This is a genomic window from Microcoleus sp. Pol14D4 (assembly GCF_036701245.1).
GTDB lineage: Bacteria > Cyanobacteriota > Cyanobacteriia > Cyanobacteriales > Microcoleaceae > Microcoleus.
In genome coordinates, this window is the sequence record NZ_JAUBQM010000027.1 from 1 (window position 1) to 57,671 (window position 57,671).

Sequence of the window (57,671 nt, forward strand, 5' to 3'; positions counted from 1 at the left end):
TCGGGAAGTCTTTCTACTAGGTTCTGTTGAGTCAAAAGCACCGATATTTTGCCGTCTGAGAGCATGAAATCCAGCCGCTCTTTGGGATAAGCGGGGTCTAAGGGCAAGTAAGCCGCTCCGGCTTTGAGAACAGCCAAAAGTGAGACGATCGCATCCATAGAGCGATCTAAACAAATGCCCGCTAACACTTCCGGGCCAGCCCCCAAAGTTTGCAAGTAATGTGCGAGTTGATTGGCGCGACAATTTAGCTGTTGGTAGGTTAGCTGTTGCTCTCCAAAAACTACGGCTACAGCGTCGGGAGTTTGTTCGGCTTGAACTTCAAATAGTTGGTGAATGCAGGCTGATTCGGGATAATTTGTTTGAGTGTTGTTCCACTCAATTAGGAGTTGATGCCGTTCCGCTGCTGTCAAAATCGGCAAGTTTTTCAGCGGGCGCTCTGGATTAGCAACTATCCCCTCTAACAGCACTTCAAATTCACCCATGTGGCGGCGGATTGTCGCAGCATCAAATAAGTTGGTATTGTACTGGCACTCCAGCACGAGTTTGTTTTTTGTTTCGCTGGCATTTACTGCCCATTCAAAATTTTCATAAGTTCTTGGATTCGAGAAAACTTCAGCTTTAAAACCTTCAAAATTAAGTTGCTCTTCTGCAAGCTGCACGTCCAGATTAAAAGTTACAGGCACTAGCGGAATGCGACTGAAATCCCGCGGCACTGCTAGTTTTTTTACCAGAGTACCGAAGGTAATCTGCTGGCAGTCGAGAGCATCTAAAATTGCCGTGCGCCGCGATCGCAAATAATCGATAAAAGATTTTTCCCCGTTAATTCGAGTACGCAGCGGCAACAAGCTGACGCAGTGTCCCGCAAGCTTGTCTTTTCCCCCAACCAGTTGTCCCGCCGCAGGCATTCCGACAACCAAATCCTCTTGCCCGCACAAGCGGTACATAAAAGCTTCAAATCCAGCAAACAGAGTTGTAAAAAAGCTGCATCCTGCTTTTTTGCCCAGGCGTTTGAGGTTAGCAACCAAATCCGGCTTTAGTTCCCAATCTTCCCGCGAACCCTTGTAAGTTCTCAAAGGAGGCCGCGCTCTGTCTGTCGGCAAATCCAGCACTGGAATGGTGCCTGAAAACTGATTTAACCAATATTTTTCTGCCTCAATAACTTCGGGACTTGTTGCTTGTTCTTCTTGTAAAATTGCGTACTCTATAAAACTTTCTGGCTGTGGAAGATTGGCCGCTAAGCCTTGATTTTTTGCAGAATAAATTTCACCCAAATCTGGGAATAGTATGCCCCAAGACCAGCCATCGCAAATGATGTGGTGGCCGGTGAGAATAACGATGTGTTCCTGCTCTTGCAGCTTAATAATTTGACTGCGAAACAGCGGCCCGCGCACTAGATTGAAAGGGAGATCGACTTCTTGACGGCGCAAATGTGCTAATTTCGATTCACGATCGCGATCGCCCAAAATTGACAAATCTATCAAAGGAATATCAATCTCGATCGACGACGCAATACAAAGAGTCGATCCGTCAGGGCTAAATGTTGTCCGCAGCGCTTCGTGCCGCTGGACTAATTCCTGAATGGAAAATCGGAGAGATTCAATGTCGAGGTTTCCTTGCAACCGCAGACACATCGACTCGTTGTAGGCGCAATTTGCCTTGTCTCCCATTTGCACGGCAATCCAGATTTCTTTCTGCGATTCTGTCGCGGGTACGCAAGCAAAAACTTCTCCGCCGGCGAAAGGATCGAAGTCTACAGCAGTTAGTTTTGGTCGTAAATCTGTGGCTATTTTCATTGGCTATTAACGACGGTAGTGCAACTAAATAAATTCAATTGTCTTTGTTGTATGGGAGATTTGTTTTAAAGAGGTCGATTGGGATTTAACGTTGGGTAGGGGCGGATTTATGAGATTATTAGTCAGAGACAATTATTGTTGGTCAAACCCGCCCCTAGGGGATTTACAGCAGATTCAATTGATCGAGGGAGTAACTAACCAGAATTTGGTATTATTCCATCCCCATCAATCTTTCGCGAGCACTCAGCAAAGCACCTGCACCCGTCAGATAAGCATTAATCATCTTGGCTTTGAGCGAATTTTTGCCTCTGGGGATACAACATTCGTTAGTAAAAAATTTCCAGTTTGATTCGCAAAGTTGGTCAAATGCTACGGAAATGGTTAAAGTCAGCGACCTTGCCGTGTGATACCAGCCGCAGGGAATAAATAGCGTTTCACCGGCTGAAATTGTAATAGTTATTGGCGTAGCTTCAGCCAAAAGCGGATATTTTTTTAAGTCTGGATTGTGATGGTTTTCAATCTCAGATAGCCAAGGAGCACCTGGTTTTGGGTAAAGATACTTTTGCTGCTCCGGGGGAAAATTTGTAAATTCTTTTTCCCCGTAAATTTGATTGATATACGCATAAAGCCCGAGAAAATCGTAGTGCAAATAAGGAAATTCTCCGCCCGGCCCGCCAAAGAATATTTCTAAGTCGTACAAATCATTGAGCAGCATCTTCGGAATTAAACTGCTGTGCGTGCGATCGGGTGTGGCAATACTCGGTCGGGGAGAAATATCGGGTTCTAAATCGGCAAAATCTTTGCGGACATTTAGTTTGAAAGGATAGGGAGCCGGATTTTCTTTTGTGGAATTCTTGAGCAAATCGAACAATTTGTTGAGCGTGTAAATGTTACCACCTATTTCAATTTCTCGATCGCCAAAGTTTTCTTGAAAATACTCCGGCGTAAATTTTGTTCGGGCCGGCCAATCTTTTGATAAATCTGTGAAAATAACTGGTTTGCCTGGATTGCGGTACTCGTTGACGAATTCTTGGTGAGTCAGACCAGTGCGGCGGTCTATTTTAAGAGTTTTTGCGGTTTGGAGCATTTGCGTTTTTCCTGGTTTGTTAGTGGAAATTCATTCTCAATTTTAAAAGTTGGTAGATTGCGATTTGCCGTTGGGTGGGGGCGGGTTTTTGAGATTATGGATTTGTGGCAATTATGGTTGGTGAACCCGCCCCTACAGGTCGATCGCGATCGATAGTTCGAGCGTTGGGTGGGGCGGGTTGTCGAGATGGTCGGTCTTAGGCAATTACGGTTGCTAAAACCCGCCCCTACAGAATTTAATTACCAACCCTAACCGTCAATTTGATAAACTATCTCCTACTTGTAAATGTTTTCCTGGACGCTCTGGATCTGCTATGTACCAAGCTGGATTGCCATTAGGATCTCGCCCTAATTTTGCACCGGGTACGGGAGAATTGTTTGAGAAAGCAATTGACGATTTCGATCCATTTGTATTGCCATTTGTGTGGAATTCGATCGCCTTAACATTGCCGCCAGATGCTCCGGGAAAAAATCCGGCTGACTGCAATTCGGCAATACTTTCCTTAAATGCTTCTTTGACAAAAGCAATATCTGCGTCGGAATGCGCTAGCGTCAGAAAACACGGGCGGTGATCCCAAATGTGAATGCCTTTTTCCCGCAGCGAGTAAAACAGCAGTTCTCCATGAGTAAAATCTTGGGGGTAGGTGATTTTGAACAGGGAACCGAAGTTTTTAACAGTGAAAGGTGCTTGCTCTCGATCGAAGATGGCGTTCAATTCTGCAACGAATTTGTCAGTTTTGGCATTGAGATCGCGCTGCAATGAAGGCCCGCCGCGCTTCAAATATTCGAGGGATGCCTTGGCTGCTGCTAAAGTCAGCGGGTGGCGCACAAAAGTCCCTGCAAAATAGGTAACGCCAACTTCTGGGAACGAGTCGTCGCCGAACTGCCAAAAACCTCCGTCTAAAGCGTCCATCCAGGCTGATTTCCCCGCGATTACCCCGATCGGCATCCCGCCGCCGACAACTTTGCCGTAGGTGCCGATATCCGCTTGTACGCCGAAATATTCTTGGGCGCCGCCCGGTGCAATGCGGAATCCGGTAATCACTTCGTCCATAATGAAGGCGCAATGGGCTTGCTCGGTAATCCGGCGCACTTCGTGGAGGAATTCTCGCGGTTGCCAGTCGGGACGGCGACTTTGTACCGGTTCTACCATGATGGCTGCAAACTCGCCCGCCCGGGCTTTGAGGATTTCCAGGGATTCGGGTTCGCCGTAGTCGAGGATTAAAGTATTGTCAACGGCGGATTGGGGAATGCCCGGTGCTGCGGCGAGCGATCGCAGTTTTTTGGTGCCGCGCACGATTACTTCGTCGAAAATTCCGTGATAGTCTCCGGTAAACATGACGATCGTACTGTTGCCCGTGACGGTGCGGGCCAGGCGCATTGCGCCCAAAACTGCCTCAGAACCCGTGTTGCAGAAGGCGGCGCGATCGTGTTTTGTCATTTCGCACACGAGCTCGGCAACTTCGCCTGCTAGCGGTGTTTGCGGGCCGATTTCATACCCGCGCTGCATTTGAGCTGCGATCGCTTCTGTAATAAATGCAGGCGAATATCCGAAAAAGTTCGACCCGAAACCGTTGGTTAAATCTACATACTCGTTACCGTCTTCATCCCAAAGTTTAGAACCCGACGATCGCCCCACCACAATTGGATAAACCAACTCTTTCATCGTCCGGTTAAACCCCGAAACTACCCGCGGATCGGCGAGGTGGTGGCGGTGAGTCTGAGTGTACTGTTTGGATTTCTGAGTTCGCGCCGTATATCGCTTGACAAATGTTTCTAAATATGATGATTGCTGCGGAGTTAATCCGTCGCGATCGGAGGTGTCGATGCGGGCGGCGGCACCGAACACCTTTTTTGGTTCTGCTGTTGGTTCTGCTGTGGGTGCTGCTGTTGGTGCGATCGCGCTGCCGTTAGTCTGGGATTGCGGGGTATTTTGAACGGGTGCCGGCGGCTGCGGCATAACTTGACCGTTAGTTGTCGGTGCCGGCTGTGCGGGAACCAAACCAGCGCCGCCCAACAGTTCTAGCTGTCGCGACATAATTTGCAACTGCTGGCCGATCAGGTATTCGAGATTGCCAGACTGTACGGGAATCGCTGCGGGCTGGAGACTGGGCAAGGGCAGATTTACAGGGGCGCTGACTGCAACGGGAGTGGCAATGGGCGCAGGAGGTGCTGCTGTCGGTGCGATCGCCGGTGCGGGTGCTGGTACGGGTGCGGCTTGTTGGACGACAGGAGTTGCAGGCAAAACCTCCGGCGGCAGAGCACCATCGATAAATTCAGATAAAGTGCCGAGAGTTGGCACAGTTTCTAATAGCTGGCGAAAGGTAATTTTGATGCTAAATTCTTTTTGCAAATTCAGCGCTACTTGAGTTAAAGATAGAGAATCTAAACCCATTTCTAGGAAAGTTAAGTCCTCATCAACACTGCCTAAATCCTCGCCCGAAGTTTCTTCAAGGATGTTTTTAATTACAGGGATAAGTCTGTATTTGCGCGCAGCTTGTTTGGTTTCAACCTGTGAATTTGGCATCAGTAATTGGTTGTTGACTGTTGACTGTTGACTGTTGACTGTTGATTGTTGGGAATTGGGAGTTGGGAATTGGGCATCGGGCATCGAGAATTGGGAAGTTTCTCCCTCTCCCCCTCTCCCACTCTCCCCCTCTCCCACTCTCCCTTTCTCCCCCTCTGACACTTTTGGTTCGATCCAGAAACGCTTGCTCTCGAAGGGATAAGTCGGCAAGGGAAGGCGATCGCGCGTTTCCTCCTGATAAAAACTCTGCCAGTCGATCGATACTCCGCAAAGCCAAAGCTGTCCGGCTGCACTCAACAAAGCCGCCCATTCAGTTTGATTTTCATGGCTGTCGCTGAGGGAAGAAATGGCAACTTGTTTTTTCAAATCTTTGGCTTGTTTGCGAGCTAAAGTAGCAGCCGTTGTTCTGGGCCCGACTTCCAAAAGTATCCGGTTCGGATCTTGCCAAAGCTCTTTTATCCCGTCGGCAAAACGCACTGTTGCCCGCAAATGCCGCGCCCAATACATCGGATCTGTTGCTTGTTCCGCTGTTATCCAACTAGCAGTTACAGTAGAAACAAATGGGATAGTTGGCGCTGACAACTGCACTTTTTTGACATATTCGGCGAAAGGTTCGACGATCGAATCTACCATCGGCGAATGAAAAGCGTGGGAAGTGTGCAGTTGTTTGCAGACAACGCTTTCGCTTTCTAGTTGCTGCTGAAAAAGTGCGATCGCCTCCGTCGGCCCGGAAACCACGCACAAATCCGGCGCATTCACCGCCGCCACTGCCAAATCCGCACTCAAGCGCCCTTCTACTTCGGCAGCCGGTAAGCGCACCGACAGCATCGAACCCCCCGGCAAATCTTGCATCAAGCGCCCTCTCGCTGCCACCAGCATCAAGGCATCTTCCAGGGAAAACACGCCTGCGATCGTTGCAGCCACAAATTCGCCGATGCTGTGCCCGATCGCACCTTGGGGAGTGACGCCCCAACTCTGCCACAGCTTGGAAAGCGCGTATTCTACGGTAAATATCGCAGGCTGAGTCAAGAAAGTTTGGCGCAGCGATTCGGCGGCTGTGGCTTCATCGCTGCCGGGATACAGGACTTTCCGCAAATCTCGGCCGAGGTGCGGCTGCAAAATTTCGGCGCAGCGATCGACCGTTTCGCGGAATAAAGGCTCGGATTCGTACAAATTCAAGCCCATATTGACGTATTGCGACCCTTGTCCCGGAAACATGAAGATTACTGCCGGATTTCTCGATTCGGCGCAGCGGGTTGCTGTACGCAGCGGCGGCAGGGATTCGAGTAGCTGCACGGCATCGGCGCGATCGCTGCAAACGGCGAAACGGCGGTAATTGAAGGCTTGCCGCCCGGTTTGCAGGGTGTAAGCAGCATCGGCGAGATCGATTTCTGGGTTTTGGGCGAGGTGCGATCGCAAATTTGCGGTAGCTGCGTCCAAAGCAGATGGAGTTTTCGCCGACAGCAGCAGCAACTGCCGCAGGCGAGAAGGACTTGACGGTTCTAGGGCGGGCGCTTCTTCGAGGACGACGTGAGCGTTGGTGCCGCCGACACCAAAGGAACTGACTCCCGCTCTTCTGGGCGTTTTGCCGGCTTTCCATTCCGAGAGTTCGGCGTTGACGTAGAAGGGGCTGTTGGCAAAATCAATGGCTGGATTCGGTTGCTCGAAGTGCAGAGTGGCGGGTATTTGCTGGTGTTTGAGGGCTAAAGCTGTTTTGATCAGCCCTGTGACTCCCGCTGCGGCGATCGTGTGTCCGAAGTTGCTTTTGACGGAGCCGATCGCGCAAAATTGTTTGGCTGCGGTTTTCTGAGCAAAAGCCTGAGTCAGCGCTTCTATTTCGATCGGATCGCCCAGGGGGGTTGCCGTGCCGTGGGTTTCGACGTAGGATATGGTTTCGGGATTCACGTCTGCCATCGCGTGCGCCATCGCGATCGCGTCTGCTTGCCCGTCTACGCTGGGTGCGGCAAAGCTGACTTTGGCTGCCCCGTCGTTATTCAAGCCCACTCCGCGAATTACCGCATAGATTGTATCTCTGTCGGCGATCGCTTCTTCCAAACGCTTGAGTACAACAGCCCCGGCAGCGTTGCCGAACACGGTTCCTTCAGCCTTGGCGTCGAAAGGTTTGCAGTGTCCGTCGCTGGAGAACATCCCCCCTTCTTGATACAAATAACCGCTATTTTGGGGAACCGTAATTGAGATCCCGCCGGCCAGGGCTAAATCGCATTGATAGCTCATCAAAGCATAAAAAGCTTGACAAACTGCAACTAATGATGTAGAGCAAGCGGTATGCACGCTGACGCTCGGCCCCTTGAGATTCAGCTTGTAAGAGGTGCGGGTAGCAATGTAGTCTTTTTCGTTGGCTACCATCACCTGAAACTCGCCCGCGCGGGAAATTACATCCGATCGTCCGGCGATGTTGTTGGGAAAATAAGTATTGTTGCCCGTGCCGGCGTAGACTCCGATCGAGCCGTTGAAAGTATTCGGATCGCAGCCTGCATTTTCTAGGGCGGCCCAAGCTATTTCTAAAAAAACGCGCTGCTGGGGGTCGGTAATTTCGGCTTCGCGGGGACTCACGCCGAAAAATGCTGCATCAAACCGATCGGCACCGTCAATAATTCCTCTAGCTTTGACGTAATTGGGATTTTGTCTGAGATTGGGGTCAATACTGGGGTCTAGTTCCGCGTCGCCGAACAACGTTGTAGACTCCACTCCGCCGCACAAATTCTGCCATAATTCACCGACACTGGCAGCGCCGGGAAAGCGGCCCGCCATGCCAATAATCGCAATGCCGTCAAGTTCTGAGTTTTCCTGCGAATTTGTCATAAATTAGGGTTTTTTGGTAGATTGCTTTTGCCGTTTAAAAGCAGCTTTTTGCCGATCGGCCCTGTCTTGAAATTTGTTGTTAGATGGGCTTGCAGTCTGTCCCTGATTTAAATAATTTGCCAATTGGGCGATCGTCGGGTGCTGGAACAATTTCACAACCGGTAAGTCAGTGGCTAGCAGATCCCGAAGTTGGACTGCAACTTGCAGCGTCATCAAAGAATTGCCTCCAATCTCGAAGAAATTGTCGTGAATGCCGACGCGATCGAGCTTCAGCAGCTTAGACCAAACACCCGCCAGCAAAAGCTCCAACTCGCTTTGCGGTGCAGCGTAACTCTGGGACTGTTCTTGTCGCTGCGAGTCAGGTGCCGGCAGGGCGCGGCGGTCAATTTTCCCGCTGGGCGTCTTCGGCATCGCCTCAACATTCACAAACACCGCAGGCACCATGTAATCTGGGAGTTGCCCTTGCAGGTAAGGGCGGAGGTCGGCTATTGCCAATTTCTCCTCTGGATTGGCAACTATGTATGCAACCAGTCGTTTGTCCCCCGGTGCGTCTTCCCGCGCCAGCACCACAGCTTGTTTGACGGCGCGATGTTTGGCTAGTGCGGTTTCGATTTCTCCCAACTCTATGCGGAAGCCGCGAATTTTGACTTGGCCGTCAATCCGCCCGATGTACTCGATGTTACCGTCGGGCAGGTAGCGAGCTAAATCTCCTGTTTTGTAAAGGCGATCTTCTTCATCCTCGATCGCGAGTATTTTATTTTGTCGAAAAGGGTTGGGAATAAATTTTTCAGCAGTCAAGTCAGGGCGGTTGAGATAGCCCCGCGCTAAGCAAATGCCCCCGATGTACAGTTCTCCCGCTACTCCTAAAGGTATAGGCTCACCATCTTTTTGTAACAGATATATCTCCGTGTTGGCAATAGGGCGGCCGATCGGAGGCAGTGCGGGCCAATCTCCGGGCGGGCCTGCCAGGGTATAAGCTGTAACAACGTGGCTCTCGGAGGGGCCGTATTGATTGTGCAGGGTACAGTTTTCTAGCTGCTGAAAGAAACTGGCTATGTAACGGTTGACTTGCAACTGTTCGCCGGCGGTGATTACTTCGCGCAGGGATTTCGGTACTAGCTGATAGGTATCGGCTGCTTCGGCTAAGTGTTGCAGGGCGATAAAAGGGAGAAATAGTCTTTGAATCTTTTGTTTGTCGATTAGCTGCAACAAACTCTGGGCATCTCGCCGGATTTCTTCTGTGATGAAAACGAGGGTGCCGCCGGCACACCAAGTACAGAACATTTCTTGAAACGAGACATCGAAGCTCAGAGATGCAAATTGCAGGGTTTTGGCTGCGCCTTCAAGGCTGGAGTTTTGCAGTTGCCACGCAATTAGGTTGACTAGGGAACGGTGCGGGAGGGGAACTCCTTTAGGTTTACCGGTGGAACCTGATGTATATATTGTATAAGTTAAATTTTGGGGAGAGACGCTGCTAGCTGGGTTTTCCGTGCTGTGACTGCCGATCGTTTCCCAGTCTGCGTCCAAACAAACGGCGCGGGCTTGATGTGCTGGCAACTCCGATACTAAGTGAGATTGAGTGAGGATAACGGGAGCTTGGGTGTCGGCTAACATGAAGGTCAGCCGTTCTTGGGGGTAGGCTGGATCTAGGGGAACGTAAGCTGCGCCTGCTTTGAGAACGCCTAAAACGGCGATCGCAATTTCTAAGGAACGTTCCATGCAAATAGCTACTAAAACATCGGGCCCGACGCCTAATTGCTGCAAGTAATGAGCGAGTTGATTGGATTTGGAATTGATTTCTCGGTAGGTGAGTTGCTGTTGGAGATTTTGGGCAAAAACGGCGGCAATGGCATCGGGCGATCGATCGACTTGTGCTTCAAATAATTGGTGAACGCATTTATCTTGCGGATAATTTGCTTGAGTTTGATTCCACTCCTGCAACTGAGCAAGTTCGGCTGCTGTCAGCATTGACAATTTGCTGATTTTCTGCTGGGGATTCGCCACTATACTTTCTAGCAAAGTTTGCAGGTGTCCCAACATTCGGGTAATGGCGATCGGATCGAACCGCTGGCGATCGCCCGCAATTTTCAGCAGCAGTTCTGTTCCCCCGTATGCGTAAACAGTCAGGGGAAAACTTGTCTGTTCTAAAAGCAGAAATTCTCGGTTTTGCCAGTTGCCACTCAAAGCTTGCAAGGCAGAGTTAATGTGATATTTTTCAACTACTAGCAGGCTTTCAAATAAAGCTGTGCCGCGGGAAATCTCGCTCCATTCTTGAGTTTTTGCCAGCGGCACGTTCCCGTATTCTTGAAATGCCGTCCACTGAGTTTGCAGTTGTTTGAGCCAGTCTATCGCTGGTAAATCGGGAGATACAATTACCCGACACGGCAAAGTATTTATGAATAATCCTACCGCTAATTCTGCTTTTTCTAGATTCTGCGATCGGCTGTTGCAAATAGTTCCAAATACTACATCTTCCGAACCGGAACAGCGGCTCAAAAGTAAAGCCCACGCTCCTTGCAGCAGGGTATTTAGGGTTAGTTGCTGTTCTTGAATTAGAGAGTTTAAAGCTGCGGTAACAGTGCTAGAAAGCCGGATTTCGGGCAGTGTCAGGAACAGGCCAGATGCCTGTTCCACAACTGATGAATTTCCTGGTGCGGCGGGCAAGATGCCCGCCCTTGAAAAATCCCCAACCAGAGGGGTAGGAGCGCTGAAACCGCTTAAGTATTGTTTCCAGAATGTTTCTGCTTTTGAGATGTCTGGCTGCTGCGTCCACTCGATAAAATCTCGATCGCAGCGGGGCGGTTGTAATTCTAATGGTCGATCGGCACACAGGGATTCGTACAAGGTAAAAACTTCTTGCAAAACAATGACTGCCGAGGTACTGTCAAGCAAAATGTGGTGATAAGTCCAGATGAGTTTGTAATCGGTTTCCGACCAGCGGAACCAAGCCAAACGCATCAGCGGGGGTTGAGTGAGGTCAAAGCCTTGCAGGCGATCGGCTTCCAAATAGGTTTCGAGTTGGTTTGCGCGATCGCCCTCCGACAAATTGCGCCAGTCTTGCTCAACACTTGGGAGTTCAACTTGGTGATGTACCATTTGCAGGGGAACTTCTTTACCTGACCAAGAAAAGCTGGTTCTCAAGATTGGATGCCGCTGCACTATTTGCTGCCAAGCTTTGATGAAAGCTGAAACATTCAAATTTTCCCGAATACTACAGATCGCTTGTTCGATGTCTATCCCTGATTGTTGACCCGAAAGGCTGTCGAACAACATCCCTTGCTGTATCGGTGAAAGTTGATAGGAAGATTCACTATCAGTAGTTGCGGATTGCGGGCGATCGTCTGCTGCCAATGACATATTTATATGTAAGTATTGATGGAAAAGACTTGTGAGCAACTGTAGCCGGATTTTTAAGGCTTTTTTAAGTAACTATTTATCCCCAAGCACCGTAAAATTACGGTAAAATTATCGCTAGCGTGTATCTGAATGTTTGGTTTTTGGGGGTGCAATATTTTATCGGCTCAGCCGATGTTAACTCAAACTCTACCGCCCTGTAAAGTATCATTTATACATTTTACGGATACATTCGCTCAAGAGCATTTCCCGTTCACCAACCGTGTAATTCCACAGCCTGTAAATATTAAAATTGCTTAATATTCTGTTGGCGATCGACTTTCTTCTCTCAAGAAGAACTAAAGCCTTCAACATCTGCTATAACAGGCTGACATCCGCACTCAACAGCAATGATTTGCATCCTGTCTGCAGGCAATCGTTGCACTAAATTAGCTACAGCCAACCTCAACCTTTAAAGAAAGCTATGGGATATTTGATTGGTGCGATCGTCCTCGGAATGTTAATTTGGGCTGGGTTCGAGATTGTCCAAACAATCCGCAATTGGGAAACGAATCCCGAAGAGACCACCAGCAAAATTCAAGCTGAAATAGTCCAAGAAACATATCGCGGTCAATTTGGTGCCGATGCGCTGGAGGGAGGGAGTCAGGCTGTCGGAAACGCACTCCACGCCGGCCAGTGCGCCGCCGAAGCAGCAGCTTGCGAAGCTGCTCCAAGTGCGATCGGTCATGTGGTAGAAGGCTTGTTGCACGTTCTACACCATTAATATAGTGTCTGCTAGCGTAAGTTGTGCAAATGTTTTTGATGCTGTAGCGGCGGGTTTTACCAATAATATTTACCCACACAAACATTCTCCTAAACCCGCCCCCCACAACTAATAACCTATATCAACCTTGACTTTTATCGAAGGGAAAAAATGTACATTCAGGTTTACCGTTGAGCGGCGGGTTTATGGGATTATTAATTTTTGGCGTAGATAGTTGGTAAAACCCTCTCCTACCATCGCGCAAATCATACAAAAACTAACCAAGACCAAATGATATAACAACACAAAATGAATGGAAAAAGCCATTTAAAATTTTCCATTCATTCTCATTTTTTACGCTTTCGGCTCAACCCATACCGTCATCCCCTCAACCCTCAAACCTTTGCCGCGAGTGCCGCAATATTGACCGTTAGCAGTAACCGGAGTATCGCCTACATTCTGGATGTGAGCCGTATAAAATACGTCGTATTTATCAGCTTGCGGCCCTGTCAGGCGGGCGGCAAATCCCTCAATGCGCTTGGCTTTGCCCCGGAATCCAGCTAACTCCCCTTCCGAGATCCAAGCAGTATCGCCAACTCCTTCAACGTGAGCCATGTACTGCAAATTTAAACCGGGAACGGGAGGCTCTATTTTAATTTGAAATCCTTCCACGCGGCGGCCTTGAGCTTTAGTACCCGCATATTCTCGATCGCTAAAAGTTCGATCGCCAATTCCTTGAATGTGCGCCAACACTTTTAAACCCACAGGTGCCACAACTTGGGAACTAGCAGACGGCGCGATCCAAACTTTGATGCCCTCGATTCTCAAAGCTTTGCCGCGAGTGCCGCAATATTCGCCGTTGGAAGACACGTCGGTGTCGCCGATATTCTGAATGTGAGCGCTATAAAATACGTCGTACTTATCAGCTTGCGGCCCGCTCAACCGCACCGCAAATCCCTCAATTCGTTTCGCTTGACCCCGAAAACCTGCCAATTCTCCTTCGCCGATCCAAGGAGTATCGCCAACACCTTCGACGTGAGCCATGTACTCGACATTTAAGCCGGGAATTGGGGGCTCGATATTAATTTGAAATCCTTCGACACGGCGCCCTTGAGCTTTAGTACCCGCGTATTCTTGAGCACCGAAAGTTCGATCGCCAATTCCCTGAACGTGCACCAAAACTTTGATTCCCAAACCGCCCTCTACAGGAGCTTGTTGAATGTCCCGAGGTGCCCCAAAGACAATGTTCCCGGAACCGGTTGTCTGAAGAGACTTAGGTACTTCCACGCTGGGAACAATAATCACCTCGTGCATGGGGACAGAAGGTGCGGGGGATTCCAAAATCTGGATTTGTGGCGCAACTGTAACTTGTTTCGGTGCCACATTTCCTGACGGGATGACAATCACTTCTGGCAAAGGTTCGGCGCTGATTTTTTGTTCGGGCGCTGCTTTAAATGCGGGTTCGACTTTTGCAGGTGCTGCTTTTACCATCTCAGCAATGGTTAATTTGCCTCTGGAAATGGCTACGGCTATTTGTTTGCCAAAAGCGGCGCTGACTGTTTCTTCGAGAATTACCCACTGTTCGTCATCTAATTTGTCTTGCTGTTCCACCAGGGCGAGCACTGCTGAAACTGGGTGTTTGCCGCTGATTAAGGATTCTGCGTCAGAATGCAGTTGAGTTGGGGTTGATTCGGAAATCGCGCGCTGCAGTTCGCGGGCTTTGGCATGAACTGATTGTAAGGGTGCGAAGTCGCTTTGTTCGCGGTGGGCGATCGCCAATACTCGATCGATCACTTTCAATGCTGCATCGCGAATTTCTGCTTTACCTTCGGAAGCTGCGGCAGTCTCGACTAAGTTTTGAATGTCTTTGAGGGAAGCAATTTCCCCCGGTGCGATCGCGGATTTGTTGAGTTCGAGAGCTTGTTTTTGCACACCGGCAAAGTTGCGGCTGTAGGCTGCTACTTCTTGCAGCAAGGTGTCAGAGGGAGGAAGGCCGGAGTCTTGCAGTTGTTTTGCTGCTTGAGACAGGCGATCGGCCAAATTAGCATAAGTTTCCGATAGTCGGGCTATTTGTTGTAGCAAATCTTTATGAGCTAGTTCCATATGTCTTGCAGTAAATATTTAACTTGCTGATTATAGACGTTGAGCGTCTTCTGAAGGTAGAAGGCAGTAGTCATCAGTGATTAGTCCCAGGGAAAAAGAAAAATGCTCCCCCTCTCCGGCTCCTCCACTCGGACACTCTCCGACTCCCCCATGCAGACACCCGGACACTCTCCGACTCCCCAGTCTCCGACTCCGCCTCTAGCACCCCCCGCGTGATCGCCGTCACAACCGTGCAAATACTTAGTCACACTCTCCGACTCCGGTTGTCACGAGTGCCCCGTAACAATGTCACACATATCGAGCAATAGCCGTCACTGCTGATTCTGTGAAAACAGTTGATACTGAGACTTGAACCAATAAAACCCCGAAGTGTTATGGTACTAATTCGCGATCTCGCCCAGCAAGCTCTGGCTCTAGGCTATCTAACCATTGAAGCCGAAAATCAACTGCGGCGGATGTTAACTACCACCACCTATGACTTAGAAGACTTAAATGCTTTTATGGCTTTGCAACTAGCAGCTATGTCCGGAGGAGTGAAACAAGAGTCTCGCGAGCTGAAAAATTTTGAACTCTTTGGCGAGACGGCTTCCGAAACTTCCTGTTAGTAACTTGTTTGCTTTTGATTAGTTAAAATTTAGTAAGGGAAATTTCTACCGTGCAGATTCGTGAAGTTGTAAAACAAGCTATTGCCGCTGGATATCTGAGTTTGGAAGCGGAAAAAGAAATGCAGAATATTTTTTCCTCAGCCAAGTGTGATTTGGAAGATTTGAATGCTTTTATGAGCTTGCAGTTAGCTGCCATGGCGGGTCGCGTAAGGCAAGAGTCTTTGGAATTGATGAAAATGCCAAGTTTTCCCGAAACGAATTAACTAGCTTTATTCATTCATGTGCTTTCCGGCAAAATAAATATTAATTAATCAATTTACTAAAAAAAGTTTATTTAAAAGTTAATTTTTCTAAGGTATAACTCATTAATTTTACCACTATTGCTATCTTGCTTCACTCGGTAGTAAGCCAATCAACTCTAATTTAAATAATTTTTAAAATAAATGTTTAAGTTTGTAGGCAGGACTTAGCTCCTCAAAGGCAAGGCGGGGATGACCAGACCGATCACCCTGTTTGCTGACTAACCGTCGCTCGTTATGATTCAAAGGTTATTTCTTGTTATATCAATTCCGGTTGCACTCCTTATGATAGGTTTGAGCAACTTTTTCACTACATTGACAGATCTGGCGGGGAGGATAGCCAACAATTTATGATAAGTGATTAACTCGACTTGGTATGAAAAAGCTAATATTATTTACCCTCGATTAACCGCAATTAAATTGGTTAGTAGTGAAGCTTCATCAAACGAGTTGGTAATTGCGGCGTCACTAGCAACATTGTAAGGTTATTTTGCCAAATTGAATATACTCAATGAGACTATTTCCTACGACTCCGACGCTCTAACTCTTTAATTACTCTCAGAACAAACAGCGACATTAAAGCGCCAATTAATGCCAGTTGCCACAACCCGCATCCTGCCGCAGTTCCTAAAGCTGCTGATACCCAAATAGCGGCGGCAGAGGTGAGTCCGTGAACTTCAACTTTACCTATTTCCTCTTGATTTTGCCGCAGGATTTCTCCGCCTCCCAAAAACCCAATCCCGGCAGCAATGCCTTGAATTACGCGCGCTACAGCATCTCCTCCGTTTTCATTTTTCCCCATTGCCAGCGGCATTAAAACAAACAGTGCAGAACCCATACTAACTAGCATATGAGTTCTCAATCCCGCTGGTTTGTTTCTGAGTTGGCGCTCCCATCCAATAATTCCGCCAACAAACATGGCTAGGCACAACCTTAACATTATGCCTAGCCAATTATCGGGAGACCACAAGTTAGCGATCGACAATGTTTTACTGCAAATAATTAATCCGAAGATTCCAATATTAGCGGAGTACGATGTCCGATCGCAATCTCACTGCTAAATCTTGTTCCGGGCGAATCACCAGCACGTCAACGCTGCGCCGCCCCAACAATACTCCAGCTAAAGCGCCGATCCCAGCGCCTCCTAATACTTCTTCCGTGGCGATGGCTTTGTCGCCGGTAATGCCTGCGAGTGCTGCTGCTGCTGCTGCACCCAAAGCTGCACCTTGGGCTACTGAACCTGTGCCAGCACCTTTTTGGACTCTTTCGGTTCTGGTAATAATTCCTGAATTTCCGTCAATCCGATAGCGTTGGCGGCGGCTGATAACTAACTCTCTGGCAACAAATTGAGTACCACTTTGATTGCCTCTTCTGACAGGTTGCAGTGTCCCGACTATCTGGCTGCCTCTGGGGATTAATACTCTGCCTTGAGGTGTGCGGATGTCTTGCGCTACAGTTAAAGTTAAAGGTGCAGTTTCTTCGCGGGTGACAACTATTTTGTCTTTTTCATAGCTAACTGGAATTACACTGCCCGAGGGAATGCGGATGCTATCAAATTGGGAAATTCGTTGTTGAGCTTCTGCGGGATTAGCTACCACTAGGGGCGCGCTGGTTCCAACTGTAATACCCAGTGCGAGGATTGCTGCTGTTGCTGAACGCCATTTTTGAGAAGTAATCATATAAATTGTCTCCTTGCTTCGGTTTTTGTTTACTTAGGAACGCACTACTGCTAAATTTGTTTCTGGTTTCGCATTCATCTGATGTTTTGATTATGGCAGGCTGGAATTCTACCAGTTGGGAAGATAAGGTCGATAATCCAGAAGTTGAAAATTTGGAAAAATCGAGAAAATCGGCAATACAGGGGCTATCGGGAAGATAAGGAAGATAGTCAAAAGTCAGCATTCAACAGTCAACAGTCAACAATTAATTGTTGAGAGCGTTTAAGGCTAACAATCCTGCACCGAAAGCTGGTTCGTATCGGGGCGAGATTATCTTAGCTTTTGGGGCGATCGCACTTATTGCAGCTTCAAACCGACCTCGGCAATTTGCCTCGCCGCCCCACACACCTCCTACGAGCACAATTTCAAATTCTTCTGTTTGGTTAAATAGCGCTGAAATGGCTATTTTTGTTGAATAGGTTAATTCTGCCACAGCATTATTGATAATGCCGTCAGCGACGCGATCGCCCTCTGCTGCGGCTCGATCGACTATTGGTGCTAAAGTTGCAATTTCTTTGACTCCCCAACCGCGCCCGTAAACGACTTCTACCAATTCTTCTAGGTTATTGAGGCCTAAATGCTTTTGAAATTTTTCGGCAAGCAGGGTAAAATCTTCGCGTCCGTCATAGAATTTCAAAGCAGCTTGCAAACCCTGAAGGGCGATGTTATATCCGCTGCCTTCATCGCCTAAAATATATCCCCAACCGCCGACTCGTTTAGTTTTCCCGTGACGGTTTTGCCCGAAAACAATCGAACCGGTTCCTGAAATAACGGCGATACCCACCGGATGACCTGTACCGCCAGCAAGTGCGATCGCGCAGTCGCTGCAAATTACTATATTCCTGGGCAAGAACGATCGGGTTACTGGTAAAGTATTTGTCAACTGCAAGTTCTGCACTACAAATTGCACTATTTCGCGATCTTTTGGACGCCCGACGCCTGCTAGTCCCAAACCAATTGCTTCTATGTTGAGATTGCCTACAGCCTCGACCTGAGCGGACAGAACTGCTCGTTCGATCGCCAATTGGATGGATTGTTTTGCTGTCTCAATTCCCAGGGTTTGATAATTTGACGGCCCTGCTTCACCCCGTCCTAAAACAAGGTGGTTGTCATCCATTAAAAGGCAGATAGTTTTAGTGCCGCCGCCGTCGATGCCGAATACGTAACTCATGAATAATTTAGAGAATAATAGAGCAACCCAGATTAACAGAGATATCTCTATTCTAGGCTTTGTACAATCCGAGTGAACAGAGATGTTGCACCATTATTGTCAATAAGCCTTTTATGAACAGGCTTTCCGGCCTGTGAAGCGAGAAAATCTACTCTTTGCTTCACAGGCCGGAAAGCCTGTTCTTGAAAATGGTGCAAGATGTGAGATTAAATCGACACAGCAATGCTAATAATAATTAAAGCTAATAAAGCTAACCAAACGAGATGGCGCTGACACCAATTTTTGATTGATTGCGGCCAGCCGCTGCTGATGTAATGGCTCGTCTGTGGCACAAGTGGCTCAGCTCGATCGTGATAAAGCGTGCATTCTTTGGCAAAGGGACGCTGCGGGTAGTTGCAAGTGTCGTCTTCGTGATAAATACAGGTAGGGCAGAGAAATTCTTCGGGTTTTGATCGATAAAGAGGGATACCCGGATGACCGAAAGCTTTGAGGGGAATTTTGCAGTGTGGACAGGCGAGGGCTTGGGCGTCTACAGGTTGGTGACAGCGGGGGCAATCAGGCATAGACAGCAGGGTTATGGGGTAATGTGGTGGGTAGGCTCATTAGCGGGTTTTCCGAACGCCGATTAGCGCGATCGGCTCGCCATCAGGCGGCTGGATGCTCCAAAATAGAAAGGTAGTTGTGCGCTGATGTAACTTTAAGTTTACAGATGGTTTCGCAGCGACAGCAGGCGACCTGAGCCGATCGGGTATGAAAGGGCAAACATTAGGAAAAATCTATGGATAACAATAGCAACTTACTCAAACAACTGGTAATGCTGGGCATTGGTACTACCTCCCTGGTGGCAGAGAAATTGCAGGAAGTCAGCGAGCAATGGGTCAAAGATGGCAAAATCAATTCCGAGCAAGCCAAAACCTTTGTGGATGACATGACGGAACACCTCAAGTCTGAACAAGGTAATTGGGATACGCAGTTACAGCGGCAACTACGCAATATGCTGCAAGATATGGGAGTTCCCCGACAGTCCGAAATGGATGAGTTGCGGGGAAGGCTCGATCGTTTGGAACGTCAGATGCGGGATTTAGAAAACCGTAACTGGCGCTGAGGTCGATCCTCTTCGAGGGCTTCGCTAACGCCCGCGAGGAGTTCGCTGCTATCTTGTGATAAAATTGTCACCCAAAGGCAGAAGGCTAAAAAAGGCACTTATGTAGAAGCCACTTATGTAGAATTACAAACATTCTGACTTCATACTTTTGCCTTTAAAATTATCTGAAACCTGCCGTTTTTTGGTGGAAAAGTTCAGATAACATTTGGTAGTTCTTGTTGTACTAGATGTCTTAGATATCTGAGATATCGCGGTTAAAAGTATCAGGAGGATTAATTTTGCGAGGAGTTCTAGTCAGCTTGGGGGTAATGCTGGTTTGCTTTGTGTTTTTGATAGTCGCTCAAATGGGCGGTTCTGGGTCCCAAGCAGTTGCAGCCGAATTGAACAATCTTTTACCAGAGACTGCTATTGAGAAGTTGTCAGCACAGTCTTTGAATGAAAATAACTTGCTAGTAGCTGATGCTACTTTACCGGAGGTACCAGCTACTATCGCTGGCAATGACATGACTGATAATACTGATAAAACTGTCACCACAGATTCAGGTCTGAAATATGTTGAATTGAAAGAGGGTAATGGGGCGACTCCAAAAACCGGGCAGACGGTTGTGGTACACTACACTGGGACTTTGGAGGATGGCACGAAGTTTGACAGTTCGCGCGATCGCAATTCTCCTTTTCAGTTCAAAATTGGCGTAGGTCAAGTAATTAAGGGTTGGGATGAAGGCGTCGGTACGATGAAAGTTGGAGACCGCCGCCAGTTGATTATTCCCCCTGAACTCGGTTACGGTGCTCGCGGTGCGGGCGGAGTCATTCCTCCTAATGCTACGCTGATTTTTGATGTGGAATTGTTGAAAATCGCTGGCTAGGTAGCTCAATCTAATTCAACGTAAAACTTTTACGGTGTTTAGAAACCCGGTTTTTTTATTAAGAAACCGGGTTTCTGTGTATTTCCTGGTTGATTTACGATCGCTTCGGAGATGCCAGATTGCGAAAGCAGGTATATTGGGCGTCAAATAATAGTTTGATGATTCCTGTGGGGCCGTTTCTGTGTTTGGTAATAATTACTTCTGCAATTCCGCGATCGGGCGAATCAGGGTTGTAATATTCATCGCGGTAGAGCATAATTACTAAATCTGCGTCTTGCTCGATCGATCCGCTTTCGCGTAAATCAGACATCATCGGCCGCTTGTTTGTCCTCGCTTCCACACCCCGACTCAACTGAGATAAGGCAATAATCGGCACGTTGAGTTCGCGGGCTAAACCTTTAAGACTTCTGGTAATTCGAGATAGTTCTTGCACGCGGTTGTCGCTGGTACCTTCCATTAATTGCAGGTAATCTAGCAAGACTAATCCTAGGGTTCCGCCTTGTTCTGCTTGGAGGCGGCGGACTTTCGATCGTATTTCTGTGACGGTAATATTGGGAGTATCGTCAATAAACAGCGGTAGTTCTGATAAATTCCCAATGGCTGTACTGATTGGTTCCCATTCGTTTTGACTGATTCTACCCGATCGCAACCTGTTACTTTCTATTTTGGCTTCACTGGACAGGATACGCTGCACTAGCTGTTCTTTCGACATTTCTAAGCTGAAAACGGCAACGGGCAATTTTTGCTGTCCGGCGGCGATGTGGTGGGCGATATTGGTACAAAAGGCCGTTTTGCCCATCGCCGGCCTAGCCGCAACGATGATTAAATCCGATCGCTGAAAGCCTCCTGTCATCGCATCTAAGTCATAGAAACCGCAGGGAATGCCGGGAAGTGTCAGGCCTTCATTGCGATTTTCTAGGTCTTGAAATGTTTGGTTTAGTGTTTCGCCGATCGACACTAAATCCTGTTGCGGGCGTTCTTGAGTTATGCTGAAAATTTCTTGTTCGGCGCGGTCTAAGACTGTTTCTAGCGGTGTTGCCGTCTCGTAACCTAATTGTACTATGTTGTTGCCAGCTTCGATTAATTTGCGGCGCTGATATTTGTCTTCAACTAAAACTGCATATTGGTCGATGTTGACTGCGGAAACTGTGCGATCGACTAATTGTGCTAATTTACTTAGTCCTCCTACTTGCTCTAACTGGTTTCGGTCGGTTAGCGAAGTTGTTACCGTCATTAAATCGGTAGGTTGACCCTGTAAAAATAGCCCTAATGCCGATCGATAAATGACTTGATGAGCGGTGATGGCAAAAAACTCCGGCCGCAGCAGTTCGGCAATTCGGGAAATAGCTTCGGGGTCAATTAAAATCCCGCCCAAAATTGCTTCTTCTGCCTCTATATTTGTCGGCATCAAATCGCTCATTAGTCAATAGTTATTAGTTATTGGTTATTGGTTATTGGTTATTGGTTATTGATTATATCGTGTCCGGTTAATCAGTTATCATTTGAGTGCGAGCGTCCCGCTCGCGAGCGAGACGCTCGCACTCAAAAATAAATATAAGCGATCGCTCGAACTTGATATTATTGGTTATTGGTTATTAGAAAAATAACTGACCAGTGCATTAATGCCCTATGCCCTGCGCAGGCCAATTACCAATGCCCAATTACCAATTACTGTTACATCGGAACAACTTGAATATCAACTTCGGCGGTAACTTCTGCGTGTAGTTTGATTTCAGCTTTGTATGTACCAGTTTGGCGAATTTCGGGCAGAGTGATGCCGCGCCGATCGACTTCTTGACTGGTAGAGTTGAAAATCAGTTCTGCTACTTCTTGGTTGGTGACAGTACCAAAAATCGCGTCTGCTTCGCCAACTTGCTTGGAGATGATGAAAGGCCCAGCCGCTTCGAGGGCGGTTTTGCGGACTTCAGCTTGCTGCTTGAGCTCTAGCTGGCGCAGTCTTTCTTCTTCACGGCGGCGTTCTGCTTGCTTGAGAATGCCAGGAGTGGCTCTAAATCCCATTCCTTGGGGTACTAGGTAGTTGCGGGCGTAGCCCGGGGCTACTTCTACTACGTCGCCAGCTTTACCGAGTTTGCTGACATCTTTATTTAAAACTAATTGGACGCGCTTGGCCATGATCGTGGGTTGTGGGGTTTTAACTGCAACTTTTTATAATAGCGAAGTTTGAGGGGCGATCGCAAGGGAGAAGGAAGTTCGGCAACGGATTATGTAGCGGATGTAACGGATTTAACGGATGGATGTTGAGATTCGAGGTTCGAGGGAAGAAACAGGGATAATATTTTTAACGGGCAAATTCAGTTTGAAATTACGCAAAAGCGGGGTGCTGTAATGAGCCAAATCAACTACAGTGCAATATCTTACAGAACACTCAGGCTTTATTTTCAAGGCGCTGGACGATCGATCGCGCTACAGTAGCAACTAACTGGGTCGGATCGATCGGCTTGGCTAAGTGTTTGTCAAATCCGGCTTGCAAAACTTGGCGCTCGTTCGCTTCTCCAGCATAGGCCGTTAAGGCGATCGCCAGCAACTGCCGATACTCAGGCGCAAGCTGAGTGCGGATGCGATTTATCAACATATATCCGTCCATCTGGGGCATTCCGATGTCGCTGACGAGCAAATCCGGTGCAGTTTGTTCGATCGACTGTAGCGCCTCAGTAGCAGATGACAGGGAAATCACCTCTGCACCCGCTTCCTCAAGCACGAAAGCGACAAAATCTCGCGAGTCGAGTTCATCATCTACCACCAAAATTCTCAATCCAGCTAACGGCAAGGATGAGAGATCGGGACTAGCAGCCCCATGACGTTCTTCCTCCTCCTGCCTTCTAGAATCATCATTTAATAGCGGTAATCTCACCGTAAACGTCGCTCCTTGACCAACTCCTGCGCTTTCTGCAAACACCGTTCCGCCGTGAAGTTCGATCAGTTGGCGGACGATCGCCAATCCCAAACCCAAGCCGCCAAATTTGCGAGTTGTAGCGCCATCTTCTTGCCGGAAATGGTCAAAAACATAAGGCAAGAAATCGGGAAGAATGCCTTTACCAGTGTCCGTGACTTGAATTTGAGCTTGGCGGCCGATTGGCACTAATCGAACTTCAACTCGACCGCCTTCTGGCGTGAATTTCACCGCGTTTGACAGCAAATTCCAGACTATTTGCTGCAAGCGACTTGTATCGCCGAGAACTTTCCCGACATCGGGATTTAAAATTGTTTGGATTGAAATTTTTTTAGCTTCGGCTGCTAATTGCACGGTTTCCACGGCAGACGGAATAATGGTTGCCAGATTCACCGGAGCAACATTCAATCTGAGTTTTCCTTGCAGAATCCGAGACACGTCAAGCAAGTCTTCGATTAATTGAGATTGCAGTCTGGCGTTGCGCTCGATCGTCTCAAAGGCCTTGGCAGTTTGAGCCGGCTTCAGCTTGCCGCCGACGAGCAGTTGCGACCAGCCTAAAATCGGATTTAAGGGCGATCGCAACTCGTGAGAAAGCACCGCCAGAAACTCGTCTTTAATGCGGTTAGCTCGTTCCGCTTCCGCGCGGGCCGTTTGTTCTAATTGCAGAACCATATCGCGCTCGGTTTCGACTTGTTTGCGCTCTGTAATGTCGATTACAGAGCCAATATAACCCTCAAATTGTCCGCTTTTGGAAAATCTGGGAGCAGCCGCATCGATCGCCCAAGAATATCCGCCATCCTTACGCCTGATGCGATATTCCACGCGGAAAGATTCCTGGCGTTCGTTGGCGGTCAAAAATGCGTTCTTGGCGTATTCTCGGTCTTCTGGATGCAGCGCGTTTACCCAACCCAATCCCAAACCTATTTCCTCAGTTTGACCTGTGAAGTCATACCAGGTTTGGCTCAGGAAACTACAGTAGCCTGTGGAGTTTGTTACCCATACCATAAAAGGAGCATTGTTAGCCATATTGCGGAATCGTTCTTCGCTTTCTTGCAGCGCTGCTTCGGCTTGTTTGCGTTCTGTGATATCCCGACAGACAATCACTCCGCCTTTGATTTCGCTGCTAGCATCAACTACTGGATAACCGCTGATACTGATCCAACGATCTTCGGAATCTTCGCGGCGGACAAATACCTCTACATCATTAACATATTCACCTTTGATTGCTCTGGCTAGAGGTAGTTCAGCGTCGGGAAAGAGGGTTTTTTTGTCGGCCAAAAATAGCCCGTAGGTGCTCGACCATTCCTCACAAGATTTTTCATTCGATAGCTGACCGAATATCCGCACGGCGGCTCGGTTAAACAGCACAAACTCCCCTTGTTGGTTGGCCAAAATCAAGCCATCACCAATGCTGTCAATGATGACTTGCAGTAACTTAGTTTGTTCTTCCCGGGCGACTTCGGCTCGTTTGCGATTTGTGATGTCGCTGGAGATGCCAATCAAGCCGATGACTTCTCCCGCTTCATTGCGGTAGGGAGCTTTCATTGCCACAAATGTCCGAATGCCATCGGGAGATTCTTCGACGACTTCTGTTTGTCCAGATTCCATAATGCGCCGATCGTTGTCCGTGACTGTGGCTCCAAGTTCTGCTATTGGGTATAAATCGCGATCGCGCCGCCCAATTACTTCAGCAGCAGGTTTGCCCAGTACGTCCAGCGTGGCTGGATTTGCATAAATAATCCGTCCTTCTCGATCTTTGACAAAAATTGGCGTGGGCGCTGACTCGTTAATCAAATTCAAAATTGCATTCTTTTGCCGCAGTTCTTCTTCAGTGCGTTTGCGATCGCTAATATCGCTCCAATAAGCCGTAAATCCTTCGGCGGCTGGATAGGCGCTCACTTCTATATACATTTGGAGCGACGGCGAAAACTCTTCAAACTTGACAGAAACTTGCTCGTTAACGACTCGATGAAATTCTTGATATGCCCTCGAATTGGATTCTTTCTCGGCGGGGAATACCTCCCAGATCGATCGACCTAGCAAGTCCGATCGAGATCGAGAAAGCAGTTTTTCTGCTGTGGTATTAACGTATGTATAGCGCCATTGTGAATCGATAGCCATAAAGGCATCAGTAATACTTTCTATAATATTGCTGACTTGCTGGGAGGCCGCTAGCACCGCGAGTTCAGCGTTTTTGCGATCGGTGATGATTTCGCAAAAAATCATGATGCCGCCAATCTCATTGGTATTGGTTCGCCAAGGGTGAATTTCCCACTGCACCCAGTCGATTAAGCCATCAGGCCGGGGAAACAGATCTTCTTGGCAGAGTTCGACTGCTCCCGCCAGACAGCGCTGGTGGATTTGTTTGAAACGATCGGGCAAATTGGGAAAGATGTCGTAGTGCGATCGACCCACAATGTTTCGATCGCCGAGCCCGTAACTTGTCAGCCAGCGGTCGCTCACCAGCATATACCGCATCTGGCGGTCAAACATCGCCACCCCCGCAGGCGAATGTTTAACGAACAGCCGCAGTTGTTCTTCCTGTTGCCGCAAGCGATTCTCTGATTGTTTGCGATCGCTGATTTCTTTGAAAAGTAAGGCGACTTTTCGGCTGTGTGGCTCAGGAGTGCGGAACGCCAAAACCTCGAACCAGCGGTTCATGACTTCCGAGCCGTGCTCGAAGCGCAAGGACTCCCCCGTCAGCGCGACTTGGCCGTACATCTCAAACCAATAATCTTCGAGATCCGGAACGAGCTGCCGCGCCGTTTTACCCGCAGGTTGTTCGAGTCCGGTTTGTTTCAAGAAGGCCGGATTGACTTCCAAAAAGCGGTAATCGATCGGCTTTTCGTTGGCGTCAAACAGCATTTCGATGATGCAAAAGCCTTCGTCTAGGCAATCAAACAAAGTGCGATAGCGTTCCTCAGAGCGGCGCAAAGCAGCAAGAGCTTGTTTGCGATCGCTAATATCCATAAACGCCGCCACACAGCCGCGAACTGCGCCTTGTTCGTCAAATAACGGCACCGCATTCACCAACCAATCAAAGGCCACTCCGTCCTCGCGCACCATTTGAATTTCCATATCTCGCACTGGGACGCCGGAAGCCACGGCCAGTTGCATGGGGAGTTGTTCTCCCGGAATTTCTTCTCCGTTGCGGAGTCGCCTAAACGGAAGGACTGCCGCTTGCTCTCCGGTTCCAGAAACATTGGTATCGGCCGGCACTTGCAACATAGACAGGGCAAACCGATTAGCGCGAATTACTTGACACTGTGGGTCGTCGGCGATCGTAATACCGACGGGTACAGCATCAAGTATCGATTCCAGTTCATTCACTCGTCGCTCTAGTTCTTGGTTGAGCCGTTGAATTTCTTTTTTGGTAGCTTTGCGTTCGGTAATTTCATGCACCGTCACATTCACGCCCAAAACGCGATCGTCCTCGGCTTTCAGCGGATAGAGACTCAACAGCCAATCCTGTTCTCCTCCCGGCTGTACTGAGTTAGTCCTCCGAACTTCGAGCTGTTTTAGTGGAACTTTAGTTTCAATAACTTGTCGGTAAAGCGGCTCTAAATCATCTGCCATTTCTGGCAAGATTTCGCGCAATGTTTGGCCGATGTGGGCGGCCGCTGGAACTCGGTTAATTTCTGCGAGGCGATCGTTGATGCGGACAAACCGCAACTCGGTATCTATAAAGCAAAGTCCGATCGGCGCGCTAGCATAAATCGCCTCGATTTCTGCTAGTTGTTGCTGCACTGTTTGCGCTTGTTTAACAAAAGCAGCCCGAGCTGCCTTCTGCTCGGTTACATCTTGAAAATAAACGGCAAGTCCCGATGGGATGGGATAAGCTCGTACCGCATACCAAGCATTAAGTGGCGGATAAAAAGATTCAAAACTAACTGTAACTTGGAAGGTGGCGGCGTGGCGATATTCCTGCTCAAACAAACTGCCCACTGATTCGGGAAACTCTTCCCAAATGCTGTGGCCAATCAAATCTTTCGAGGGTCGATTCAGCCACCGCGCCGCTTGCGAATTGAGGTAGGTAAATCGCCAGTCTCGATCCAAAGCAAAGAACCCGTCCGAAATACTTTCGAGGGTGTCTGACAGTTGTGGCGCGGGCGCATTACAGACTGGTTCGGGCTGAGGTTGAGCGATAGGAGTGAAGGTTGTTACTACCGCATAGGGAGTCGATCGATCTCCCTGAAATAAAGGTTGAGAATTGAGCGTCAACCAAATCAATTCTCCCTGTGGCCGATAAAAGCCCATGATGACATTTAAACATGGTTGCCCGGTTTGCAGCGCCACCATCGCCGGATGCGTCTCGCCGGGAAAATCCGAGCCATCTTCACGCACAGTCTGCCACCGACTGTTGATTGAAGTGCATAAGAGCATCTGTTCTGCTGTCATCCCCAACAGATCCTGGGCGTGACAATTGCAGCCCTGAATGCTACCGTCTGCCAATTGCAGAAGCATCCCTACATCGGTTGGCAAAGGCGCGGCTGGGTAGAACACTTTGTTAGAATCCGTTGAAACAGATGGGTCCATTTTTGGTTGGGGTTCAGTATTGCGTGGGTTTTGCATCGGTTTCTAACAACGCTCATTTTACTTTTGGCCAAGCCAATCGCGATCGATAATAGGGAAATAACCAGAGGAACTTGTGATTTGAGCAGGGTGACACTTCAAACCTAAGATGGATGTCGATCGTTGTGCGGTAATATCGATCTCTAGACAATTTATTTTATCGTAGAGTCCCACGTCTGAACCAGTTGCGGGATTCAGCACAGGCGACGGGGAATTTTCTGGCTGTTTCAGATGGCAGGTTAGTCTGTCTCATTATTTTTCGCGTTGCTGCATATTACCAATGGCTGTTGCTCGTTTTCGGGTGCGAACAGATGGTACTTGCACACAGATAAATAAGTAGAGGAAGCTTGCAAATACATAACCCCTCTCTCGCAGCGAGTGAAACGAAGCAATCGCTCTTGTTATGCCCGCCTTACATTCTGTTACCTTGTAAACTTTATTTGCGGCTAACTACTTAGAATCCCCGTCTGTTTGTGTAAATCTAACCGGAAATTTAGGCAATATTTTGTTCGTCTCAACGGTAAATGGGCGATCGCATTTACCTCAATACAGGGTCGCCTACTTCCTCAATTCCCAACGTTTGTGTTACCTTTGCCGTTCATCTCACAAACTTAATCCTATGCACATATTCACAGCAGCCGATCGCACCTATATTCTCGGGTTAGCAGCACTTCTCAAGTCTGTAGATCTGAATGTTAGCCAATCTGGGGAGGAGCAGGTCAAAATTAGCGTTGTATCTACCAGGATATATTCACCGGAAAAGGAACAGTTACAGAATTGCTGCAAATACCAGATTGAATGGCAAGAATTGCAATCTAATTACGACCAACTTCTTTCGGTATCAGGCTCTAAACTTCCTTACGTTAAATTGGAGCCGCGAAAATATACTAAAGAAACAGAAAGGCTGATTTGGCTCGACAGCGATACGATCGTTCTGGGCAGCTTAAAGCCGCTGTGGAACCTAGATTTTCAAACTCTGCCGATAGCAGCCGCAGCCAACACCTGGGGAAATCCCAACAATTATCAAGATCGAAACCCTTATTTCAACAGTGGTGTTTTAGTTTACAACATGAAGGTTTGGGAGGAAGAGCAACTGTCGGAAAAGTTGCTCCAAAATGCTAGAACCCACGTTTGGGGCGATCGCGATCAAGGTGCATTAAATTCAGTTTTAGTGGGAAGGTGGAAGCAATTAGACCAAAGATGGAACAACCACAAGACTGATGATATGTCAAGTAAAGTGATGCACTTTATGTCAAGACCGAAACCGTGGGAAAGCAATGCCCCCAATCAATTATGGCTTGATATGTTGTCTCAGACACCGTTTAAGGACGAACTGGAAAAAATCCCAAATAAGTTTAAGGGGCTGTCGAGCTTTAACGTAAAATACAAAAGACTTGACAGGTGGTTGAGCGAACCGATACTCAAGTTTAAGAGTTACCTAAAACAACAAAAACGTTAAAGTTAAAATTGGTCTTTCATGCCGCGCAATCGAGCGAAGGTTTGCACTGGATCGCGGGTGTTGGTGGCTGATTGGATCTTGGGAAAGTCCCAGCGCAAAAATGGGTTTGTGCTTTTTTCGAGGCCGATCGATGATGGTATTGTAGGTTGCGATCGACTCCGCGCTTCCTTGACTTCGGCGAAGCGCTGCTGTAAATCGGGATTGTCGCCATCCACACTCAAGGCAAATTGCAGGTTGTTCAGCGTGTATTCGTGGGCGCACCAAACTCTGGTATTGTCTGGCAAGTTTCGCAGTTGCCCCAAAGAGGCTAACATTTGGGCGGGAGTGCCTTCTTTGAGCCTGCCGCAGCCTCCGGCAAATAAGGTGTCGCCGCAGAACAATTCGCCGGTTTCGCTGGGGTTGCTGGGGGGGAAATAGTAGGCGATGTGAGCTTTTGTGTGGCCGGGTACGAAGAAGACTTCGGCGGTTCTGTTGGCAAAAGAAACTCGATCGCCCGCTTGTAAAAACACTTGCTGTCCGGGAATTCTGCCTCTATCTTCTGCGCCGCCGTAAACTTTAATTTGGGGAAAGCGATCGATCAGTTCCTGATTGCCACCTATGTGGTCGCTGTGGTGGTGGGTAATGAAAATTGCGGTTAATTCGGCTCCGAGTGCTTGCAGTTGCTCTAATACTGGCTGCGACCGTGCTGGATCGACGACTGCTGCTGTGTGGCGATCGGGGTCGTGCAGCAAGAAAATGTAATTGTCGGACAGTACCGGAAGCCGATAAACCTGCATAGAAAAGTGCCTCTCTCGGAAAAATATTATATAATTAAGTTAGTCTGAACGCTATCCGAAGGCTGATTGCAGATTTATTAAGTCCGCATATCTATCTTGGGAAGTAAAACTCTGATACGTTATTTCTGCTATCGATCCAAGTGATTTACGGTTGGGTACGCAATATTTTTTGGTCAAGAACTGCAATCCACTTTAATTATTTTAGCGTAAAAGCGATCGAATAAATGCGAACATCTCACAACAAATCGAACTTAACAATTTCTCAAAAAGTCGATCGGATTGTAGCGTCTGGTAAGATAACTCGCCGGGAACATTTAGTGTTGACTTCGGCTATCCTGTCAGATGATAAAATTTCAGAAGAGGATCGACATCAGATTAATCGCATATTTGATTATATCCAAATTGGTCGCCTCAAGTTTATCGATTGAATAGAAAGACTTGCACAGTCAGCATCTATCTGGAGTGTAAAAAGCGTTTTTTAGGAGTGCGATCGTCCCGTCTCGCACAGCAAAGCCTATATATTTTGCTTTAATTCTCCGGCTCACGCGGAGTGTAAAAGCATCAGATGTGGAAGTCTCAAATTAACAAGGCTATTGGCAATCCCAGCTACAAAAACAGGCAGAAGAAAATGAGTGCAGAAAAACAAACTATTTTGGTGACAGGCGGAGCTGGATATATTGGCTCTCACGCGGTATTAGCGCTGAAAAACGCCGGTTACGGTGTGGTGATTTTGGATAATTTAGTTTACGGTCACAAAGATTTAGTAGATCGGGCTTTGCAGGTGGAGTTAGTAGTTGGCGACACGAACGATCGCACTCTCCTAGACAACTTGTTTGCTACGCACAAGATTGATGCTGTAATGCACTTTTCTGCTTACGCTTACGTGGGCGAATCTGTTACCGACCCAGCTAAATATTATCGCAACAATGTCATCGGCACTATTACGCTTTTGGAAGCAATGATCGCTGCTGGGGTGAAGAAATTTGTGTTTTCTTCTACTTGCGCGACTTACGGCGTACCGCAGAAAATTCCGCTCACCGAAGACCACCCGCAAAACCCGATCAATCCCTACGGTGCTACTAAGTTAATGGTAGAGCGGATTTTGTCTGATTTTGACGCTGCGTACGATTTCAAGTCTGTTTGTTTCCGATATTTTAACGCGGCTGGGGCCGATCCTAATGGGTTGTTAGGAGAGGATCACAATCCAGAAACTCACTTGATTCCGCTGGTGTTGTTCGCTGCTTTGGGGAAACGAGATTCGATCTCGATTTTTGGCACGGATTACGATACTCCTGACGGTACTTGCATTCGGGATTACATTCACGTTAACGATTTGGCATCTGCTCACATTTTGGGATTAGAATATTTGCTCAAGGGTGGCAAATCTGATTTCTTTAATTTAGGCAATGGCGGCGGGTTTTCGGTGAAAGAGGTGATAGAAACGGCTCGTCAAGTGACGGGAAAAGAGATTAAAGCTGTTGAGTGCGAACGCCGTCCTGGAGACCCGCCTGCTTTGGTTGGCAGCAGCGAGAAAGCCATCAAAACCTTGGGTTGGTCTCCAGAATATCCCGACATTAAGAACATTATCTCCCATGCTTGGCAGTGGCACCAAAAACGCCACAGCTCTTAGTATGTAGGGTGGGCATTGCACACCTTACAATTACAGCAAATTTTGATTAAATTGTTGTGGGGTGGGCTTCCCGCCCGCCCCAAAAATACAATATGCTAATAATATCTGCTAAGTCGGGGCAACTCGGAAATCGACTGCTGCTTTTTGCTAATTTCATTGCTTGGGCGATCGAGCATAATTTGACTGTTCTCAATCCTGCTTTTGACGAATATGCAGAATTATTTGTGGGAACCGCGGGGGATTTTTTGTGTTGTTATCCTCCTCCATGTTTTACCGCAGCAGGCAACAACTTTGTCAGAAATAAATATTATAATTTTATTAAGTATTTAAGCAATAAAAAAATATTAAAAACGCAAGAAATAACCCGAAAAGAACCTTTTAGCTGGCTAAAATATCAGGATATAGAACAAATCAAGCAGGGCTCAATAGTTTGTTTTCAAGGCTGGCTGTTTCGAGATGGCTGGTTTGTAGAAGATGTTTCCAAGTTACACAAGTATGCCGACCCGATTAGAGCCTACTTTGAACCATTAGAGCGATATAGAATCAATGTAGATCGTTTGATATTGAATTTAAAAAATAACTCTGATATGCTCGTCGGAATTCACATCCGCCAAGGGGATTATGCTCAGCATCAAAAAGGGAGGTACTTTTACACAACTGAGCAATATTTACAAGTCATGAATTATGTGGTAATGCTATTTGAAGGAAAAAAAATTAAGTTTTTGATTTGTTCTAATCTTCCGCAAAAGCAGAGTTTATTTGATAATTTTAACTGTGGATTTGGCAGCGGTCATTTAATTGAAGATATGTATGCTCTGGCTGAGTGCGACTATGTTGTCGGGCCGCCTAGCAGTTATACTATGTGGGCTTCTTTTTATGGAGATAAACCTCTTTACATGATCGTAAATGTCAATAAAACAATTAACCTGAAAGATTTTGTACATTTTTATGAATGGCAAGGAATTTTTCACTATCGAGATAACTGGAGTGAGAGCTTTTGGGAGTGGACACACGCTCGGTAAATAAGTAAATCAATGAATTCAAATAAATTAGCAGCCAAGGGATTTATCACTATTTTAACCGGTCTTTACTCTTTCCAGGATTGCGTTCATTTTCTGGCGTCTGTCAGGAAGTTTCACCGCGAACCCATTATTATTTTAATAGATAGAGTCCCTCTAATTTTATATCCTTTACTTCAGGTGTTTGGAAATGTCATATTGAAACCTGCACCGTCTCACGAAAACTCAGTTTTAGCGTCGCGGCAAGCTAAGCTGGCTTTGTACGGGGAATCTTTATTTGAGAAAACTATTTATATGGATTGTGATATTTGTTTGCTATCACCAATATATGAGGTATTTGATTTTCTTGATGAAGTAGATTTGCTGGTAACAGAAGACGTGCAGCCTGCGATCGCAAAAGCTGCTAATTTATTGAGAGTCAAGCAAGATATTCTCTCAACTCTGCAATCAGTAGGATTACCACTCAATGAAAATAGCATTCAATACAATGGCGGATTTATCGCTTTTACGAAAAGCAGTAAAACTCAGGAATTGTTCACAAAGTTTAAGAAATATTTCGATATGGTAGTGGCGCATCAAAATGTGTTACTCTTGAAAGATCAGGGCGCTTTTGCGGCGGCTGTTGAATCGGTGAAACCGAAAATGACAACTTTGTCCCCGGTTTACAACTACTTGGATAAGTGGAAAGATGTTTATACGATCGACAAACCGATTAAAGTAATGCACTGCACTTATCCTTACCGCCCTCAGTACGCCAAGAACGTAACGCGATCGCTCTTTACTAGAATAGTCGATCGCACGGCTAAAGTATTTTTACCAAATCAACTTAACAATCCCTGGCGTTTAAAATAATTAAAGTTGCTTGGCAAACTGCATTAAAAGCAACAAAAATCCGCCCCAAGTAAAAAAAATTAGCCTCTACATATCCGAAAATTTACCTAGAAGAATTATTGCTTGCCTGAATAACAGTCTTGGATTCATTAGTGTGTTTTTTTACCAAAATACTTCGTTGCTGCCCTTTGCCCTGGTTAAAAACCTGGTTGCTGTGGTCGGGAGTACGTGAGTCCCCGTCGCCTTGACAAAAGCTCGGTTAAGCCGGAAAATTAAACAAATGTTTTAAACAAAATACTCAGTGAAAGTTTCATTAGTAGTGAGCGATTTGTCAGGAGGAGGTGCAATTCGTGCTTTTTTATTAGCTCAAGTCTTGATAGAGCTTAAATGTGATGTAGAAGTTGTTGGATTTCAGTTTGGCAAGGAATTGTATGCTACTCCTCCCAGAGATATCCCGGTATGTGCGATACCGGGTAAAAATTATCCGGGGTTTTTAATGGATGCTCAAAAACTTTGGAAAAAAATAGATGGGGATATTATTTATGCAATCAAACCTAAACCTACAAGCTTTGGGTTATCACTGCTAAAAAAACTGGCGACTCGCCACTTTATAATTTTAGATATAGACGACTGGGAACTGAGCTGGTACGGCGGAGATGAATGGAAATACCGTCCCTCTTTCAAACAACTTTATCGAGATATTTTTAAACACAACGGTCAATTAAGAGAACCAGATAATCCCCTCTATCTCAAGTGGATGGAAAGTCTCATTCACAATGCTGATGCAGTCACCGTTGATACAGAGTTTTTAAAACAGCGTTTTGGTGGTGTATATTTGCCTAATGGTAAGGATACTGCAATGTTCGACCCTGCTAAATACAATCCTGAATTGAGCAGACAGTGTTACGGCTTGTCCGGGTATAGAGTTTTGATGTTTCCGGGGGCACCGCGACCTCATAAAGGCGTGGAGGATGTTTTGATGGCCCTCGAACAGTTAAATGAGCCCGATTTAAAATTAGCGATCGTCGGCGGGAGTCCTTATGATGATTATGATGATAAACTTGTGAAACAATGGGGGCGTTGGATTATTAAACTGCCAAGGTTTCCAGTGGAGACGATGCCGTCCGTTGTAGCGGCGGCTCATGTTGTTGTTGTTCCTCAGCGAGAAACTCTCACAGCCGTGGCTCAGTTTCCGCTCAAGCTGACAGATGGCATGGCAATGGCTAAGCCTGTTTTGTCTACGCGAGTGGGGGATATTCCAGAAATTTTAGGGGGAACGGGTTATTTAGTCGATCCGAGTTCTCCCGCTCAAATTTCACAAAATATTCAATGGATATTTCAAAATTTGACAGCGGCTAATTTACAAGGAATGAAAGCTCGGGAAAGATGTGTAAAAAAATATAGTATTCAAGCAATGAAACCCATCCTTTCAGATATAATCGCAGATATGTAAATGTTATTTTAAAACAACTGGCGGGAGGACGAAAAACTGGCTGTTATTAAAGAATATTTTGAGATGCCGTACTGTTTAGCTGGGAATGCTTCATGTCTGCCAATAAGCTACTCCTAAAATTTGCCAGACGATATCCCGGCAGGATTCTCTTAACTGTGATGCTGGGCTTTTCTGGCGCTTTATTTAACGGTATCAGCACTACTATGATTGTACCAGTGCTTTTAAGTTTTTTAGAGGAAGCGATCGAGCTGCGTGGTGCTCCACCTCTAATTAAAACTTTGATGTATCCCTTTGAGGGAATGCCCGGAAATCAGCGTTTAATGCTGATGACCGGGGCGGTTGTGCTGGCAATTTTTTTAAAAAATGTTGCGAGTTATATCAATACTTTAGTAGCTACTTCTCTGACGCGATCTTTGACTTTTGATTTGCGAGAAGCCGGCTTGCAGTTGTTGTTAGAAGTAGATTTAGATTTTTACTCTAAAACTAAAGTCGGGGATTTAATTAATAGATTGGGCGGAGAGATTGGTCGGACTGCTAGTGCAGTTGGTACGGCCATCGGAATGTTTACTACCTCAATCACGGTTTTGGTGTTTGTGGGTCTGCTACTTTCGATCTCGTGGAAACTGACGGTGACAGCTACAGTTTTGCTGGCGTTAGTTGCTTGGACAAATCAATATATTATTAACCGTTCCAAGCATTTTGGCCACCTGCTTTCTGAAATGTCGAAAGATTATTCGGTGAGGGTGCTGGAAACGATTACTGGGATTCGGCTGGTTAAGTCAACTGGTAACGAGGAAAGGGAGTATCAGCGGATCAAGCATTTAATTCAAAGGCGAGAACAAGCGGATTTTCAGGCTCAGGTAAATTATGCGGCGATCGCTCCAATTAACGAAGTTGTTAATTTGATAGTTATAATTTTGATTGTATTCATAGGTCGCACAATATTTGCGAATGAGATAGAGTCTATTGCTACAATTTTATTAACCTATTTATTGGTACTGTTTCGATTGGTTCCTTTAATTTCACAGTTGAATAGCGGGCGCAGTCAATTTGCAAATACGTCGGCTAGTGTAGAGGTGGTTAATGATTTTTTGAGCCGCGAGGACAAGCCATTTATGCTTAACGGTTCTGTGCCTTACACTCATTTGCGATCGGGAATTCATTTTAATAAAATATCTTTTAGTTATCCTAACCACAAAAATTTAGTTTTGCAAGGAATTGATTTATTTCTACCTCACGGCACTACTTTAGCTTTGGTAGGAACTTCGGGTTCTGGCAAGTCAACTTTGGCAGATTTACTGCCGAGATTTTACGATCCTATTGAAGGTAATATCTCGATCGATGGCAGGGATTTGCGCGAATTCGATCTAAAAAGTCTCAGACAAGCGATGGGTATTGTTAGCCAAGATACGTTTTTGTTTAATGCTTCAGTGCGCGAAAATATTGCTTATGCTAGACCCCAAGCGACTGAGGAAGAAATTGTGGAAGCGGCGAAGGGAGCGAATGCTTACGAGTTTATCCAACTATTGCCGGATGGGTTGGAGACTCAAATTGGCGATCGGGGCGTGATCTTATCGGGAGGGCAGCGTCAGAGAATTTCAATTGCTAGAGCCCTGCTGCAAAACCCGGAAATCTTAATTTTAGATGAGGCAACGAGTTCGCTGGATACGGTTTCGGAAAGGTACGTGCAAGCGGCGATCGAGAAATTGAGCTGCGATCGCACAACCTTAGTCATCGCCCACCGCCTCTCCACAGTCCAAAAAGCCAACAAAATCGCCGTGATCGATCGCGGACAAGTAGTAGAAATGGGTTCCCACGAAGAATTGCTAGCAAAAGGAGGTTACTACACTCGCTTGTATTCAGTGCAATTTGCTGAAGAAACCGCTCGTGATGAAGCTCTAATTAGAGGTTCTTACGAAATTCGCACTCGCCTGACTCCCATGATAGCTTACCTCAAAATGCTAGTAGATGAAATGGTAGACTCTCCCGAAGAAAGAGACGAGTTAATCAGAGAATCATTTCACTCTGCTGCTAATATTTTCACTACTTTAGAATTTATAGAAAACACTATTAAACGTCAGGCTGTTAAAAAGTAGTCAGTTGGCAGTATTCATTAGTCAAATGTCTGCACAGCCAATAATTACCAATTACCAATTACCATGTCTAAATATTATGTATTTTTTACCAGAAATATCTTACCGCAACCCAATGTAGCGAGCTTAGTTCAAGTTGCACACTCTGCCAATGCCGCAGCAAACCTAGGTTATCCAGCAGTTTTGGTATACCTCCGTAAAGGCTGGGGTGCTTTGAATCCGGTTGATTTGCTTTTTCCTTTTCAACCCACGAAACCCGATGACAAACTTGCCAAAATTTACAATATTCAAGATAAATTAAAAGTAGCAGATTTACCGATGCCGTGGCCGATCGACCTTTGGGAAAGTAAGTGGACGAGTTCGAGTACGATCGTCTCAAAATACTATTTACCAATTCACCTGCTTAAATCGACTCAAATTGTCCACACCCGCGACTGGAACTTTGTCAAAGCTGCCATTAAAAACGGTATTCCCGCTATCTACGAACAGCACCACCACGAAAACAAAAATTTTGAACCAGAAATTGTTCGCAATCCTCTATTTCAAATTGCTGTAACTGTTGCAGATACTGTCCGAGACAGCATGATTTTGAATGGGATGCCACCAGAAAAAGTAATTACGCTGCACAACGGTTTTAACCATTTTTTTCTCGCGAGACAAACAGAAGCTGCTCAGAATTGGCGACAGCAATTATTACAAAATGACAAACAGCATTTAGCTGTTTATGCAGGGGGACTTTACCCGTTTAAAGGTGTTGATATGTTGGTGGATGTAGCTCAGGAATTGCCGCTGGTTCAATTTGCGATCGCGGGCGGTGATTCATCCCAAGTAACATCCTACCAGCAGTTAGCCAAATCCAAGCAAGTTAACAACATTAAATTTCTCGGCTACCTGCCTCAAAATCAACTGGCTAGCTTGCTGCAAGCAGCCGATGTTTTGACTCATCCTCACTGTTTGACAGAGGCCGCGACGTTCACATCTCCTTTAAAATTCTTTGATTACATGGCATCTGGAACTCCGATTGTGGCGACGGAGATTGCATCTTTAATGGAATTTAAATCGGGAAATATAGCAGCAACTTGGTGCGAACCGGATAACCCGCGTAAGTTCGCACAAAGCATTCGAGATTGTTTAACCAAATATCCGAGGAAAATCGAAGGTTATTCAGAAACTATAAATTTTGTCAAGCAATTTTCGTGGGAAAATAGGATACAGAAAATTCTGGGTTATGTAGATGAGTCATTGGTAGGGTGCGTCAGTCCGCAGGCGACAGACAATTGATAAAATTATCAAAACTGACGCACCATTAACTGTGCGGTGCGTCAGCTTTTAAATTATCAATTATTGCGAAAATCACCCAAGCTGACGCACCCTACATACTGCTAGATTTATTATTAGATATGAACCCAAAAATCATCGGCACAATCACCACCTATCCAGGCATGAGTCAAAGCGACTGGCTGTGGCAACAAACCCCCCACAACTTCGGCAAATGGGGCAACATTCAAATGTTAGCGAATCACCCAGAACCAGACTTTTTACTCATGTATCAATTCGACTTTCCCCGATCGCCCAAAAAGCAGTCATGGCTCGACAAAATTCGCCGCCCAAGCCCCCAAAACCCAGAAGAGGACATTCGAGAAAAATTGCGCGGTGTCCCCAAGGAACGCATAATTTACCTGATCCGCGAGCCACCATTACCAGAAGTTATTGAAATTACCAAAGCCAACTACGAACAAGCCAAACTTTATTGCGGTTACGTTTCCGGGCCAGACGACTTCGCCCCAAAACCAGATTATATGCCCGCGATTTGGTATCACTCTAACTCGTTTCGAGAACTCGATGAAATGCCTGCGCCGCCAAAAACTAAATCCTGTTCTTGGATAACTTCAGGTGTTAGCCGCAGCGCCAATCACCGCCACAGATTAGATTTTATCAAATTGCTGCGATCGCAAGAATTGGATTTTGACCTTTACGGGCGAAACTTGCCAACTTGGGCGCGCGGAAACGGCACTGTAAACAATAAATGGCACGCCGTGGCACCATACTATTACAACTTAGCTATTGAAAATTATGCCGAAAACGATTGGTATGTCAGCGAGAAGCTTTGGGATGCTTTGTTAGCTTGGTGTTTGCCAATTTATTACGGCGGTTCGGCGGCGGATAAATTGTTGCCTGCGGGGAGTTTTCTGCGGCTGCCCAGTCTGGATGAGAAAGGAGTAGAATTTATTAAAGAGGTTGTGGCTACTGCGGATTATTGGCATGAAGCGAGGGATAAAATTGCCGAAGCCAGACAAATCATTCTCCATGAATTGAACTTGCTTAATTGGCTGTCTAAGTTTGTATCTTAGGAAATAGGGCAATGACAGAAAACCAAAATCAACCCAAAAAATACGATGCCGTCAAGGGCGGTGAATCTCAATTGCCATTCGCTGCGGCTGTTTTAGGCGGGATTCCCGGCGTTAAGAGTCGTTTGGCTTCACCGATTGTCGAGGTAAAAATTGCTGCGCTGTCTGAAGCAATCAGATATGGAGATGTTGGTTTAGATTTGATCGTTGGGGCACTGCAAGATGAATCGCTGCAGGTGAAGTTGGCAGCCTTTTTGGTACTGAAGGATAGAGATGAACCAAATATAAAAAAGCAGTTACAAAAATATTTTCCTACTTTTGACTTTGATGCGATAACAGTAAATGCTAAAGGAAAAGAAAACAGTCGCTGCCGTTATTATGCTCACTTCTTCGCCGAAGACTTGGGGAATGGAGTTGTGCTGGAAATGGTTTATATTGCCGGAGGCACATTTATGATGGGTTCGCCTAACAGTGAACAAGGACGATATGATTACGAAAATCCGCACCATCTAGTCACGGTACCGGCTTTTTTTGCAGGCAAATACCCCATCACCCAAGCACAGTGGGAAGCAGTAATGGGAAACAACCCATCGGGTTTCAAAGGGGAAAAACGTTGTGTAGAAAATGTATCGTGGGATGATGCCGTCGAATTCTGTGCCAAAGTCTCGCAAAAAAACGGGAAAAAATATCGCCTCCTGAGTGAAGCAGAATGGGAATACGCCTGTCGTGCGAAAACCACAACCGAATTTCATTTTGGAGAAAACATTACCCCGGATTTAGTCAATTATCACGGATACTACCCCTACGCAAACGCTCCCAAAGGACTTTCCCGTAAAGAAACAACCAATGTCGGGAGATTTCCCCCCAATGCCTTTGGACTGTACGATATGCACGGCAATGTTTGGGAATGGTGCAGCGATAGGTGGCACGAAAACTATAACGGCGCACCAACTGACGGAAGTTGCTGGGAAACGGGCACATCTGAATACCGTATGCTGCGTGGCGGTTCCTGGGACAACTATGCGGTCAATTGTCGCAGTGCCGATCGTAACTGGCTTTCGGCGGGCGGTCGCCGCAGGAAGATCGGTTTTCGCGTAGCTGCGGATTTGGCGTAGTCTCCGGTTTTCGGTTCTGTGCTGCGGTCACCCGGACTCGCCCTTTTCTGTTCTTTTACCCTTTAAATGATTCGGCGGTGGAAATCGCAACTACATAAACCAAGTCCGCCTTCGCGAGACTATAGATATGAACGGAATTTGCACGCTAGCCAACGATACAGTTTACGACCAACTAATTGCCTTGCTCAACAGTATTGAAATTATCTTAGGCTCAAATATTTCCGTCTGTATTTATCCTTTCGACGAGCAAATCGAGCAAATCAAAGCTGAAATAGTCAACCGTCCCAACGTCTTTGTTTATGAAGATAACGCATCTATTCAGCTATGGGATAAATTCATGCAAGCAGCCGCACCAGAGCGTTTGAACCGCAAAAAATTTCGGCTTTACGGCGCACACCGGCGCTTTTGCGCTTTCGACGGCCCGTTTGAAAAGTTTATCTATATGGATGCGGATACTTTGGTGATGAATTCCCTGGATGCGGTTTTTCAGAAGTTAGAGGAATCGGATTTTGTGGTTTATGATTTTCAATTTCGCGACCCAACTAAAGTATACAATATTCAGTCGCCAAAACTCCTAGAAGTTTTTGAGCAAAATCGGATCGACTCGGAAATATTTTGTTCGGGATTTTACGCCAGCAAGCAAGGATTGTTTGAGCAAAATACTAGGAAATGGCTGTTAGATCAACTGGAATCGGGCGAGGCGGAAATTCTCTATGAAGGTGCTGGAGAACAGCCGTTGCTCAATTATATGGTGATGAAAACGGGGATGAATAGCTATAATTTTGCTTGCAGTCTCCCGGATGGCGAAAAAACTGGGTGCAGCGTCACTTCTAAACATTTTGAAGAGCAAGATCGGATTTTGTACGACAATGGAAACCGACTTACTTACATTCATTATATTGGTGTGCCGCCGGATTTAATTCGGAGAGTTTGTGCGGGCGAAAATATTGAGTTTCCCTATCGCGATTTGTTCCTGCATTACCGCTATCTCCGCGAACCGTCCAAGCAGCCGATTTTTGCCCAAGCGCCAAAGTCTTATACTGAGGTTTCTGGGGCGAATTTGTTAACCAGGGTATTGAGAAGGTTGAGGATAAATGTTTGATGTAGTTGGGATTTTTTTTTAATGATTAAACCGCAGAGTACGCAGAGAACGCAGAGTTAGAGAAGAGAGAGATGAATTATTCTGATGTTAATGGATTTGATGTGAGTCGCGGTATTTATATTGTGGCGAATGATAAGGTGATGGAAAGTGCGATCGCCCTTTTAAACAGCATACGTCTGTACAATTGTCAAGTACCTGTTTTTCTGATTCCCTTCGACGACAATTATCAGCAAGTGGCAGCCGCACTCAGCCGTCTCCACGGGGTGCGATTGTTCCCAAATCTGGAGTTTGTGGAACAGTTTACCAGAGAAATTGGCCAAATGTTCGATCGCAACTTTTTAGCCCTCCCCAACAAAATGCGAAAACTCGCCGCCTGGTTTGGCCCGCTTGATGAATTTCTGTACATCGATACCGATATCATCGTCTTTGAAGACATCGCAGCCAACCTCAACAAACTATCAGAGGTAGACTTTTTTTGCTGCGACTACCACTACCTCAGCGAAAAACTGCGAAATGTATTTTCACCTGCTGTAAAAGAACAAAATATCTTTACAGACTCACAGCTTCAAGATGTATTTAACAGCGGTTTTTGGGCTTCCAGAAAAGAAACTATTACAGAATCGCAAATGTATGAAATTTTGCGAGAATGTTCGCAGCATCGAGAATATTTCGACTTTACTCAAAATGTCACAGACCAACCTATACTAAATTATATCATTCTTAAACTGATTCTCAAGCGCTGCAATCTTGTTAAAGATTCAGCAACCGAACCGGGAAGCTGGGCTGGTTCCAAGCATTTTCAGGAAATAAATTATGTTCTTTATGACAAAGGCAAAAGGTTAAAATATCTTCACTGGGCTGGAATCCCGATTAAATCTGGTAGCCCTTATTGGAAACTTTGGAAACATTATCGTTATCTCAATGAGGAACAGCCAAATTTAGTGCAAAAAATATTTCTTGCTTTCAGTAGGTGAGGATAAAATCATATGTTCTATCATTGTCAACAAGCTTTGAAGAACAGGCCAGATGCCTGTTCCACAATCAATAAATTTTATTTCTTGTGGTGTGGGCATCTTGCGCGCACCTAAAAAGCAATATATATGTGCTGGGTTACTTATTAACTAAAATCCGATGACTGATGGCATTTATGTTCTAGCAAACGATGTTGTTTTTGACCACTTAGTCGCTTTATTGAACAGTCTCGAAGTCAATGGGGCCAAAGATATTCCAGTTTGCATCATTCCCTATGATGATAACTTGAAAAAAGTGCGATCGCACATTTCCCGCCTACACAATGTCACCCTGTTTGAAAATACCGATTCAATCATTTTCTGGGAAGACTTTGCAACTCAAGTTTGGAAAACTCATGCAAAAGCTCAAAAAGTTTGGCAATCTAAAGGTTTGAAACCTGTTCAATGTTTGGAAATGCACCGAAAATTATGTTGTTTCGACGGCCCTTTTGATAAATTTATCTATTTTGACGCAGACACTCTGTTAATGGGTTCTCTAGAATACATTTATCAAAAGCTTGATGATTTTGATTGGGTAGCAAACGATTTTCAATACAAATCCGACCTCAATTATATATTTGATTTGTCCTCCCCAAAATTACCTCAAATTTTAAAATTGGATGAACTGCAATCTCATACTTTTTGTGCGGGTTGGTTTGCGTCAAAACTAGGGGTTTTAAATAGAAATAATTGCTATCAACTTTTAGAAAAATTAACATCAGGAGAAGCGGAAATTATGTCTTTACGGGGCGCTGACCAATCTTTACTTAACTATTTAGTCGCCCGCAGCAATATCTCTTTTTACAACTTTGCATATGCTGAACCCGAACAGGTAACGGGAAATCATTGGTCTTCTCAATTTGAGGTGATAGATTATGTTCTATATGACAAAGGGCGACGATTGACTTACTTGCACTACATGAGTATTTCGGCTGCAAAGTTTACTCGATTGTGTGCTGGCGAAGATGTTGAGATTCCCTACCGAGACGTATTTCTCCACTATCGCTATTTGAATTCGCCGGAAACACAGCCAAAACTCGCGCCTCCAAATTTGTTGGTTCGCTTGGGGAGAAATCTCAAAACTTGGGGAATTAGAAAAATTAACAATTTTCAATTTAAGCTGCGGAATTTCTGGGATAGATAGCATCTAACTGTACTCTAACTGTACAAAGACTGAATCCACTCCCATTCGCGCCTTAAGCCTTCTTCTAAAGCAACCTGCGGCTGATAACCTAAGATTTTCTTGGCTTTAGACACATCCGCGCTAGTGTGCCGCGCGTCTCCCCTCGCAGCTTCGCTAAAATCTATCCGAATAGGTCGATCGACAATTCTCTCTATTGTATCAATAACTTCTCTCAAAACTACCCGACTTCCCCCACCAATATTAAAAACTTCTCCCGCAGCTTCTGGAACCTCAGCCGCCGCTAAATTCGCCGCCACGCAATCGCTGATAAACGTAAAATCCCGCGTTTGCAATCCGTCGCCGAAAATTGAAATAGCCTCGTCAAACAAAATCGACTTAAAAAACTTGTGAAAAGCCATATCGGGGCGCTGTCTGGGCCCGTAAACGGTAAAATAGCGCAGCGAAGTAGTCGGAAGGCCAAAATTTTTGTAATAAAGCCCGCACAAACGTTCACCGGCTAATTTCGTAATTCCGTAGGGAGAAACCGGGTGCGGACAAGCATTTTCATTCGTGGGAAAAGATTCAGCATTACCGTAAATAGAAGAAGAAGAAGCATAGACAAACTTTTGCAAGTTTGGCGCATCTTTAGCCGCTTCTAACAATACTTGAGTGCTGTTAATATTCCGTTCTGTATAGCTGCGAAAACCGTCGCCCCAGCTAGCACGAACTCCTGCTTGCGCCGCCTGATGAAATATTACCTTAACATCGGATAAAAGACCTTGCCAATTTAGAGACAAAATATCGCCTTCCACCAATTCAAACCCCGGATACTTTTCAAATCGTGCAATATTCTTGCGCTTGAGAGCCGGGTCGTAATAATCGTTGAACTCATCAACACCGATAACCGTGTCCCCTCTATTTAAAAGAGTTTCTACTAAGTTAGAGCCAATAAATCCCGCCGCACCCGTAACAATAACAATACTCATTAGATTTTAGATTTTAGATTTTAGATTTTAAAAATTTTACAGTAATTATTGCATAAGTTGTCATATTCTTCTTTCTCTTTCTCTTCCTCTGCGTTCTCTGCGTTTCAAAAAACATCAAATAGGATAATCTTAGAGAACTATCAACCCCCTTCTTTCTGATAAAAAGAGGTTGATAGTTAACTTTCATTGTTCAAAAGAATCTAAATCCAGCGCTTGGGAACCTCCGCGTTCTAACTCGATCAAAAGCTTACCCAACTGAGTCCAAACTAGCCAGCCTGTGAGTAGCGTCAGTGGCAAAGCTAGGGCATAAGAAAGTAGTTTTGGGAAGCCAAAAATCTCCATTCCAGAAGCTAAAAATACGCAAATACCGCCAGCCATTCCCAGAAAAGGTATGACCAATTGCAGCCTTGGCAGGTTAGCCAAGGTGCGAGTAGAACGATTTTTAGACCACTGTTGTACGGATTGTTTGAGAGTTGCTTCAAATGCTACACCGGAGGCCATCCCTGCTAGCAGTCCAGCCGACATTAAAAAATAGGGAGGTTCTGGAAAATAATACACGAATAATTCCTTAATTTGGGTAATTTGGGTAATTGGGAATTGGGAGTAGGTAATTGAGAATTGGGAATTGGGAATCGGCAAAAGTAGAATTATTTTTCTTTCTTCTTCCCTCTTCCTTCTTCCTTCTTCCCTCTTCCTTCTTCCTTCTAATTAAAACCGAGTTAGCGCCGCTGCTCCTGCTGTGGAAAACTCCGTCAAAGCGCCTAGAGCAACGTTGAACAGGCGACCGGGCTGCAAATCTTCCTTGACTAAGTTCCACAGGCTGCGAACTTCTTCGGTGTGGATTCGATCGTCCTCAATCAAAGCTAACATTAGCTGGCGTCTCAAAAACGACCCTTCCTCTGACAGCAAAAATTGCAAGCCTAGTTGTGCTGTGGGGAGCAAGTCGAAACTGCGATCGGATCGAGCGATCGCGATCATGTCCTCTAACCTGTTCCACTGGAATTTGCCATCTTTGAATAATACCTCAATCAGACGCCGCCGCAGTGCCGGAGATTCTCCGTTCAACAAACGCCGCGCTACATAAGGATACGCCACCTCGACTATCTTGAAATTCGGATTCAGCGTCAGGGCCAAACCTTCTTCTGTCACCAGAGAGCGAATAATTAAGGCAAATTTCGCCGGCACCCGGAAAGGATAATCGTACATCAACTCCGAAAACTGGTCTGTAATCGTCTTGAAGTTAAAATCTGACACCTTTTCGCCGACGATATCACCGAGTACAGATTCCAGCGCCGGAACGATCGGCATAATATCTGTATCTGGTGTCAAAAAGCCCAGTTTGACAAAATCCTTAGCTAACTCTAAGTAATCTTTGTTGATCAAATGAACGACAGAATCAACCAAAGTTTCTTTAGTTGTTTCTTCCATCTGATCCATCATCCCAAAATCAATGTAAGCCATGCGGCCGTCCGCTAAGGCAAACAGATTTCCCGGATGGGGGTCAGCATGAAAAAATCCGTGTTCCAGCAACTGCCGCAAACCGCTGCGGACTCCGACTTCAATTAAACTATCGGTATCCAAACCTGCGGCTTTAACACTTGCCATATCTGTCAGCTTGATGCCGTCAATCCATTCGAGAGTCAGAACGCAATTTGAAGTATAGCGCCAGTAAATGCTCGGAACTTTTACTGTCGGGTCGTCGGCAAAATTTGTAGCAAATTTCTCCGCGTTGCGTCCTTCATTGATATAATCAATTTCCTCGAACAATTTGATACCGAATTCATCGACTATTAAACAAAGGTCGTGACCGAGATTCAGCGGCAGCAACGGGCCCAACCATCCAGCGGCCCAGCGCATTAAGTAAAGGTCAAGGCTCAAGACTGGCAGCAAATTCGGTCGCTGCACCTTGACTGCTACTGCTTCCCCGGTGAGGAGGCGAGCTCGGTAGACTTGACCGAGACTTGCCGCGGCGACAGGTTCGGGGGAGATTTCGCTGTAGGTTTCGCTAATTTGGCGATCGAGTTCTGCTTCAATAATCTCGAAAGCGCGCACGGAGTCAAACGGCGGCAATTGATCCTGAAGTTTGATCAATTCTTCGAGAAAGTCTTTGCGGATCAAATCCGGTCTGGTAGAAAGGGCTTGGCCGACTTTAATGAAAGTGGGACCCAAGCGAGTGAGTATTTGTCGCAGGTGGGCGGCCCGTTCCGGCTGGTGTGCTGCGACTTCGTGCTGCCAACTGTCCCACAGCATCCCCAGAACGAAGCCTGCAAAAGACCAAATAACGGTAATTGCGCGCCAAATTGCTTTCCAAGGACGGTTGCGGTAATATTGAGCGATCGCTTGTGGATCGTAGCGTCTAGCCTGAGTGAATTGATACTGAGGCACTCGTTTATTTTCCTCTTATCTTATGAAAATTACAGGTTAAATTGAGAATTGGGCATCGGGCATCGGGCATCGGAAACCAGAAATCCGGCATTGGGCCTAAAAGCATCGGGGATTGAAAGTCGAAAGTTAAAAGTTAAAATCTTATTCCTTCTTTCTTCCTTCTTCCCTCTTCCCTCTTCCTGACATCCGTTACATCCGTTACATCCGTTACATCCGTTACAGAATCCGTTGCCGAACTTCCTTCTTCATCATTGACCGATCGCATTTCAAGTTTTAGGCGAGCGGAAAATGCACCCGTTCGAGGCGGATTGCTAGCCTAAATTTGTTTCTTTTCATTAAATATAGTACATAAAAGTACAAGTGATCGGTCAAAATACTTAACAGCTCTCCCTGAACCCTGCACATTCTCACAGCACTGCAACCCTGCAATTCTTTTCTCCTCCTGCATTTCCCTCGCTGACGCCATCGCGCCAAAGCTACCGGATGCGATCGGCCTTTGCCAAGCAATCTTTCAGCCCATAAATCGTCCGCTCTTGTTGATCCCTCGACAGTTCCGGAAACATCGGCAAAGACAAGACTTCGCGACAAACTTGCTCAGCCTTTGGCAACTGACCTGCTTGATAACCCAAAGATTTGTAAACAGGTTGCAGGTGCAAAGGTAACGGATAGTAAACCATCGAACCGATGCCACATTCCTGCAACTGAGCTCGCATCCAATCTCGAAAATCGCCAGAGGGATTTTGCGCCTCTTCTGGACTTGTCAGCCGGATCGTGTATTGATTCCAAACTCCTTTTGCTTCCGGCAACTCTTTGGGGACGGCAACTCCGGGCACGCGGGAGAGAAATTCGCTGTAAAGTGCCGCTTTCTCCTGCCGCTGCGCGTTCCAACTGTCGAGATACCGCAATTTAATGCTGAGAATCACCGCTTGCAGGGCATCTAAACGGCTGTTGTACCCGATTTCTTCGTAGAAATATCTAGAAGACTGTCCGTGTTCTTTGAGCACTCGCATCGAAGCTGCGAGGGCAGGATCGTTTGTCGTCACCGCGCCACCGTCACCGCAAGCGCCTAAATTTTTGGTCGGATAAAAACTGAAGCAGCCGACATGACCGATGCTGCCAACTTTTCGAGACTGCCACTCGGCCCCGACAGACTGGGCGCAATCTTCAATTACGGCTAAGTTGTGCCGAGTCGCAATTTCCATCAACCGAGTCATGTCTACCGGTTGGCCGAAGATGTGCACTGGCATAATTGCCTTGGTTTTGTCGGTAATTGCCGCCTCCAGGAGTTCGACATCCAGATTAAAAGTCTCGCTGTCAATATCGACAAATACTGGAGTTGCACCGACGGCGCTAATTGTCTCAGCCGAAGCAAAAAAGGTAAAAGGAGTGGTAATCACTTCATCGCCGGGGCCAATTTTGAGAGCACGCAAAGCCAAAATCAGGGCATCGGTGCCGGAGTTGCAGCCAACGCACTCGGAAACTCCGGTGTAGTCGGCGAACTCTCGTTCAAAACTCTTCACGGCCGGGCCGCCTACGTAGCCGCCAGAGGCAAGCACTTTTTGCACCGCAGCGGTTATCTCGTCGCCAATCTGGGCGTATTGGCGGGTTAAGTCGAGGGGGGGAACATTATTCACTCTTCACACCATAAATTTCAAGCATTATCAAAGCAAATTCTTGCAGCAAAACTGTTTCTCAGAAACCTTTATTGCAATATCTTATATTTGGACAGGCAAACAATCACATTATCGAAAGGGTGGGCCGGTGTTAATTCTGCTAGATTTTACAGATTTGGGTTGGGCTTTGGGGATGGTGGCGATCGCGATCGGGCTTTCGGCGTGGCAGGGATTGGGGCTGGAGGGGGCGATCGCGATCGCGGCAGGGCGCACCCTAATCCAGCTAATTTTAGTCGGATACGTGCTCGCAGTCGTATTTGACCCGGAGGGGAAAAATCCTTGGCTGGTTTTAGCAGTTTTAGCAATCATGCTGACAACAGCTAGCATGGTTGCCAGCAACCGCATCAGCAAAAAAATCAAGAACTTACTGCCCTTAGTTTGGGGTTCAATTTTTATCAGTACGGCTTTGACTCTCGCCTATACAAACTTGCTAATTTTGCAACCTGACCCTTGGTACGAACCGCAATACCTGATTCCTTTAGCGGGTATGATTTTGGGCAATGCCATGAACTCCGGGGCGATCGCCGGCGAAAGACTTGTCAGTACAGTTAATAGCAGCCAGTTAGAAATAGAAACCCATTTAAGTTTAGGTTCGACGCCGCAGCAAGCAGTAAAACAATACCGCAAAGACGCGATCAAAGCTGGATTAATCCCCCTCTTAAATACAATGACGGTGGTAGGAATCGTAACTTTACCCGGAATGATGACAGGTCAAATGCTGAGCGGTGTCAGTCCTCTCGATGCAGCATCTTACCAGATTTTAATTATGTTTGTGTTAGCGCTGGCAACTGTAATCGCAACTCTGCTGTTGACTGAGGGATTGTCCCGGAAGTTTTTTAATCAAGATGCACAATTGATAAAATGGTAATTGGGAATTGGTAATTGTAGATGTAAATTGATTATGATTACCGAGGGGCGGGTTCACCAATATCTCCCACACAAATGATAAATATCATAAACCCGCCCCGCCCGTGACTTTATCGACCACAAGATCCGGTGGGGGCAGGTTTAGGGAATATCGGGCTGATCTTACTCAGCAGCTCCAATAATTGGAATTAATCGTTCCTCGATTTCATCAATATAGGCTGTTAAGCCTGTATAAACACCTTTTTTTCGTAGAAATTCCAGAGGCGTGTCTTCCCAGCACTGTTGTTCGCGTTCCATCTTGCCACCTGTTAGCTTTTCGACAACAACTTTAGGATTTCTAATGCGATCGGGTTCTGTCAAGGAGTTAGATCGCAGCCTGTGTGACTCTTCGCAAGGATTAAACGTCAATTCGGTCGTTATCTCTTGAAGAATTTGTTTTTCCTCTTGATTAGATGGAATAAACCCATTCAACACCCAAGCTTCCCGCATTCGCTCGGCTGTACCAATAATAATTGCTAATTTAGGTTGTCGATCGATGTGTTCTGAACGCGCTTGCTCGATCCCTTGTCTTCGTTCAGGTTGATTATCTAGATCGCGGATTAGGAGAACTGCTTCAATCTGTCGTGTTTTTTGAATAAATCGTACTAAATTCAGAATTTTTATAGCTGCTGCACCATCAGCTTTTAATGCTCCATCTTTACGATGACCTAAATACCTTGGAGGACGGAATCCTAAGCTTTGTTGGAAATTATCTATAATTTGATTAATATTTTTCCAGCAAGAATTCTCTGTGCCAGCTTCTAAACCACTCCATTGAACTAGATGTTGCAGCATCTCAGGTTCTAACCAATCAATTTTTTCTACTAAAATGCGATCGGCTAATTTAGTAGCGGTTAGTGCATCTGCGCTACTTTCCACAATCACCACAAACTCAATCATTTATTTCTCCTGCAACCACCCAATCTTCTCCCTCCGCATCCCAGAATTCTCCGGTGGTTAAAGTTTGTTTTGCCCATTCTACATCAGGATGTTCATCCAATCGTTTGCAACGAGTCACACCTGAATTGTTGTTACTTAATACGTGGACTTGAGAAGGAATAAGTTCATCCACAATGTAAGGAGAATGGGTAGAAAAAATAATTTGCAGATTGCTGTTGTCTAGAAGAATTTCTTTTAAAACAGCGATTAAGTCTCGTTGCGCTTTGGGATGGAGTCCCTGTTCAACATCATCTAGTAACACTAAGTTAGGTTGATTGGGATTCATCAAAACAGTCAGTAATCCGAGAGCGAGCATTGTTCCTTCGCTAATGGCATGGGCTGGTATACGCTTACCATTATTCATGTCTAAGACAACTTCTTTCCCTACAATTTCCTGACTTTCTTCGTAGGAGATAGATTTGCCATCGACTTCGATTAAGCGTTGGCGATTGACCATAACTTTAGCTCGCCTTACCCCTACCTCGCGTACATTTGGTACAATCCGTTTCAACATTTTCTCTAAAGATTGAAATTTATCTGGATCTTCGTCACGAAGATAGTCTAAGGTAGGTGCTAACCCTGAACCATCGAACTCAACTCGCGGTGTAATTGCATCACTGTAAGCTGCTTTAGCAAGATTACTGGCTACGAGTTTTAGGTGAACTGCGTATCTCAAAGATTGCTGAATTGGCTCTGGAGTATCCATTAAGGAATCTATTGACTCTCCTTTCCTATTTTCCTGATTTTGAGCGGAATTCCATAATGCTCTAAAACTCCACTCCTGAGTAACGGCTTGTCTCCATTCATAGGAAGCTTCCCAATCATTTAGATATGGGTTTTTCCAAAAACCAATTGCAGTAACCGACATATTATCTTGCCCAATTGTTGTAATAAATTGAGGCTCTTTTTCATGCTGAAAAATATTGAACCAGGGTGAATTAGCAAGCCGACTGAGATAATGCAATGCTTGCAACACTGATGTTTTACCCGAACTGTTTTGTCCTACCAGTGCGTGTAGGCGTGAACTATCTAAACTAAGTTCTGTATCTTTATGACTTTTGAAGTTATGAAGTTTGACCTTTTCTAGCATTTGATGGCTAACATCCTTTTATAGAGTTTGATTGCCAAAATTGTAGCGTGTGTTCTAAGTTCTTAGCGCGCATTTAATTGTAACAATCATGTTTCTTGAAACAATGAGTGGGGCGTTGCTTCTAGCCCGCCCCAAAAACTAAAATTAAATGCCGTAACAGCTTACTTCGGTTCGTGACTCCCAATCCGCTTGCCTTCGCTATCGTACACCTGCATCGGGATTTTGGCGTTTTCGGCGATCGCCTCCAAAGCTTTTTGCAATGTTTGAACGTGCTTTTCTACAGCTTGACGAGTCTTCACAGCATTGTTGTTGTTCGCTTGGATGAAGGTTTGTTGCAGTTTCTGCACGTAACCTGGAGTCATCTGCACCGCAATCAAATCTTTGCTAACAGTATAGTCGCAAATCTTGGGGTTGCCTTTGCAAGTTTTATCTAAATCGGTGCGGGCTTTTTGCAGGTTTCTTTCTTCCTGCAACCTTACTTCTGCTTGCTGCAAGGAAGTTTTGTAGGAAGCGATCAGCGGTTGGGCTTTCTGAGAATAGGAAGTTGCCGCCGGCACTTGCTCCGCGTAACTCAAAGCTCTCCGCCAGGATTCAGATGCTTTAAACCAGGCGTTTTTGCCTTCAAAAATTTGAGCTTCCGCTGCTAAAGTCACAGCTTGAGTATACGCATTTTCCGAAATTCCTTCGACATTTTTGCGTTCGCGAGCTTCTGAAAGTTTGGTTTCGTATTTGGGAACTAGCAGTTTAGCTTGTTGGTAAGATGTCGTGCTCGTGGGAATTGCTGATAGGATGTCGAGGGATTCTTCCCAACCTGATTGCACTTGAGCCCAAGTCTCGGCTGTCTGAGCTACTGCTTCGCGAGCTTCTGCTATTTGGGCCGTATTTTTTGCGGCGAGCAGCGTTTTTTCGGCTTGTTTCTCTGTGCTTAACTGCCGATTTCCAGTTGCTAAATTCTTCCGGTATTCTTTTGACTTTTTCTGAGCAAATGGATAAACTGGGCTGTCTGGGGGGATTTCTCCGAGTTCGGCGATCGCACTTTGCCACAGAGCTTGCGCTTCCTGACCGTCCTCGGCAGAATAAGGCGGATTTTGGGTTTTCTTGGCTGCTGACTGTGCGAGGCGCGCTGCATCGATCGCAGAGTTTAAATTCTGATTTTGCTTCCGGTAGTTTTCCAGGGCGCTTTGAGCTTCACCGCGATGAATTGACCAAGAGGGAATCGGTTCCAAAAGGGCGATCGCCTGTTTTAACTGTCGCTGCGCTTCTTGGGGGCTGTTGGCAACTTTTGAAGTTTTTAGCGTCTTCGTCGAATTATCGCTCAACTGTTTGGCATTAGCTAAAGCACTACATCCTCCGATGACGCAGGGGCGGCTCAGCATATAATAACCGCCTGCCAAAACTAGCGCGGCGACACTGATGATTCCTGCAGCAGCCAGCATCGCAAACGGTGAATGCTTGGGTTTTTGGGCAACTGTTACCGCTTCCATATCCAGCGGATTGAAGGGATTGTCTGCAATATCTGTCGGTATGGCAGCTACTTTAAAGGCGATCGGATCGGAATTGCTGGAACTCTCAGACAAATTGGGAAAATATTCTTCATCCCACGCATCTTTCCCATCCGTTTCTAACGGTATCTCCTCCTCTACATCCGCCGTCTGAGCCACATTTTCTGTTAATACTATCCCGGTTTCTGCTGCGGGGGCATTCTCTGTTTTTTTGAACAACTGCACTGTTTTTGGTCTTGACAAAACAGGGTTGTGCATGGTAAAAGAATGGAAAGCATAAGGCTGTTTTTGCCCGGTAATTTTTAGGCAAAGTCCAATCTGTTGAATAGATTCTGGTTCTATTTCGAGAATTGCTGCTTCTAGCACCGCAAAAGTCGGTTTGGCTTTGAGAACTAAACTGCGCGGGTGTTCTCCCACAACAGTTAAAGATTCATCTCGAAAATCACAACTAATATAAAGCGGTAAGTTTTTAAATCCGGCAGCTTGCAAGTGTTGCTGCAATTTTACTTCGAGAATTTGGGCGTTGCTTTGTCGCGTTGCTACTGTCATATTTTCTCCTCTGTCTTATCTCACCACTTTCGATTTTAGATTGTGAATTTTAGATTTTAGATTGCAGAACTTTCGGGATTTTTGATTGGTTTGAACTTTGGCATCGATTCATTCCAAGCCTTAACTCTTAAAATTCAAGTTGCAACAAAATCTTAACTCTCAAATCTCAGCTTGCAAAGCCTGACCATAACTTTCGCTGTAATAAACTTGAGTTACCTCAAAACGTCCGCCATATTGTTTGAAAGGTTCTGCTGCATAACCAAGTGGCAGCAAACAGCAAACATCTACTTCTTCGGGAATTTGAAAGGCTTCTTTCACCTTAGCGCTGACAAAACCTTCCATCGGACAACTGTCTACCCCAAAACTTTTAGCTGCAATCATTAAGTGGGCTACTGCGAGCATTGTATGCCTGTTTGTCCAAGCTTCTAGGGAGTCGAAGCAGGGACGGTTCTCGAACAATTGCGGAATTGCTTGTCGCATATAACCGGCTAAATTGTCATTCATTGCCCCTGTGGCTTTGCCCAATTCGATGACGGCTTCGGTGTTTTTGGACCCGGCGGCGCGTCGATCGCCACAACAGATTAATACTACTGGGGCTTCTACCACTTGGCGCTGATCGAAGGCGCAAGCTTTTAATTTTTGTTTGCTGGCTGGGTCTTGAAGTACGATAAACCGCCAAGGCTGCAAATTGTAACCAGAGGGCGATCGCACTCCCAACCGCAAAATCTCTGCCAATATTGCTGGGGGAATCGGATCTGGTTTGAAGCTGCGGGCGGCGCGGCGGCTTTCGATCGCCGTTTTAACATTAATTGAAGGTTGGATTTCAATTGTCATAGATAATTGGTAATTGGTAATTGGGCATTGGGCATTGGGCATTGGCCAAACAGGGAATTGGGATTGGGGCATTGGGCATTGGGATTGGTAACTTAAAAAAGTTGAATTGTTTTTCTTCCTTCTTCCTTCTTCCCTCTTCCTTCTTCCTTCTTCCTTCTTCCTTCGTCACCCCAAGCCCAACTCGCGCTTGAGCAAATTAATCGACTTAGATCCGATGTAATTTTCGGAGCATATCAGTTGCGGGGGACGAATAATATCTTCTCTAGCCGCATTGATGGCAGCTTTTACTGTAGCAAAACTCGGTTGGTCGCAAAAAATTGTTCTGGCCGATCGCACGATCGAGTTAATCTTGTACTCGTCCGACACCAAGGCCGTCATCACCAGCAAATCCTCTCCCCGGATGCTGTGGATGATGACTTCGGTCGATCGCAGCATTCCCGGACTCAGGCTGACGAGACCCAAATAACTGTCTTTCGGCAAACCCCCCACTAACTGGATTTCCTGGCTGTAGTCGTAGATGTCTACGGGAATAACTCGCACCGAACGCGGTGCCGAAATCGATTCTGCTTCTCCGATAAAATATCGACTCGTGATCACAGTTCCCGAAGAAATTTGATCCAAAAAAGTACCTAGCTGTTCCATCGGGACTAACTGTATGGGAATGCGAAGAGCTTGTTCGAGTTCTTTCGCCATCAGTTCACCCACGCCGATGTCTTCTGTAGGGGCTGTGACGACCACGCGGGCGCTGCACCTGAGCCGCCAGTCAATTTCGGCCAAAAATAATTCCCTCGCTTGGTTGAGCGTACAGCCCTGTTCCAGCAGTTTATCGATACTTCCTTGCACTATTTTGTTGGCAAGGGGATATTCTTCGAGGATCGGAGATTTGTGTTTGTTGCCTACAACTTCGTTGCCTTGAGCGCGGACGTAAATGCCGGATCCTGCTTGCGCTTCTACGAGTCCGGTATTTTCGAGCTGGCGGTATACTTTGCTGATGGTGTTGCGGTGCAAACCTGTCTGCATGGCTAGCTGTCTGGTGCTGGGCAAGCGGTGTCCGGGCGGAAATTGTCGCGAGGCGATCGCGAACCTGATTTGATTGAATAGTTGGGTGGATGCTGGAATATCGCTATCTGTTTGAATATGAAATTGAACCATTATTAAAGGCTCCGACGACTTCAACTTAGTATTTTTATAACGTCGAGTACCGCGCCTAGGATTGCTCCGATATCTCTGTCTATAGCATAATCTTATTTGGTTGATCTGCAGCAGCCGTTCTGCCACAGGGCGATCGCGCCGAAGAGGCGATTAATCGCAGCCTCCGGAGTTTCCCTCAACAATCAGGTACTTTCCAGTCTTAGTTTTATTTACTCTGAGATTTTGAGCTCGCTTGCTATTTTTCTACCCATCAGCAAATAAGTCTGCATTTCCCCTTTACCTTTAATCTCGATCTCGCCACGATCTTCAAATTCATATTTATCCTGGAGCAGCTCATAAGTATAGTGGCTGACTTGAATGCGACCTGTTATGCCGTGAGATTCCATGCGGCTGGCTGTATTCACCGCATTTCCCCACAAATCGTAAATGAATTTTTTAGTGCCGATTACCCCCGCTACCACCGGCCCGCTATTAATCCCGATGCGGAGGTCAAATTTCGCGTCTAGCTTCACATTTAATTCCTTAATTGCTGCTAGCATATCCAGCGCCATTTCGGCGATCGCCTCTGCGTGGTCTGGACGTTCAATGGGAATACCGGCTGCGACCATGTAAGCATCCCCGATCGTCTTGATTTTTTCTAAGCCGTGCTTCTCACTCAGTTGGTCAAAAGCTGAGAAAATTTCATTCAGTAAGTATACTAATTTAGTGGCGGACATAGTAGTAGAAATCTGGGTAAAATTCACCAAGTCAGCAAAAAGAATTGTTGCTTTTTCAAACTTGTCTGCTATTACCCCCGGTTTAGACTTCAACCTGTGGGCGATCGGTTCTGGCAAAATATTTAGCAGTAAACTTTCAGTTTTTTTCTGTTCTTTCCTGAGTGCAGATTCCATCTGCCTGCGCTTAGTTATGTCATGAAAAAACACAGAAATGCCGTCGTGAGAAGGAAAAACCCGGACTTCCAGCCACACTTTTAAGGGACGATAATATTTTTCAAAAGCCACTCCAATTTGTTTGGCTACAGCTTCATGATACTCTTTATAAAAATCAGAATTCACGAATTCTGGAAACTCTTCCCAAAAATTTTTACCGTAAAGTTCTTCCTGGGAGCGCTTCAAAAATTGCGATCCTTTGTAATTGACGTAAGTAAATCGCCACTGCGTGTCAAAAGCAAAAAAAGCATCGCTCATTCCTTCTAAAAAATTGACAATTTGCTCGTCTGTAGAACGGAGTTTTTCTTCTACTTGTTTGTTCTTGATCTGTGCGCGCTTTAATTTAGTCAGATTGATTCGCAACTCCATGTGGTTGATAATTTGCCGTCCTAAAGTCCGCAGCGCTTCTAGCTGTTGTGGGGTGAGATTACGAGGAATTGTATCTATCGCGCACAAAGTGCCGATCGGATAACCGTCAGGAGTTACTAGCGGCGCGCCAGCATAAAACCGAATATTTGGATTGGAAGTTACTAGCGGATTGGCGGCAAAGCGATCGTCATCTAAAGCATTGGGTACAACTAGCAATTGGTTGGGATTTAAAATAGCGTGGGCGCAAAAAGCTGACTCTCTCGGAGTTTCTGGCGCTTCCAGACCGACTTTTGATTTAAACCACTGTCTGTTAGAATCTATTAAGCTTACTAAAGCAATAGGAGTGCCGCAAATATACGAGGCTAAAGCTGTGAGATCGTCAAAAGCTGCTTCGGCCTCTGTATCTAGAATGTCGTAGCGATGAAGTGCTTCTAGCCTCTCTTCTTCGTTGCTGGGCAAAGGTGCAGCTTGCATCGGAGGTCGCGAGGATATAGGTTTACGAACCATGCGTGGAAGTATGAGTGCTGCGAATTTTCTGACTTGCGAGACCACTTTTTTAACTAATATCAAAAGATTTCTTGACCAACCTTTATTCATCTTTATCTTTTTTCACACCTGATGGAACTGCGTATGTGCGATCGAACTCGGCTCTACTTACGTATTTACCGCAACTAACTCCTCAATCTCCGGAGCTTTTGTGGGCAATTCGCCTGTCAATACTTC

Annotated in this window: 44 protein-coding genes (1 of these 44 running past the window's edge); 19 read left to right on the forward strand and 25 right to left on the reverse strand. The window is 46.1% G+C overall.

Going from position 1 to position 57,671, the window contains the following annotated elements; all coding sequences use genetic code 11:
- The 4 genes from QUA33_RS12285 to QUA33_RS12300 all read right to left on the reverse strand — a co-directional run.
- Positions 1 to 1,793: condensation domain-containing protein (locus tag QUA33_RS12285; RefSeq protein WP_333148823.1), on the reverse strand; the 1,793-nt coding region annotated here is incomplete at its 3' end.
- 211 nt (positions 1,794 to 2,004) lie between these two features.
- A complete protein-coding gene (locus QUA33_RS12290; protein ID WP_333148824.1) occupies positions 2,005 to 2,880 on the reverse strand; it encodes a cupin-like domain-containing protein in 876 nt (291 codons plus the stop codon).
- A gap of 255 nt (positions 2,881 to 3,135) precedes the next feature.
- Positions 3,136 to 8,229 (reverse strand): aminotransferase class III-fold pyridoxal phosphate-dependent enzyme, encoded by a 5,094-nt coding sequence (locus QUA33_RS12295; RefSeq protein WP_333148825.1) that lies wholly within the window; start codon positions 8,227 to 8,229, stop codon positions 3,136 to 3,138.
- Positions 8,230 to 8,232: 3 nt separating this feature from the next.
- Positions 8,233 to 11,586, reverse strand: a complete 3,354-nt coding sequence (locus tag QUA33_RS12300; protein WP_333148826.1) for an amino acid adenylation domain-containing protein — start codon at positions 11,584 to 11,586, stop codon at positions 8,233 to 8,235.
- Between the two features lie 460 nt (positions 11,587 to 12,046).
- Here QUA33_RS12300 and QUA33_RS12305 point away from each other — a divergent pair, with 460 nt between their 5' ends.
- Positions 12,047 to 12,346, forward strand: a complete 300-nt coding sequence (locus QUA33_RS12305) for a hypothetical protein (protein WP_333148827.1) — start codon at positions 12,047 to 12,049, stop codon at positions 12,344 to 12,346.
- 333 nt (positions 12,347 to 12,679) lie between these two features.
- Here QUA33_RS12305 and QUA33_RS12310 read toward each other — a convergent pair whose 3' ends face one another.
- Positions 12,680 to 14,428, reverse strand: a complete 1,749-nt coding sequence (locus tag QUA33_RS12310; RefSeq protein ID WP_333148828.1) for a hypothetical protein — start codon at positions 14,426 to 14,428, stop codon at positions 12,680 to 12,682.
- Positions 14,429 to 14,802: 374 nt separating this feature from the next.
- On the opposite strand from QUA33_RS12310, the gene QUA33_RS12315 reads away from it, so the two are divergent.
- Both QUA33_RS12315 and QUA33_RS12320 read left to right on the forward strand, forming a co-directional pair.
- The gene (locus QUA33_RS12315; protein ID WP_333148829.1) at positions 14,803 to 15,033 is read left to right on the forward strand and encodes a hypothetical protein; all 231 of its coding nucleotides are present in this window, start codon (positions 14,803 to 14,805) and stop codon (positions 15,031 to 15,033) included.
- Positions 15,034 to 15,083: 50 nt separating this feature from the next.
- A complete protein-coding gene (locus QUA33_RS12320) occupies positions 15,084 to 15,296 on the forward strand; it encodes a hypothetical protein (RefSeq protein ID WP_333095085.1) in 213 nt (70 codons plus the stop codon).
- A 553-nt stretch (positions 15,297 to 15,849) separates the two neighbouring features.
- Here the strand turns inward: QUA33_RS12320 and QUA33_RS12325 are convergent.
- The 4 genes from QUA33_RS12325 to QUA33_RS12340 all read right to left on the reverse strand — a co-directional run bounded on the left by QUA33_RS12325 (position 15,850) and on the right by QUA33_RS12340 (position 18,784).
- Positions 15,850 to 16,272, reverse strand: coding sequence for an MgtC/SapB family protein (locus tag QUA33_RS12325; RefSeq protein ID WP_333148830.1), 423 nt, complete (start codon positions 16,270 to 16,272; stop codon positions 15,850 to 15,852).
- Positions 16,273 to 16,354: 82 nt separating this feature from the next.
- Positions 16,355 to 17,011 (reverse strand): hypothetical protein, encoded by a 657-nt coding sequence (locus tag QUA33_RS12330; protein ID WP_333148831.1) that lies wholly within the window; start codon positions 17,009 to 17,011, stop codon positions 16,355 to 16,357.
- A 244-nt stretch (positions 17,012 to 17,255) separates the two neighbouring features.
- Complete coding sequence (locus QUA33_RS12335; RefSeq protein WP_333148832.1) at positions 17,256 to 18,221, reverse strand: BadF/BadG/BcrA/BcrD ATPase family protein; 966 nt, start codon at positions 18,219 to 18,221, stop codon at positions 17,256 to 17,258.
- Positions 18,222 to 18,427: 206 nt separating this feature from the next.
- A complete protein-coding gene (locus tag QUA33_RS12340) occupies positions 18,428 to 18,784 on the reverse strand; it encodes a zinc ribbon domain-containing protein (protein ID WP_333148834.1) in 357 nt (118 codons plus the stop codon).
- 215 nt (positions 18,785 to 18,999) lie between these two features.
- On the opposite strand from QUA33_RS12340, the gene QUA33_RS12345 reads away from it, so the two are divergent.
- Both QUA33_RS12345 and QUA33_RS12350 read left to right on the forward strand, forming a co-directional pair.
- Entirely contained in the window at positions 19,000 to 19,326 is a 327-nt protein-coding gene (locus QUA33_RS12345) for a phasin family protein (protein ID WP_333036214.1), read from the forward strand.
- Between the two features lie 278 nt (positions 19,327 to 19,604).
- Positions 19,605 to 20,192, forward strand: coding sequence for an FKBP-type peptidyl-prolyl cis-trans isomerase (locus tag QUA33_RS12350; protein WP_333148835.1), 588 nt, complete (start codon positions 19,605 to 19,607; stop codon positions 20,190 to 20,192).
- A gap of 94 nt (positions 20,193 to 20,286) precedes the next feature.
- On the opposite strand, the gene dnaB is transcribed toward QUA33_RS12350, so the two are convergent.
- The 3 genes from dnaB to QUA33_RS12365 all read right to left on the reverse strand — a co-directional run bounded on the left by dnaB (position 20,287) and on the right by QUA33_RS12365 (position 27,675).
- Positions 20,287 to 21,612: a replicative DNA helicase gene (gene dnaB, locus QUA33_RS12355; RefSeq protein ID WP_333148836.1), complete on the reverse strand. Its 1,326-nt coding sequence runs from the start codon at positions 21,610 to 21,612 to the stop codon at positions 20,287 to 20,289.
- A 254-nt stretch (positions 21,613 to 21,866) separates the two neighbouring features.
- Positions 21,867 to 22,325 (reverse strand): 50S ribosomal protein L9, encoded by a 459-nt coding sequence (gene rplI, locus QUA33_RS12360; RefSeq protein ID WP_333148837.1) that lies wholly within the window; start codon positions 22,323 to 22,325, stop codon positions 21,867 to 21,869.
- 253 nt (positions 22,326 to 22,578) lie between these two features.
- Positions 22,579 to 27,675, reverse strand: coding sequence for a PAS domain-containing protein (locus QUA33_RS12365; protein ID WP_445243240.1), 5,097 nt, complete (start codon positions 27,673 to 27,675; stop codon positions 22,579 to 22,581).
- 619 nt (positions 27,676 to 28,294) lie between these two features.
- On the opposite strand from QUA33_RS12365, the gene QUA33_RS12370 reads away from it, so the two are divergent.
- Positions 28,295 to 29,134, forward strand: a complete 840-nt coding sequence (locus QUA33_RS12370) for a glycosyltransferase (RefSeq protein WP_333095073.1) — start codon at positions 28,295 to 28,297, stop codon at positions 29,132 to 29,134.
- Positions 29,135 to 29,136: 2 nt separating this feature from the next.
- Here QUA33_RS12370 and gloB read toward each other — a convergent pair whose 3' ends face one another.
- Positions 29,137 to 29,910 (reverse strand): hydroxyacylglutathione hydrolase, encoded by a 774-nt coding sequence (gene gloB / locus QUA33_RS12375; RefSeq protein ID WP_333148839.1) that lies wholly within the window; start codon positions 29,908 to 29,910, stop codon positions 29,137 to 29,139.
- 224 nt (positions 29,911 to 30,134) lie between these two features.
- On the opposite strand from gloB, the gene QUA33_RS12380 reads away from it, so the two are divergent.
- The 12 genes from QUA33_RS12380 (at position 30,135) to QUA33_RS12435 (ending at position 43,655) form a co-directional block, all read left to right on the forward strand.
- The gene (locus tag QUA33_RS12380) at positions 30,135 to 30,338 is read left to right on the forward strand and encodes a hypothetical protein (RefSeq protein ID WP_190659093.1); all 204 of its coding nucleotides are present in this window, start codon (positions 30,135 to 30,137) and stop codon (positions 30,336 to 30,338) included.
- Positions 30,339 to 30,538: 200 nt separating this feature from the next.
- Positions 30,539 to 31,540, forward strand: coding sequence for a UDP-glucose 4-epimerase GalE (gene galE / locus QUA33_RS12385; protein ID WP_333148866.1), 1,002 nt, complete (start codon positions 30,539 to 30,541; stop codon positions 31,538 to 31,540).
- A gap of 179 nt (positions 31,541 to 31,719) precedes the next feature.
- Positions 31,720 to 32,562, forward strand: coding sequence for an alpha-1,2-fucosyltransferase (locus tag QUA33_RS12390; RefSeq protein ID WP_333148840.1), 843 nt, complete (start codon positions 31,720 to 31,722; stop codon positions 32,560 to 32,562).
- Between the two features lie 12 nt (positions 32,563 to 32,574).
- The gene (locus QUA33_RS12395; RefSeq protein WP_333095066.1) at positions 32,575 to 33,411 is read left to right on the forward strand and encodes a hypothetical protein; all 837 of its coding nucleotides are present in this window, start codon (positions 32,575 to 32,577) and stop codon (positions 33,409 to 33,411) included.
- Positions 33,412 to 33,691: 280 nt separating this feature from the next.
- Entirely contained in the window at positions 33,692 to 34,843 is a 1,152-nt protein-coding gene (locus QUA33_RS12400; protein WP_333148841.1) for a glycosyltransferase family 4 protein, read from the forward strand.
- A 92-nt stretch (positions 34,844 to 34,935) separates the two neighbouring features.
- Positions 34,936 to 36,939 (forward strand): ABC transporter ATP-binding protein, encoded by a 2,004-nt coding sequence (locus tag QUA33_RS12405; RefSeq protein ID WP_333148842.1) that lies wholly within the window; start codon positions 34,936 to 34,938, stop codon positions 36,937 to 36,939.
- Between the two features lie 63 nt (positions 36,940 to 37,002).
- On the forward strand, positions 37,003 to 38,217 hold the full coding sequence (locus tag QUA33_RS12410) for a glycosyltransferase family 4 protein (RefSeq protein ID WP_333148844.1): 1,215 nt from the start codon (positions 37,003 to 37,005) through the stop codon (positions 38,215 to 38,217).
- A 119-nt stretch (positions 38,218 to 38,336) separates the two neighbouring features.
- Positions 38,337 to 39,287 carry a glycosyltransferase family 10 domain-containing protein gene (locus QUA33_RS12415; RefSeq protein WP_333148845.1) on the forward strand — a complete coding sequence of 317 codons (951 nt, stop codon included), beginning with the start codon at positions 38,337 to 38,339 and terminating at the stop codon, positions 39,285 to 39,287.
- 11 nt (positions 39,288 to 39,298) lie between these two features.
- A complete protein-coding gene (locus QUA33_RS12420) occupies positions 39,299 to 40,399 on the forward strand; it encodes a formylglycine-generating enzyme family protein (RefSeq protein ID WP_333148846.1) in 1,101 nt (366 codons plus the stop codon).
- 127 nt (positions 40,400 to 40,526) lie between these two features.
- Entirely contained in the window at positions 40,527 to 41,501 is a 975-nt protein-coding gene (locus tag QUA33_RS12425; protein ID WP_333148847.1) for an Npun_R2821/Npun_R2822 family protein, read from the forward strand.
- A gap of 101 nt (positions 41,502 to 41,602) precedes the next feature.
- Positions 41,603 to 42,475, forward strand: a complete 873-nt coding sequence (locus QUA33_RS12430; RefSeq protein WP_333148867.1) for an Npun_R2821/Npun_R2822 family protein — start codon at positions 41,603 to 41,605, stop codon at positions 42,473 to 42,475.
- A 157-nt stretch (positions 42,476 to 42,632) separates the two neighbouring features.
- Positions 42,633 to 43,655: an Npun_R2821/Npun_R2822 family protein gene (locus QUA33_RS12435; RefSeq protein ID WP_333148848.1), complete on the forward strand. Its 1,023-nt coding sequence runs from the start codon at positions 42,633 to 42,635 to the stop codon at positions 43,653 to 43,655.
- Positions 43,656 to 43,669: 14 nt separating this feature from the next.
- Here QUA33_RS12435 and QUA33_RS12440 read toward each other — a convergent pair whose 3' ends face one another.
- From QUA33_RS12440 to QUA33_RS12460, 5 genes are all read right to left on the reverse strand, one after another.
- Positions 43,670 to 44,620 (reverse strand): NAD-dependent epimerase/dehydratase family protein, encoded by a 951-nt coding sequence (locus QUA33_RS12440; RefSeq protein ID WP_333148850.1) that lies wholly within the window; start codon positions 44,618 to 44,620, stop codon positions 43,670 to 43,672.
- Between the two features lie 183 nt (positions 44,621 to 44,803).
- Positions 44,804 to 45,259 carry a hypothetical protein gene (locus QUA33_RS12445; RefSeq protein ID WP_445304773.1) on the reverse strand — a complete coding sequence of 152 codons (456 nt, stop codon included), beginning with the start codon at positions 45,257 to 45,259 and terminating at the stop codon, positions 44,804 to 44,806.
- A gap of 69 nt (positions 45,260 to 45,328) precedes the next feature.
- Positions 45,329 to 47,005, reverse strand: coding sequence for an AarF/ABC1/UbiB kinase family protein (locus tag QUA33_RS12450; protein WP_333148851.1), 1,677 nt, complete (start codon positions 47,003 to 47,005; stop codon positions 45,329 to 45,331).
- Positions 47,006 to 47,138: 133 nt separating this feature from the next.
- Positions 47,139 to 47,270: a hypothetical protein gene (locus QUA33_RS12455; RefSeq protein WP_333148852.1), complete on the reverse strand. Its 132-nt coding sequence runs from the start codon at positions 47,268 to 47,270 to the stop codon at positions 47,139 to 47,141.
- Between the two features lie 211 nt (positions 47,271 to 47,481).
- Positions 47,482 to 48,639 carry a DegT/DnrJ/EryC1/StrS family aminotransferase gene (locus QUA33_RS12460; RefSeq protein ID WP_333095051.1) on the reverse strand — a complete coding sequence of 386 codons (1,158 nt, stop codon included), beginning with the start codon at positions 48,637 to 48,639 and terminating at the stop codon, positions 47,482 to 47,484.
- Positions 48,640 to 48,766: 127 nt separating this feature from the next.
- Between QUA33_RS12460 and QUA33_RS12465 the strand changes: the two genes are divergently transcribed.
- Positions 48,767 to 49,546, forward strand: a complete 780-nt coding sequence (locus tag QUA33_RS12465; protein ID WP_190742169.1) for an ABC transporter permease — start codon at positions 48,767 to 48,769, stop codon at positions 49,544 to 49,546.
- Positions 49,547 to 49,707: 161 nt separating this feature from the next.
- Here the strand turns inward: QUA33_RS12465 and QUA33_RS12470 are convergent, their stop codons facing one another.
- The 7 genes from QUA33_RS12470 to QUA33_RS12500 all read right to left on the reverse strand — a co-directional run.
- Positions 49,708 to 50,484: a hypothetical protein gene (locus QUA33_RS12470; RefSeq protein ID WP_333148853.1), complete on the reverse strand. Its 777-nt coding sequence runs from the start codon at positions 50,482 to 50,484 to the stop codon at positions 49,708 to 49,710.
- Positions 50,477 to 51,613, reverse strand: a complete 1,137-nt coding sequence (locus QUA33_RS12475; RefSeq protein ID WP_333148854.1) for an AAA family ATPase — start codon at positions 51,611 to 51,613, stop codon at positions 50,477 to 50,479. Before QUA33_RS12475 ends, QUA33_RS12470 begins: the two co-directional genes overlap by 8 nt.
- 161 nt (positions 51,614 to 51,774) lie before the next feature.
- The gene (locus tag QUA33_RS12480; RefSeq protein ID WP_333148855.1) at positions 51,775 to 53,664 is read right to left on the reverse strand and encodes a hypothetical protein; all 1,890 of its coding nucleotides are present in this window, start codon (positions 53,662 to 53,664) and stop codon (positions 51,775 to 51,777) included.
- A 159-nt stretch (positions 53,665 to 53,823) separates the two neighbouring features.
- Positions 53,824 to 54,498: a nitroreductase family protein gene (locus tag QUA33_RS12485; RefSeq protein WP_333148856.1), complete on the reverse strand. Its 675-nt coding sequence runs from the start codon at positions 54,496 to 54,498 to the stop codon at positions 53,824 to 53,826.
- 165 nt (positions 54,499 to 54,663) lie between these two features.
- Positions 54,664 to 55,650 (reverse strand): GntR family transcriptional regulator, encoded by a 987-nt coding sequence (locus tag QUA33_RS12490; protein WP_333041052.1) that lies wholly within the window; start codon positions 55,648 to 55,650, stop codon positions 54,664 to 54,666.
- Positions 55,651 to 55,859: 209 nt separating this feature from the next.
- A complete protein-coding gene (locus QUA33_RS12495) occupies positions 55,860 to 57,422 on the reverse strand; it encodes an adenylate/guanylate cyclase domain-containing protein (protein WP_333148857.1) in 1,563 nt (520 codons plus the stop codon).
- A 180-nt stretch (positions 57,423 to 57,602) separates the two neighbouring features.
- Positions 57,603 to 57,671 carry the 3' portion of an aminopeptidase P family protein gene (locus QUA33_RS12500; RefSeq protein ID WP_333148858.1) on the reverse strand. 1,320 nt of this gene lie beyond the right edge of the window, so only the last 69 of its 1,389 coding nucleotides appear in the window; the start codon falls outside the window, past its right edge; the stop codon is at positions 57,603 to 57,605.

Coding starts and splice junctions, on each gene's coding strand:
- QUA33_RS12410 (WP_333148844.1), top strand. CDS start 37,003: ATGTCTAAATATTATGTATTTTTTACCAGAAATATCTTACCGCAACCC.
- QUA33_RS12395 (WP_333095066.1), top strand. CDS start 32,575: ATGAATTCAAATAAATTAGCAGCCAAGGGATTTATCACTATTTTAACC.
- gloB (WP_333148839.1), bottom strand. CDS start 29,910: ATGCAGGTTTATCGGCTTCCGGTACTGTCCGACAATTACATTTTCTTG.
- rplI (WP_333148837.1), bottom strand. CDS start 22,325: ATGGCCAAGCGCGTCCAATTAGTTTTAAATAAAGATGTCAGCAAACTC.
- galE (WP_333148866.1), top strand. CDS start 30,539: ATGAGTGCAGAAAAACAAACTATTTTGGTGACAGGCGGAGCTGGATAT.
- QUA33_RS12370 (WP_333095073.1), top strand. CDS start 28,295: ATGCACATATTCACAGCAGCCGATCGCACCTATATTCTCGGGTTAGCA.
- QUA33_RS12475 (WP_333148854.1), bottom strand. CDS start 51,613: ATGCTAGAAAAGGTCAAACTTCATAACTTCAAAAGTCATAAAGATACA.
- QUA33_RS12315 (WP_333148829.1), top strand. CDS start 14,803: ATGGTACTAATTCGCGATCTCGCCCAGCAAGCTCTGGCTCTAGGCTAT.
- QUA33_RS12380 (WP_190659093.1), top strand. CDS start 30,135: ATGCGAACATCTCACAACAAATCGAACTTAACAATTTCTCAAAAAGTC.
- QUA33_RS12420 (WP_333148846.1), top strand. CDS start 39,299: ATGACAGAAAACCAAAATCAACCCAAAAAATACGATGCCGTCAAGGGC.
- QUA33_RS12440 (WP_333148850.1), bottom strand. CDS start 44,620: ATGAGTATTGTTATTGTTACGGGTGCGGCGGGATTTATTGGCTCTAAC.
- QUA33_RS12290 (WP_333148824.1), bottom strand. CDS start 2,880: ATGCTCCAAACCGCAAAAACTCTTAAAATAGACCGCCGCACTGGTCTG.
- QUA33_RS12295 (WP_333148825.1), bottom strand. CDS start 8,229: ATGACAAATTCGCAGGAAAACTCAGAACTTGACGGCATTGCGATTATT.
- QUA33_RS12495 (WP_333148857.1), bottom strand. CDS start 57,422: ATGCAAGCTGCACCTTTGCCCAGCAACGAAGAAGAGAGGCTAGAAGCA.
- QUA33_RS12345 (WP_333036214.1), top strand. CDS start 19,000: ATGGATAACAATAGCAACTTACTCAAACAACTGGTAATGCTGGGCATT.
- QUA33_RS12310 (WP_333148828.1), bottom strand. CDS start 14,428: ATGGAACTAGCTCATAAAGATTTGCTACAACAAATAGCCCGACTATCG.
- QUA33_RS12365 (WP_445243240.1), bottom strand. CDS start 27,675: ATGCAAAACCCACGCAATACTGAACCCCAACCAAAAATGGACCCATCT.
- QUA33_RS12340 (WP_333148834.1), bottom strand. CDS start 18,784: ATGCCTGATTGCCCCCGCTGTCACCAACCTGTAGACGCCCAAGCCCTC.
- QUA33_RS12455 (WP_333148852.1), bottom strand. CDS start 47,270: ATGCGATCGGTCAATGATGAAGAAGGAAGTTCGGCAACGGATTCTGTA.
- QUA33_RS12480 (WP_333148855.1), bottom strand. CDS start 53,664: ATGACAGTAGCAACGCGACAAAGCAACGCCCAAATTCTCGAAGTAAAA.
- QUA33_RS12300 (WP_333148826.1), bottom strand. CDS start 11,586: ATGTCATTGGCAGCAGACGATCGCCCGCAATCCGCAACTACTGATAGT.
- QUA33_RS12405 (WP_333148842.1), top strand. CDS start 34,936: ATGTCTGCCAATAAGCTACTCCTAAAATTTGCCAGACGATATCCCGGC.
- QUA33_RS12305 (WP_333148827.1), top strand. CDS start 12,047: ATGGGATATTTGATTGGTGCGATCGTCCTCGGAATGTTAATTTGGGCT.
- QUA33_RS12415 (WP_333148845.1), top strand. CDS start 38,337: ATGAACCCAAAAATCATCGGCACAATCACCACCTATCCAGGCATGAGT.
- QUA33_RS12490 (WP_333041052.1), bottom strand. CDS start 55,650: ATGGTTCAATTTCATATTCAAACAGATAGCGATATTCCAGCATCCACC.
- QUA33_RS12330 (WP_333148831.1), bottom strand. CDS start 17,011: ATGATTACTTCTCAAAAATGGCGTTCAGCAACAGCAGCAATCCTCGCA.
- QUA33_RS12325 (WP_333148830.1), bottom strand. CDS start 16,272: ATGTTAAGGTTGTGCCTAGCCATGTTTGTTGGCGGAATTATTGGATGG.
- QUA33_RS12470 (WP_333148853.1), bottom strand. CDS start 50,484: ATGATTGAGTTTGTGGTGATTGTGGAAAGTAGCGCAGATGCACTAACC.
- QUA33_RS12435 (WP_333148848.1), top strand. CDS start 42,633: ATGACTGATGGCATTTATGTTCTAGCAAACGATGTTGTTTTTGACCAC.
- QUA33_RS12335 (WP_333148832.1), bottom strand. CDS start 18,221: ATGAGTTACGTATTCGGCATCGACGGCGGCGGCACTAAAACTATCTGC.
- QUA33_RS12425 (WP_333148847.1), top strand. CDS start 40,527: ATGAACGGAATTTGCACGCTAGCCAACGATACAGTTTACGACCAACTA.
- QUA33_RS12485 (WP_333148856.1), bottom strand. CDS start 54,498: ATGACAATTGAAATCCAACCTTCAATTAATGTTAAAACGGCGATCGAA.
- dnaB (WP_333148836.1), bottom strand. CDS start 21,612: ATGAGCGATTTGATGCCGACAAATATAGAGGCAGAAGAAGCAATTTTG.